Genomic DNA, 55,449 nt, shown 5'->3' on the forward strand with positions numbered 1-55,449 from the left:
GTCACCGAGATCACCAGCTGGGGCGTGCTCTACTACGCCTTCCCCGTCCTCGCGCAGGACATCACCCGCGACACCGGCTGGTCCACCGCCGCCATCACCGCCGCGTTCTCCGCCTCGCTCATCGTCGCCGCATTGGCAGGCGTCCCGGTCGGCCGCGCGCTGGACCGGCACGGCCCCCGCGTCCTGATGACCGGCGGCTCGGCGCTCGCCGTGCTCGCCGTCCTTGCCGTGGCCGCCGCGCCCGCCCTCTGGACGTTCGCCGGAGCCTGGCTGCTGGCCGGCGTCGCGATGTCCGCCGTGCTGTACCAGCCCGCCTTCGCCGCGCTCACCCGCTACTACGCCCCGCACCACCTCGCCGCCCTGACCACCCTCACGCTGGTCGCGGGCCTGGCCAGCACCGTCTTCGCGCCGCTCACCGACACGCTGTCGGCCCACCTGACCTGGCGCGGCGTCTACGTCGTGCTGGCGGCGGTACTGGCGGTCGTGACCGTCCCGCTGCACCTGCTGGCCCTGCGCCGCCCTTGGCCCCCGCCATCCCAGGCCGCGCCAGGCAAGCCCAGCCGCCCGCACGACCGGTCCCGGTCCGGGGTGTCGGCCACCGTGCGCAGCAGGCCGTTCCTCCTGCTGGCCACCGCGCTCACCCTGTCGGCGTTCGCGATGTACGCGGTGATGATCAACCTCATCCCGCTGCTCACCTCGCGCGGCGCCAGCGGCAGCACCGCCGCCTGGGCACTCGGCCTCGGCGGCATCGGCCAGGTCACCGGACGCCTCGGCTACGGCGCGCTGGTCCGCCGCACCAGCGTCCGCGCACGGACCGTCTGGATCCTCGCGCTGTCGGCCGCCACCACCGCGGCCCTCGCCGCCATCCCCGGACCCGTGACGCTGCTCATCGCCGTCGCCTTCCTCGCCGGGACGACCCGCGGCATCGCCACCCTGCTCCAGGCGACCGCCGTCTCCGACCGCTGGGGCACCGCGTCCTACGGCGCCCTGTCGGGCATCCTCGCCGCTCCCATCACCACCGCCACGGCCGTGGCGCCCTTCGCCGGAGCCGCCATCGCCGCCGGACTCGGCGGTTACCCCCGCATGTTCCTGGTGCTGACCGTCGTCGCCGTCCTGGCCGCAGTACTCGCCGCCGGTACCGCACCGGCCCGCAGCACACGCCGCACATCGCCCGCGACGTCGACCGCGCGCACTCCCGCCCCGCGCCTGGAACCGCGCAAGAGCGAGGAGTGACGTGGTGGACGTCGCCGTCATCGGAGAAGGCCAGCGGCCTGACGGCGCCCGTGGTCTCAGTCTTTAGCCGCGATAGGTCTCCAGTAGGCGGAGCCAGACCTCGCTGATCGTGGGGTAGGCGGGAACGGCGTGCCACAGGCGGGAAAGGGGGACCTCGCCGGCGACGGCGATGGTGGCCGAGTGGAGGAGCTCGGCCACGCCCGCGCCGACGAAGGTGACGCCGAGGAGGATCTCGCGGTCCAGGTCGACGACCGCGCGGGCGCGGCCCTGGTAGCCGTCGGCGTACAGGGAGGCGCCGGCCACCCTGCCGAGGTCGTAGTCGACCGCCCGGACCCGGTGCCCCGCGCGGGTCGCCTGCTCCAGGGTGAGCCCGACGGCCGTCGCCTCCGGATCGGTGAAGACGACCTGCGGCACCGCCCGCTCGTCCGCGGTCGCCACGCTGCGTCCCCACTCGGCCGTGTCGAGCGTCCGCCCGGCGGCGCGGTCGGCGATCACCGCACCGAAGATCCGCCCCTGGTACTTGCCCTGGTGGGTGAGCAGCGCCCGGCCGTTGACGTCCCCGGCCGCGTACAGCCACTCGCCGGGGACCCCGGCCGCCAGTCCGGTGTCGTCGACCTCGATGGGACGGCCCGCGTCCAGCCCGACCGTCTCCAGCCCGAGGTCGGCCGTGGCGGGCGTCCGTCCGGTGGCGAACAGGACCTCGTCCGCGGTGACCGTCTCGCCGTCGTCCAGCGTGAGGGTCACCGGCCCGTCGCGGCGGACGCCGGTGACGGACGCGCCGAAGCGCACATCGACGCCGGCCGCGCGCAGGCCCTGGGCCACCAGTTCCCCCGCGAACGGCTCCATCCGCGGCAGCAGCCGGGATCCGCGCACCAGCTGCACCACCTCGCTGCCGAGCGCCCGCCAGGCCGTGGCCATCTCGCACGCCACCACGCCGCCGCCGACGACGTCGAGCCGCGCCGGCACCCGCGCCGCCGAGGTCGCCTCCCGGCTGGTCCAGGGACGGACGTCGGCCAGCCCCGCCAGGTCGGGCAGCGCCGCGCGGGTGCCCGTGCACACCGCGACGGCGTGCCGGGCCGTCAGCACCCGCCGCCCGCCGTCCGGGGTCTCCACGGCGACGCGCTTGACCCCGTCCAGCCGCCCGCGGCCGCGCACCAGCACGAGCCCGGCCCCCTTCAGCCAGTCGACCTGGCCGTCGTCCTTCCAGTGCGAGGTGAACTCGTCCCGGCGTTCGAGGACGGCCGCCGCGTCCAGCGTCCCGCCGGCCGCCTCGCGGGCGCCGGGCAGCCGCCGCGCGTCCGCCAGCGCGGCGGCCGGACGCAGCAGCGCCTTGCTGGGCATGCACGCCCAGTACGAGCACTCCCCGCCGACCAGCTCGCTCTCCACGACCGCCACGCTCAGCCCGCCGGCGTGCGCCCGGTCCGCGAGGTTCTCCCCGGTCGGCCCGGCCCCCACCACCACGACATCGAACTCGTCCATGACCCTGCCTCACGATCTGAGCCGTCTTGATACACGTGCATCGTCCTGGATTCCCCGGCTCCCGGCAGCCCGGCCACGCCGCGACCGGACGACCCGGAATGGCCCTACCACCGCGCTCAGCGGTGGGCTACGGTGGCCGCAAGATCATTTACGTGAGGGGATGATGGTGAAGCTGCGTTCCACAGTGGGTGCCGCGCTCGTCGGCGGCGTCGTCGCCACCGGAGTCCTGTCCGCGGTGTCCGCCGCTCCCGCCGCCGCCGCGAGCGCCTGCGGCTCCGGCTACAACCTGCTGCACTCGTACAACATCACGCCGAACTCCAACGGGAGCGGCACCGCCTACGGCTACCTCGACGTCTACTACAGCCCGACGACGCGGAAGAACTGCGCGATCGCGCGGTCGGGAGGGTTCACCTACGGCAAGCTCCAGGGCGCCTGGGTGCAGATCGGCAAGTGGAGCGGTGGTGCGACGGACGACGACGGCTGGGGCAGCACCTACAAGTACTACGCGGGACCGGTGTACGTGTACGCCCCGAACGAGTGCATCTGGGCGTGGGGCTCGGTGAGGTACAACAACACGTACTACGAACGCAGCACGGGCGCGATCGCCTGCAACTGACCGGCTTCTGAGCGGAGGGCCGGTAGCGGGGCGACGGAAGACGTACGCGCGGGTGCCTGCCGCAGGCGCGCCAGGCACCCGGCATGCCTCCGGAGATTGGTCATTCGGTCAGGGACCGGAGGTAGGCCATGAGGGCCTTGCCGCGCGGGGAGAGCCGGTAGCCGGTCTCCAGGCTTTCGGTGAGACCGAGGGCTTTGAGGCGACGCACATCGGCCTTGAATGGCAGCTTGTCGCGGCCCAGGTGTTCGGCCAGGTCGAGGGCGCGCATGCCGGGGTGTTCCTCGATGAGACGGAGGACCTCGCGGGTCCAGGGGGCGCGGCGGCTGCGGGCGTCGATGGCGTCCAGGGCGGTGGCGAGGTCGGCCAGTTCCCGGTCGGTCAGGTCGGCGTTCGCGGCCAGCTCCGATCGGGGATCGGGGCCGCCCAGGTGGAGCATGACGCGGTGGTAGCCGCCCTCCTTGCGGCTCTTGGACAGGGCGGTGAGCAGCGCCGCGCGGTCTGCGAAACCCGAACGGAGGGCGTCCTCCTCGGTGATCTCCTCGGGCGTCACGGGCGTGACCGAGTCGATGACGACGACCCCCGCCCAGGTGCGCTGGGTGCTCCCCGCGCGGACCCGGGGCTCGGCCCACACCCGGAACACCCGGTCGATCCGCCCGCCCGCGATCCCCTCAAGGACTTCCCGCCTGAACAGCATCGTTCCCTCCCGGGTGGTACGCCTCTCCTCCCGCAATCCTCTTCGGAAGCACCTCGAAAGGCCAACGAACGTGGCCGCCTCCCAGGGTGCCGGTCTGCGCGCGTGATCGGCCGGCTGACTCCATCAGCTGCGCAGGGCGGCCAGACCTGCGATGACGATCGTTTCTGGGTCGACGTCGTGCTGCTGGTGCAGTCTCGCGTACGTCGGGGCGACCGCGGGGTCGACCGGTGCGGTGCGCTCGCTGCTCACCGTGTGCGCCGTGGTGGCGCTGCCGATGACGAAGTTCGACAGGGCGTAAGAGGCGCCCAAGGGGTCCTGCGCACCGGCATCGGCCAGCAGCTGGCACATCCTCTCCGACAGGCGCAGGTAGTGCGGCCCTCGCGGAGCGCGCATCGCGATCACCTGGCACGCCCACCGATGACGCACCAGATGCCGGTAGCAGCCGAGCATGAGGGCGTCCAGATCCGCCCCGGCGATGAGGCCCTGGACCTCCGCATCCGCTCCTAGCGCCGCGTCGAGCGCGAGATCGAACAGGTCGTCGACCGAGGCCACTCGCGAGTACAGGCTCGCCGGCGCCACCCCCAGCCGGTTCGCCGCCGCGCGCAGCGTCAGCGCCCGCAGCCCGCCCTCGTCCAGCAACGCCGCCGCGACCCGCGCCACGGAGCCCACATCGACGGCGCGTTCGCGCCGGACGGGCTTGCGGTGCTCCCAATAGCTCACCGTCCCACCTTAACCGATCTATGTTAGTTTTATGGCATGCTTGACGCCGCTCTCCTTCCGCTGCAGAACGACCGCGTACGGCTGCGTCCCCTGCGCGGCGATGACGCCGCCGCCTTCGCCGAGGGCACCGGCGACCCGGCGGTGCGGCAGTACGGTCACCTCCCCGAAGCCGAGTACACCCCCGAGTCGGTCCAAGCGATGATCAGGCGGGACGCCCGCCCGGGCCTGGAGCGCGGCGACCTCGCGGTCCTCGCGATCGCCGACACGACGACCGACGAGTTCGCGGGCAGCCTCGTGGTCTTCGACGTGCGCGACCGGCAGGCCGAGGTCGGCTTCTGGGTGCACCCGCAGCACCGAGGGTCCGGAGTCACGACCGCTGCACTCGACCTGTCCGTGTCCTTCGCTCACGACAGCGGTCTGCGTGAGCTCACCGCACGCACCTCGCCCGAGAACATCGCCTCGCAGCGCGTCCTCGCCTCAGCCGGCTTCACTCTCCAAGGCCGCGGCAAGGGCACGGCGCCCTCCGGCGAACACGTCGAACTGCTGCACTACGTGCGCGCACTCTCCTGACACTCGCTGTGTGCGGCTCACTCTGAGGTCGTGAGCCGGCCGCCGTCCGGACGCGGCGTCCTGTACTTCTCGGCATCGTTGCGGCGGCTCTTAGTGTCTGGTGCGCTCAGGCGGAGTAGCGCCGGGGTGAGGGCGAACAGGATGCCCGCGAGGGCCGCGACCGCGACCATGGCACCGCGGAGCCCCGCGGCCTCGGCCCACAGCCCGACGTAGACCGGGCCGACCAAGAACCCGAGGTAGGACACGGCCGTGACGACCGATGTCGCGCGGCCCCGGTAGGACTCGTCGACGTTCGCCGAGACGACGCCGAGGAGGGTGGGGAACAGTACTGCGGTCCCGGCGGCGGCCGACGCGAGACCCAGCGCGGCGATGAGCAGCGTGGGCGCGGCGGCGATGAGGAGCGCACCGGACGCGGCGGCGAACGCGCCGCAAAGGAGAACGGTCCGAGCGTGAACGGTCTTGAGACCGCCCATGGAGAACCGTGTGACCGCGACCGTGCCGGCGAACACGGCAGGTGCGACGGCGCTCAGGCCTCCGCCTGAGCGAAGCTCTTCTTGGGCGAAGACCGCGCTCCAACTCTGGTGCGCGTTCTCGCTGGCGAACGCGAGCGCGCCCAGGACTCCGATCAGCAGCAATGGGACGGCCCTGTGCCGCCCAAGCGGTGCAGGAGCCGCGGCGGGGACGCGGTCGTGTCCCTGAGCGGCGGCACCGGCAGGCGGCGTCCTGCGCACGGCGGCACCGGCCAGCAGGCAGAGGGCGGCCACGGCCGCGAACGGCACCGCGAGCGGTAGGGACGCCGCCGACGCCAGCCCGGTGGCGAGACTGGCGACGACCACCAGCCCGGAGAAGACGCCGTGGGCGCGGGTGAGGACGGGTCGGCCGGTGATCCTTTCGGTTCGTCCGGCGACCGCGTTCATGGCCACGTCGGCGGCTCCGCTGGCGGCGCCGACCAGGGCCAGCCCGGCGCACAGGCTCGCGGAGTCCACCGCCGTCAGCGACAGCCCGGCTCCGGCGATGCCGAGCGCGGCGATGGCCGCGGCCGCGACCGGCGGTCCCCACCGGTCCAGTGCCCGGCCGGCCAGCAGCATCGCGGGAAGGGCGCCCGCGCCCACGAACAGCAGCGCGAACCCGAGCCTGCCGTCCCGATGCCGGCCTGCTGCTGGACCCGCGGCACGGAGGCGCCCCACACTCCCCAGAACGCGCCGAACGCGGCGAAGAGCACGTACGCCGAGATGATCAAGTGGCGCGAACCGGGAGCCTTCGGCATGTGTGTAGCGATACACAAGCAGGCTAGGCTGAAGCCCGTGGAATCGTCCGTGGGTTCGAAGCGGGTGACCCTCGCCCAGGTCGCCGAGCTGGCCGGCGTGTCGGTCATGACCGCCTCGTACACCTACAACCGGCCGGAGCGCGTGTCGGACCAGGCCCGGGCGAAGGTGCACGCCGCGGCGGCCCGGCTCGGGTACGCGGGGCCCGACCCGAGCGCCCGGTCGCTGCGCCGGGGGAGGACCCAGACGCTCGGTGTCGTGATGGGCGAGCATCTGAGTTACGCGTTCGACGATCCGGAGGCGGTCTCCTTCCTGGCCGGGATCGCCGATGTCTGCGCCGACCGCGGCTACGGCATGACCATCCTGCCGATCACCGGCGCCGACGACGACGTCCCGCGGGTCACCGCCGCCGCCGTCGACGGGTTCATCGTCTGGACCACATCCGACGACGATCCGGTCTTGGCGGCCGTCCGGGCGATGAAGCGTCCCGCGGTCGTCCACGGCGGGCCGAAGGTGGGCGGGATGGGGCTGGTGGGCATCGACAACCGCGCTGCGGCACGCGCGGTGGGCGCGATCGCGTTCGCGGGCGCCGAGCGTCCGGCGATCGTGAGCTTTCCGCTCTCCCGAGACCGGACCAGCACGGTCACCAGTGGCGCGGACATCACCGACGTCCTGTTCCCGGTGACGCGGGAGCGGCTGGAGGGCTATCGGCGAGCGGCCGAGGACGCCGGCATCGCCTGGCGCGACGTGACCATCGCGGTATGCGCACGCAATGACGCGGCCGAGGCCGAGCGGATCGCGGCGGCCCTCCTCGCCGCCCCCGAGCCGCCCGATGCGATCGCCGCCATGAGCGACCAGCAGGCGGCCGGGGTCGTCCACGCGGCCCGGGCCGCCCGCCGCGTCATTCCCGACGACGTCGCGGTGACCGGATGGGATGACGCGGCGGTGGCGGCCCGACTCGGATTGACGACGGTCGCGCAATCGCTGCGCGACCAGGGCGCGGCATGCGCACGTGCTGCACTCGGAGAGAACCCCGATTCCCGGACCGCATCCTGGTCCATCGTCCGCAGAGACAGCACGCGCCGTTCGAGGACAAGGTGACCGACGGCTGTGCATCGTTGTGCCGTGAGCCGGTGGGGAAGGGAAGGAGCGTCGGCGGGGGAGCTGTGAGGACCGGATGACCGGGGACGGGGGACTGGCGCATGGGTGGCGGGGGCGGACACGGCATGGGGTGGCTTGCGCTGGAGGCCTTCGATCCGGCGCCGGTCGCGGTCGCGTTGACGATCGGGCCTGATCACCGGCTGGTGTACACCAACCTCGCCTACCGGGCGTTCGTCGGCGACCGTCCGCTCGGCGAACCGATCGGGGAGGCGTTCGGCGCCGCGGCCAAGCAGGACTACGGCGAGCTGTTCGATCGCGTGCTGGCCACCGGTGAACCGGTCAGCCTGGTCGCGGCGCCGGTGAAGCCGGCCGGTGCGGGCGCCGAGGACCGGGAGCGGTACTTCTCCTTCAGCCTCTCGCGGTTCACCCACGAGCGGCCCGGGGTGCTGGTGGTCGCGGTCGACGTCACCGAGCAGGTCGCCGCGGTCGAACGGGCGGACCGGGCGACCGAGGAGCAGAAGCGGTCCCGGCGCCGGCTGGAGAGCCTGGTGTGGATCAACGCGCAGGTGGTGTGGGTGACCGACGCTGACGGCCACGTGACCGAATCGAGCGGCGGCTGGGAGCGGATCACCGGGCAGAGCCGGGAGGAGTTCCTCGGCGACGGCTGGATGCGGGTGCTGCACCCCGACGACCGCGAGCCCACGTCGCGGTCATGGGACGAGACGCGCCGGCTGGCCCGCCCGTGGCACTACGTCTACCGCGTCCGCACTCAGGAGGGCGAGTACCGGCACTTCGAGGTGCGGGCCGCGCCGGTGATCGAGGACGGCGCCGTGATCGAATGGATCGGCACCTGCTTCGACGTGGAGCGGGAGTGGCGGAGGCGGCAGCGCCGGGAGCTGCTCGACCGCGCCGCCGCGGCCGCGGCCGAGCGGACCGCGCTGAGCGATGTGTTCGCCGCCCTCGTCGGGGTGATGGTCCCCGCGCTCGCCGACGGGTGCGGCGTCCACCTGCTCCCCGACCTCGGCGCGCGTCCCGCGGGTGCTCCGATCACCGTGCGCCGCGTCGCCACCGCCGCGAGCGGCGGGCTGCCGAGGCAGCCGCCCACCGGTGAGGAGCGGTTCGCCCCCGACAGCGGGTTCGCCCGCGCGCTGGAGCGGCGCCGACCGCTGCAGCGCACCTTCCCGGCGGGCCGGCCGCCGGCGGACCTGCTGCCCAAGAGCACCACCGCCTGGCTCACCGACGCCGGCGCCACCAGCGTCGTGCTGATGCCGGTCGTCGTGGACGGGGGCGTGGCGGCGATGGTCACCGCCGCGAGGCTCGGCGACCGCGACCCGATGAGCCCGGAGGACGTCGACCTGATGCGGCAGATCTTCGAGCACACCCACGACGTGCTGAGCGGCGCCGTCCGGTTCCACCGGACCCAGCAGGTCGCGCTGGCCCTGCAGCACGGCCTGCTCGCCGAGCCGCCGGAACTCGACGACCTGCGCATCGTCGCCCGGTACCTGGCCAGCCCCGCGGCGGCCGAAGTGGGAGGCGACTGGTACGACTCGTTCGTCCTGCCCGACGGCGCGACCGTGGTCGCCATCGGCGACGTGGCGGGCCACGACCTGGCCGCCGCCGTCGACATGAGCCGGCTCCGCAACATGCTGCGCGTGCTGACCGCCGATCGCCTCGCCCCGCCCGGCGAGATCCTGCGCCGCCTGAACAGCGCCATGGAGACGGTGGCGCCCGACGCGACGGCCACCTGCGTCCTGGCCCGCGTCGAAGAACCCGAACCCGGCCGATGGCAGCTCAACTACGCCGTGGCCGGGCATCCGCCGCCGCTGCTGCTCACCTCGGACGGCGAGGGCCGCTTCCTCGAAGAAGCGGCCAACCCGCTGCTGGGCCTGCCCTTCGAGACCTTCCACAGCTCGACGGAACCGCTCCCGCCCGGCTCCACCCTGCTGCTGTACACCGACGGCCTCGTGGAACATCCCAGCGAGCATCTGGACAGGGGCCTGTCGCGGCTTCGCCGCCGCGCCTGCACGCTCGCCCACCGGCCCCTGGAGCACCTGTGCGACGCCCTCCTGGACGTCCTGCCGATCAACGGGGCCGACGACATCGCCATGATCGCCGTCCGGACCCCCGCCACCGGCGCGTAGGCGCCCCGGCCGCCGAGCCGCCGCGACCACCACCCGCGCTGACGAGGAACCCCCGCATCGTTCCGGAGCGGCCGGGTACCTGCCGGGTGTCTGCGCTGGAAGGACGGTCACCGATATGCCCGATTCATCGTCGAAGACCACCTCGGACCTGGTCGTGGAACGACTCCTGGACTGGGGTGTGGACACCTGCTTCGGCATCTGCGGCGACCAGATCAACGGCTTCTTCGAAGCGTTGCGGACGCATCCGGGGATGCGGCTGGTCCACGTGCGGCACGAGGAGAACGCGGCGCTGGCCTGCGTCGGCTACGCCAAGTTCACCGGACGCCCGGCCGCGTGCGCGGCCACCGCCGGTCCCGGCGCGGTCCACCTGCTCAACGGGCTGTACGACGCGCGGATCGACGGTGCGCCGGTCATCGCGATCACCGGTCTGTCCTACCACGACACGATCGGCTCCCACTTCCTGCAGGACCTGCCGTCGGACCGGGTGCTGGAGGGGGCGTGCCCGTACTCCGAACGGATCATGGGCCCGGCCCACGCGGTCACCGCGACCGATCTGGCGGTGCGGTCGGCGCTGATGAACCGCACGCCCTCCCATCTGGCGATCCCGATCGACGTCCAGTCCTGGACGCTGGAGCAGGACACGGTCTCCGACAAGAACGTCCCCGGGCACGCGTCCCTGGCCGCTCAGCCGTTCACGGTGGTGCCGCCGCTGGAGCAGATCCGCCGGGCCGCCGGGGTGCTCAACGCCTGCCGGAAGGTGGCGATCTGCGCCGGCGCCGGAGCGCGCGGCGCCGGAGAGACGCTGGAGCGGGTCGCCGAGGCGCTGGGCGCACCGATCGTCAAGGCCGGTCTCGGCAAGGACTGCGTGCCCGACGACAGCCCCTACACCACCGGCGGCATGGGGCTGATCGGCACCCGCGCCTCCCAGGAGGCGTTCGAGGACTGCGACGGGTTCCTGATCGTCGGCTCGTCCACCCCCTACTACGACTTCTGGCCCGAGCCCGGGCAGGCGCGCGGCGTGCAGATCGACCTGAACGCCGACCGCATCGGCATGCGCTACCCCGTCGGGGTCGGCCTCGTCGGCCACGCCGAAGGGGTGCTGGAGGCGCTGCTGCCGCACCTGGAGCACAAGGCCGACCGGTCCTTCCTGGAGCGGGCGCAGCGCACCTACCGCGACTGGTGGCGGCTGATCGGCGAGCAGGCCGCCGAGTCCGGCACGCCGATGCGCCCGCAGGTGGTCACCTGGGAACTGTCCAAGGCCCTGCCCGAGGACGCGATCGTCACCGGCGACGCCGGCACCGTCACCGCCTGGGGCGGGCGGCTGATGCTGCGCCGGGGGATGAACTACTCCTTCTCCGGCACCCTGTGCACCATGGGGGCCGCGCTGCCCTACGCGATCGGCGCGCAGATCGCCCATCCCGACCGGCCGGTCATCGCCTTCACCGGCGACGGCTCGCTGTCCATGGGCCTCGGCGAACTGGCCACCCTCGCCCAGTACGACCTGCCCATTAAGGTCGTGGTGCTGCGCAATAACTCGCTGGCCCTGGAGGTGTGGGAGCAGACGGCGCTGCTGGGCAACCCCCAGAACGGCTGCGAACTCCACCCCATCGACTTCGCCTCGGTCGCCCGGGCGTGCGGGCTGAACGCCTTCCGCATCGTGGAGCCCGGCGACGCCGCGGACGTGTTCCGGCAGGCCATGGCGGAGCCGGGGCCGTGCCTGGTCGAAGCGGTCACCGACCCCTACGAGGCGCCGTTCGGCGAAAGCCTCAAACCCGCCCACGCCGCACACCTCGCCGAGGCGTTCGGCAAGGGCGAGAAGGCGGCGGGGCCCATGGCCCGCAACCTCATGCAGGAGCCTCGCGTCGCGATGTCACCGGCGCTTCAGCAGCACCGCGGCATCCTCAACCGCTACCGCTGACTCCGCGCGGCGCATCGAACCGGTGACCGTCGTCCCTGGACGCCGGGACTTTCGGCCGCAGAACACCCGGTGTGCTCCGCCCTAGCTTCGGAGGTGAACGGGAAGCGGGCTGAGGAGGAGTGGGCGATGCCGGGTCCGGTCGTGGTGGGTATCGATGGGTCTGTGCATGCGTGGCGGGCACTTGATTGGGCGGCGGACTATGCCGACCGCCGTCAGCGGCCGCTCCTCTTGGTGCACGGCTCGCGTGCTCTGCTGGACGAGGGGACGATCCCGCCGGACGCGCTGCGCCGCCTGATCGCCGAGCGCGAGGACTTGCTCAATGAGGCCCGCCAGTACGCGCTGAAGCTGCGCCCGGAGGCCGACGTCCAGACGCGGTTGGTTCCGGCCGACCCGGCCCGGACGCTGGTCGAGGAGAGCGAGCACGCGGACCTGGTGACGGTGGGATCGCGAGGTCAGGGCGGGTTCGAGGGCCTGCTGTTCGGCTCCGTCGGCCTGTACACCGCCGCGCACGCCCGCTGCCCGGTGCTGGTGGTGTCGCGTTCGGCGGCGTACCCGTCCGACGCGCCGGCGGAGATCGTGATCGGGATCGAGGGGGTGGACGGCGAACGCGACTTCATCGAGTGGGCGTTCAAGGAAGCCGCCTCTCGCGGTTCGAGGATCCTCGCCCTGCACGCGGTGGGCGGCGAGTTCTCGCCGCGCCGCCGGGTGATCGAAGACCTGGAGCTGTCGGAGTCCCTGGCCGGTTATCGGGAGCGGTACCCCGACGTCGCGGTCGACCAGCTCGTCTCCGAGCGGCCCGCCGCGCGGGCGCTGGTGGAGGCGTCCGAACGCGCGGGACTGGTCGTGGTGGGTGCGCGACGCAGGCGCGCCCCACTGGCCGGAATGGCGCTGGGCCGGGTCAACCACACGGTGCTGCATCACGCCCGATGCCCGGTGGTCGTCGTCCCCAACCGCGACTGAACCCCGGTTGGGGGAGGCATGGCGCTCTCGACCACGTAGGCTCCCGCAGAAACGCGATCTACGTGCCGGGGGCGGCGGGACCTCGTCCCGCGGCGGCACGGCGCAGGCGGCCGCGAGGAGTGAGCCATGAGTTCCACCCCGACCAGTCCTGACGGTGACCTGGGCGGTCCCCTGACCCTGCGGTCGGGCCTGACCTTGCCCAACCGGCTCATGAAGTCGGCCCTGAGCGAGGGGCTCGCGGGGGTCGACGGCGCGCCCGGCGGCCGGCTGGAGACCCTCTACCGCCGATGGGGGACCGGCGGATACGGCCTGCTGATCACCGGAAACGCCGTGGTCGACCGCCGGCATCTGAGCGAGCCCGGCAACGTCGTCATCGAGGACGACCGCCACCTGCCCGCGCTGACCCGCTGGGCGGAGAGCTACCACGAGAGCGGCGGGCCGATCTGGGTGCAGCTCAACCACCCCGGCCGGCAGGCCAACCGGCGCACCGGGCGGACCCGCCCGGTCGCGCCCAGCGCCATCGCGGCCCGCGTGCCCGGGGCCGCCCGGCCCAGCGCGCTCACCGACGGGGAGATCCGCGAGATCATCACGCGGTTCGGCACCGCCGCCGCCGTCGTCGAGGCCGCCGGGTTCGACGGGGTGCAGATCCACGGGGCGCACGGCTACCTGGTCACCCAGTTCCTGTCGCCCCGGTCCAACCGGCGCGACGACGCCTGGGGCGGCGACCCCGGACGCCGCCGCGCCTTCCTGCTCGAAGTCCTGCGCGCCGTCCGCGCCGCCGTCGCCCCCGGGTTCTCCGTCGGCGTCAAGCTCAACTCCGCCGACTTCCAGCGCGGCGGATTCACCGAGGAGGAGTCCCGCGAGGTCGTCCGCGCCCTCGTCGCCGAGGGCGTCGACCTCATCGAGATCAGCGGGGGCTCCTACGAGGCCCCGGCCATGATGGGCGTGATGGCCGAGTCCACCCGGGCGCGCGAAGCCTACTTCCTCGACTACGCCCGGACGGTCCGCGCCATCGCCGGCCGGACGCCGATCGCCGTCACCGGAGGGTTCCGCACCCGTGCCGCGATGGAGCGCGCCCTCGCCGACCGCGACTGCGACATCGTCGGCATCGGACGGCCCGCCTGCCTCCTGCCGGACGCGCCCCGGGCCCTCCTCGAACACGGCCGGGAACGGCTGGAGGTCCCCGCCATCGGCGTCGGCGCCCGCCGGCTGGTGGGGCGCCTCACCGACATCCGCCCCCTGGACAGCGCGCTGAACGTCCAATGGCACGCCGACCAGCTCCACCGCATGGGAGCGGGCCTCGACCCCGACCCCACCTTGGCCTGGTGGCGCACGCTCCCGTCGATGGTCCGCAACGGGCCCGCGGCCCTGCGCCCCAGGCGAGGCTGAGGGGCGCACGGGGTCAGTGCGCGGACAGTGCCTGGGCGATCTCCTGGGCCGCCGCGTACGCGCCCCGCACGGCGTGCTTCCCGTTGAGCGGGTGGCGTTCGTCCGCCGACTCGTAGGTCACCCGGACCAGCACGTTGCCGTCCCGGAAGACGACCTCGCCGGGGATGACCTCGGGGATCTGCGCGGCGAACGCCTGGTCGCCCAGGCCGGTCACGGCGCGGAAGTACTTCTCGTCGTGGACGCTGAGCGTCTCCTCCGCGCGGGCGTCGTCGTGCCGCATCACGTACTCGCGGGCGGCGAGCCGGGCGCCGTCGAACAGGTCCGCGCCCGGCACGACCGCCGCGGAGACCTCGAGTTCGCGGTCGTTCGACGTCCACGAGCAGTTACTGACCTCGGCGTCCTTGATGGCGAGGGCGCCGCCGCGCGAGCCGGGTTCGCCGGTGACGGAGTCGCCCTTCACCAGCCGGTGCAGGGTCCGCTCGGACACGGCGGCGCACAGGTCGGGGACCTTGCGGGCCGGCGTCGGCTGCGGCGCCGCGGCGATCGCGGGGTGCGCGGGCGTGCGCGAGCCCAGGGCGGCGACGGCCTCGGACGCGGCGGCGAACGCGCCCTCCTGCGCCGTCTTCTTCGGGATCGGCCAGAAGAGCGAGCGGTACTGGACGGTGACGTTCGCGTTCCCCACCCGCATCACGACCGTGGCACCGCTGGACGGGGAGACCTGCATGAACGCCTCGTCGCCCAGGCCCGTCACCACCGTGCCGGGCACGTTGGACCATTTCGGGCCCAGCGCCATCATGGCCGCCGCGACGGGCGCCCGCCCGGTCTGCGGCAATCCCGCCCGCAGCGCGGAGCCGGGGAACAGGGTGAAGCCGACCGACAGGTGCCGCTCGGACCTCCGGTCGTCCCTTTGCGACGACCACGTGCAGGTGCCCTGGGCGCCGTCCCGCGTCGTCCGCGCGTTGGGCACCAGCCGCGCGAGAGTGGCGGCGGAGATCCCGCAGCGCTCCGGGTACGCGTCGACGACCGGCCCCGCCGGGACCCGGTCGGGCCCGGCCGGCGGGTCGGGCAGCCGGTCGAGGCTGCTGGGCGACGGGAGCGCCTTCACCAGGACGACGCTGAGCACGAAGACGACGACGGCGGCGAACAGGACGGCCCCGCCCGTCCCGTTCCGCGATGCGGCGGACCGCGGCGTTCCCGTCATGACCGCAACGACCTCTCCACCGCGACGGCGACCGTGTAGGCGCTGTCGACCAGCCGGCTCCCGCTCAAGGGCGTCTCCTCATCGGCGCCCTGGTAGGACACCTCGACCAGTAGGTTGCGTTTCTGGAAGACCACGAATCCCTCGTCGCCGCTCGACGAGCTCCGCGCGACCCGGGTGACCGCGAACGCCCGGTCGCCGGGCCCGGCCAGGGGCTCGAAGCCGCTGAACTTGTCCGACCCCGGGGTCTCGCCGGCCCGCAGGTTCTCGTAGAGGCCCAGGTAGCGGCGCGCCGCCGTGAAGGCCCCGAGTCCCGGCACGCCGTCGTCCTCGACGATGATCGCCACCGTGAGGGTGCGCGACTGCCCCTGGTCGGAGTAGCGGGACGTGCGCGCCCTCCACGTACAGCCGTCCATGGACGTCCCCGGCCAGTTGAGGGCGGGGAACAGGGACGCGCCGGCCCGCCTCCGGTACGCGTCGCGCGCCACCTTCTCGACGGTGGCCGCCGGGACCGCGTCGCACGGCTTGGGGACGTGCCGCACCGGCCCCGTGACCGGGTGCTTCACCTGGCTCAGCACGGGCTGCGCGGCCGTGCCCATGCTCTTCGCCGTCTCGGCCGCCGCCGCGAAGGCGCCGTCCAGCGCCGTCTTCTTCGGGATCGTCCTGCGCTCGTCGCCCATGGCGTCCCAGCCCCGGTAGCGGACCGTCGCGACGGCGTTGCCGACACGGAACTTGACGGTCGCGCCCTCGCTCTCGGTCTCCGCCGAGTAGCGGGCGGTGGCCTCCTCGCCCAGCCCCTCCACGATCTCGGGCCGGGCGGAGCTCCGCGCGAGGCCCGGCGTCTCGTCCATCTGCCGCAGTGCTTCGCTGATCGGCGACTGGAGCCGGCTCTCGGCGAGGGCGATGTCGACGTTGAGGACGCGCTCGTTGCGGAAGTCGCCGGTGCAGAAGTCGCACTTGGCCTTGCCGTCGTCCAGCGAGTACCACATGCAGCTGCCCGGTCCGCCCTGCCGGAAGAGGCCGCCCTTCTCGGCGTCGGGGTCGGAGCCGGGCGCGAGCCTGGCGGCCGTGGCCTTCGACACCCCGCAGTTGGCGGGCGGCTTCCTCACGATCCGGCCGACGGGAACGGGGTCGGCGGTCGCGGGCGCGGCGGTCAGGGGCCCGTCGGAGATCCCGCCCGGCCCGGACCGCTGCGCGGCGACCGCGGTGACGGCGGCGGCGACGCACAGCACGAGCGCGAGCGCCGCGGCCACCGCCGCGCGCCGCCACTTGCGGTCCGTCCGCAACCGGTGCGCGAGACCGGTGGATTCGGGATCGGTATCGGGAGCGGGCATACGAACTCCAGGCCGGGGGCGAGTGCTGACCCCCTTGGAGTCCGCAGGGGAGGGAAAGGTTCCGCAGACCGGCGTCCGTTTTCGGCCACACCCAATCCCCGGACCGGCCGGGTGGGCGGTCAGCATGGGCGGGGGCGGTCGGGGGAGAGCGTCCGTATGGACGGGGAGGCGACGGCGGCGGAGCGGCGCGCCTGGTGGCGGAGGCGAGCCGCTTCTCGCCGGCGCACTCGGAGCTGATGGCGGGCATCAACGCGTTCCTCAAGTACGTGACCTGGCTGATCGTCCCGGCCGCACCAAGACCGTGTACGCGATCATCCTGGTGGTGCTGGTCGGGCTGGCGAACGTCCGGTTCGCGGTACCGGCCGGGATCGCCTGCGGCGGCGCCACGTTCGCGGGCTATACCTCGCCACCGAGCAGCCGCCCGGTGACTTCGCCGACCTCAGCACGACGGCGTCCGTCGCGCTGTTCGCCCTGACCCTCTGGGTCCTGGCCCTGATCGCACGGCCTTGGAACTGTGGCGGCTCGGTCTCGTCGCGGCGATGGCCGCTGCGTTCGCCGTCGTCCTGAGCGTCCCGCCGCTGCGGCACTTCTTCGCCCTGGAGGCCTGTCCTACGCGCAACGATGCCGTCGCGCTGGCGATCGCGGTCGCCGCCGCCGTGCTGCTGACCGCCGCCCTCCGCTACCTCCCCGACCTCGCGAACCTATGGCGGCGCCGGCGGGCGGATGCGGGCCCACTGTTCCGGTGCGCCGGGCACCGTGTCCTTGAGCGTCGCCCCGACGTCGTGACCGGCGTCCGCCAGCGGGGACTTGGCCTCCAGGAGCACCACGCCCACGGTCGTGCGGGCGATCCAGACGAACGCGTCCGCTCTCGCGTCGTCGTCCAACGGGCCTCGCTCCAGCGCGGCCAGGAGCCGGTCGAGCGCCGCGGCCCACGCGAGAGACAGCCGAGCATGGGAGCCGAACAGCGGGGCGATCCAGGGGTGGGCGACCATGCAGCGCCGCACGTCCCGCATCCAGGCGACGACGCTCTCGTCCCAGGGCGCGGGCTGCGGCCCGGCCTTGCCCACGTCCTCCAGGACCAGGCCGGACACCCCGGCCAGGAGCGCGTCCCGGTCGGTGACGTGGCGGTAGATGGCCATCGGCGTCACCCCGAGCCGCTCGGCAGTGGCGGCCATGGTCAGGGCTTCCAGGCCGCCCTCGTCGAGCACGCTTCGGGGGGCGAGCAGGACGTCCCGCACGGTACGACCGCGCCGGACCGGCGGAGAGGAATTCGTTGACTGCCCCACAGACCCCCTACCGCCTCGGCGAGCCGGGCGCGCCTGGCATGACCCCGCGCAGGCAGGCCGAGGTCCGCGCCTTCTACAGCGATTTCATCGCCTCGGGCGCCACCCGGCTCGAGCATGACATCGACCGGCTCGCGGTCGACCGCGACTGCGTGGTCACGGACGGGCTGATGCGGATGGCCTGCCCCGGCCGCACGCTGCTCGCCCTGGGGATCGAGGTCGACGACCCCGATGCGTTCTACCTGTACGAGACCCGGATGGCGATCGTCTGGCCGATCGACGAGGACGGCCGCATCATCGGAGAGGAGAGCTGCACCGACCGCGACGGCTTCGCCGGCATCGCCGGCCGCAAGCTCGCCCCCGCCGACATCGAGGCCCTCGCCTGAGAGCGCTTCGCAGTATCGGTTCGTCCTGATCCTGATGCCGCCCGGTACGTCCTCGCCTGCGCGGTCGAAGAGCCCGGCCGCCGACTGCCGGCGCGACCTTTCGCTTGGGTAACCGCAGCGCCGGCTCCGCGTGCCGTACCGTGCCGGACGTAACGCACGCGCCCACTTCATCAAGCGGCCGCGGCCACTGGCCGGAGTGCTCGGAGCAAGCCGTACGACCGAGGGTCGGTGTCATCCGTTCGTACTGTTTCGCCGCGTTGTGTGCGTGCGAGAAGGCGCAACGCCAGGACGGTCTGCCAGGACAACGCCGTCGTAATGGCAATGCGTTGGAACAGTCCGGCCAGGTCGCCCAGTTGCCCCGTCTGACCGAAGGCGGCGCTGGAGATGAGCATGGTGATGGCGAAGGCGATGCCGCTGAGGATGCAGTAGAGCCGCCAGCGCGCTGAACCCTGGCGCGCGAACACGAAGCATGCAGTGGTGAGCAAGGCGAACCCAGCCAGCGAGACGTAGTCGTGAAGGGCGCCGTGTGTGGTGGCGTCCGGGATCCGGTCGGGGGTCCCCACCGGGTAGCCCCCGACCGGATCGGTCACGAAGATGCCTGCTCCGAGCAGTGCGGTCCCCCACAGGCCGATCAAGAGCGGTTTCCAGGTCGAGGGGCGGGACGCACGGTGCACGCCGGTGGCGAACACGATGGTGAGCGCGGCGGCGAGCAGGAAGTTGAGGGTCTGCATCCAGCCGTCCTTGCCGAGAGCAAGTGAGCTGACGGCATGGCGAGTGTCAACATGGGTTGACGTCCGGTTGCGGGTCGCTGACATCACCGAGCACCCCATCCGCGAGCGCTGGGGCGCATCAAGGACTTCACCGAACCTTGTACGGCTCGGCGTTCCGTTTTGCGATCATGGAAGGGCTCGCACATCGCCGATCCACCCCGCCGACGAGGAGAGCGACGACTTTGGTGATCGACCCGATCGACCCGAGTGACCTGCCTGAATCATCACCGGCTTACACCCATGGCGCGCTGGTCGGCGGCGCACATCAGACGCTGTACATCAGCGGCCAGCCGCCGTGGACGACTGAGGGTGACATCCCCGCCGACTTCGACGGGCAATGCCGCTTGGCCTGGGAAAATGTGAAAACCGTGCTGGCCGCTGCTGGCATGACGGTGCAGAATCTCGCCAAGGTCACCATATATCTGTCCGACCGGCGCCACCGTGAGGCCAACAGCCGGATACGCCACGAAGTGCTCGGCGACCACCGCCCCGCAATCACGATCATCATCACCGGCATCTACGACGAGGCTTGGCTGCTGGAGATCGAAGCCATCGCCGTCGCCCCGGCACCTGCCCCCGCCCCTGACGCGGAGGATGGAACACGGCAGCGGAAATAGAATGGCGCCTCGCGGCGCGAGATCGGTGTTCTCGGACAGGAGCCCGTAGCCGGGCTCAGGTTCAGTTCATCGCGGATGGTTGCGATGAGGTCAGGGAGCGGTATCCCACCCCAGCAGAGCACAGACCAGCAGGCGCGATGGCGGGGCATCGTCCCGGTGGGCTGCCGGCATGGCGCGGGTCGTCCTTGTGGCAAACCGGATCAACCCTCCCAGCGCTGCCAGAGCATTTCGAGTCCCAATGCGATGGCGCACAGCACCCCCAGGGATCCCGGAACAGCCACGAATGCCACATGGATCGGGTCGCTCTGGTCGGGGAGGAACAGGTCGACCCATCCCAAAGTCAGCGCCAAAGCGGTCGAGATGCCGCCGATACGGGAAGCCCATTCGAAAAGGTACGTATGCCACTTCTTTGTCACCACTGATTCTCTCGACCGCACATCGATGCTGAAGAAGATCAACAGAACGGCGAGGAACGAGATCAAGCTGACCATGTCGGCCGACGGCATCTGGCGCATACCGCGACTCTAGTTTTAACGATGCGGGCCATCCGGCGAATATTTGCGCAACGCACCCGAGGTCAGCTTTCAGGTCAAAGGTGAAGAACCGTCTGACCGGCCTCGCCCTTTGCGTCGATCGGACACGGTTGTGGAAAGAGCGCCCCCATCGAGGAGGCGGCCGGATCGTAGGTGCAGGGTCTGGTCGACGGACCCGGGTGGCGGGGGAGTGTGCGTGATGAGCAGGATCCCCGGCCCGGACGTGTCGCCCAGGACGTCGGTGAGGAGGTCGCGGGCGGTCGCGGCGTCGAGGTGGGCCGCGGGCTCGTCGAGGATGAGGATCCGCGCGCCGGACAGGAAGGCGCGGGCGAGGGCGATCCGCTGGCGCTGGCCGCCGGAGACGCGGGCGCCGTGCTCGCCGACGGGGGTGTCCAGGCCGCCGGGGAGGCGGGCGATCCAGTCCCAGGCGCGGGCGCGGCGCAGCGCGTCGACGATCTCGGCTTCGGTGGCGGCCGGCCTGGCGAGGGCGACGTTGGCGCGGATCGTGGTGGCGAACAGGTGGGCGTGCTGGTCGACGAGGCAGACCGCGCGCCGGACGTCGTCCTGGGCGTAGTCGCGCAGGTCGTGGCCGTCGAGGGTGATGCGGCCCCCGTCCGGGTCACGGAACCGGACCAGCAGGTGCGCCAGGGTGCTCTTGCCCGCGCCGCTCGGGCCGAGGAGCGCGACGCGGTGCCCCGGGCGGAGGTCGAGGTCGACGCCGTCCAGGACCCAGGGGGAGTCGGCGGTGTAGCGGGCGCGCACGCCGCGGACCCGGAGCAGGTCGCCGCGCGGCGCGGGCAGCGGCCGGGCCGGGTCGGCGGCGGGCGCCGGGCGGGCGGTGAGCGCGTCGAGGCGGGCGGCGGCGCCGTGCGCGGTGAGCAGGTCGCGGGCCGCCTCCGGAAGCGGCCGGACGGCCTCGAACGCGGCCGTGGCCGCCAGGGCGAGCGCCGCGAGCAGGACGCCGGGCAGCGCGTCCCGGCGGACGGCGTCCAGTCCCGCGACCAGCACGGCGAGGGTCGTCGCGGCGGTGAGGAGGGTCGTCGAGGCCGAGGTGAACCCGGCGGTGCGGGCGTCGCGGCGGGTGATCCGGGCCAGGACGGCGTCGGCGGCGGCGATCCGGCGGAGCTGGTCGTCCACGCGGCCGAAGGCGACCAGGTCGGGGGCGCCGTGCAGGAGTTCGACGGTCTCGGCGTTGCGCGCCGCGCGGGCGGCGGCCTCCCGCGCCGCGATCGAGCGGGCGAGCGCGCCGGCCGCGGCGGGCAGCACGAGCGCGGCGGGCAGCAGGCCGAGCGCCAGCCACAGCCCGGCCGGCGGCAGCAGCCACCCGGCGGCGGCGACGGACCCGATCCCCACGGCGAGCGCGACGAGCGGCGGGACGAGGCCGCGCAGGTACAGGTGCTGGACGGCGTCGACGTCGGCGACGAACCCGCTGAGCAGGTCGCCCGAGCGGGCCCCCGGCAGGCCCGCCGGGACGAGCGGTTCCAGCCGCCGGAACCACCGCACCCGCAGCTCCCGCAGCAGCCGCAGGCTCGTGTCGTGGGAGACCAGCCGCTCGGCGTAGCGGAACACGGCCCGGGACAGGCTGAGCGCGCGCACCGCCGTGATCGCCAGGGCGAGGGTGACGGTCTCCGGGCGGAGCGCGGCACGGGAGATCAGGTAGCCGGACATGCCCATCAGCGCGACCGCAGAGCCGAGGGCGAGCGCGCCGCAGCCCGCGGACGCGGCGAACCGGTGCGCGACGGGACGGGCGGCGGCGAGCAACGCCGGCAGCGGGCGGCCGCTCACGCGAGGATCCCCGCCCGCGCCCCGGTCACGTCGATCACCTGGTCGGCGCCCGACGCCAGCCGGGCGTCGTGCGTGGCGACCACCACCGTGCGGCCGCGCAGGGACAGGACGGCGTCGGTCACGTGCCGGGCGGTGGCCGCGTCGAGGTGGGCGGTGGGCTCGTCCAGCAGCAGGAGCGGCGCGGGGCGGGCCAGTGCCCGCGCGAGGGCCAGGCGGCGCAGTTCTCCCGCCGACAGGCCCGCGCCCGCCTCGCCGACGGTGCGGTGCAGCAGCGCGCCCGCACCGGCCAGTTCGGCGGCGGCGACGGGGGTCAGCCCGCCCGGCTCGGCTGGAGTGATGGCATCGAGGACCGGTCCGGGACGCAGCCGCGGGCGCTGCGGCAGCCAGGCGATCTGCCGCCGCCACTCGTCCGGGTCGAACGCGGCGAGGTCCGTCCCGTCCACGGTGATGAGCCCGGACGACGGCTCGACGAAGCGCATCAGCAGGGCCAGCAGGGTGCTCTTGCCGGCGCCGCTGTCCCCGACGAGGACGGTCCGCGTCTCCGGGCGGATCTCCGCCGACAGGCCCGCCAGGACGGGCGGGCCGTCGTATCCGGCGGTGACGTCCGCGAGCCGGACGACTCCGAACCCGGCCGGGCGCGGGCGGGCCGGGACGGGCACGGCGGGCGGCAGCGCGAGCAGCGCCGACAGCCGCCGCGACGCGGTGAGCCCGTCGGCGGCGGCGTGGAACTCGGCCGCGAGTGCGCGCAGCGGCCCGTACAGCTCCGGCGCGAGGACGAGGACCGCCAGGCCCGCCTCCAGTTCCAGGCCGCCGCTCGCCAGCCGCAGGCCGATGCCGACCGCGACCAGCGCGGTGCCGAGGGTGGCGGCGAGTTCCAGCACGAGCGCCGACAGGAACGCGATCCGCAGGACCCGCATCGTGTCCCGGCGGTAGCGGTCGGTGGTCGCGGCGATCGCGGCCGCCTGCGCGGCGCCCCGGCGGTGGGCGCGCAGTGTCGTCAGCCCGTTCACCACGTCCAGGAAGTGCCCGCTCATCAGGGCCAGGGCCCGCCACCGCTCCCGGGTCCGGGCGCCGGTGGAGCGGCCGATCAGCGCCCCGAACAGCGGGATCAGCGGCAGCGTGACCGCCATGACCACCGCCGACAGGACGTCCTGGAAGGCGACCCAGACGAGGATCATGGGCGGCGCGAGCGCGGCGGTCGCCAGCTGCGGCAGGAACCGGGCGACATAGCCCTCCAGCGCCTCCACGCCCTCGGTGGTGACGGTCACCGCCTCTCCGGACTGCACGCTCCCCGGACGCGCCCGCACGACCCGGCCGAGCACCCGTCCGCGCAGCTCGCGGACCATCCGGGACGCGGCCGTGCGGGCGCCGGTCTCCCGCGTCCAGCCGATCGCGGCGCGCGCCGCGCCCGCCGCCGCGAAGCAGACGAGCGCCGGCGCGACGTCCCGCACCCCGCGGTGCCCGAGGAACCCGGCGGCGACGATGTGCGCGAACAGCACGGCCTGCGCGATGGTCAGCGCCGCCGAGCAGGCGGCGAGCACGCCCGCCGCCGCGAGGAACCGGCGGACGCCGGGGACGTCGCGCGGCAGCCGGGGATCGGTCGCGCGCATCCGCGGCCTACTCCCCGCCCCCGGCGGACGCGCCGCCCGACGACGCGTCGCCCCGCTTCCCGCCCCGCTCCCGGGTGATCATGTGCAGCGGGGTCGGCGGGCGGGTGAAGTCCGCCCGGGAGAGCCGCGCCCGGAACACCCACAGCGCCCACACCTGGTAGACGAGCACGACCGGCACGAACAGCGCGGCGATGATCGTCATGGCGACCAGCGAGTAGTGGTTGGACGCGGTGCTGTAGATCGTCAGGCTGGGGGAGCCGGGCGTGGACGAGACCATGACCCGCGGGTACAGCCGGGCGAACAGGGCGGCGACCAGCAGCACGGTCGCGACCGACGTGCCGGCGAACGCGGCCATGGGGCGGTTCAGCCAGGCGAGCGGGCCGGCCGCGGCGGCCGCCGCCAGGCTCAGGCCGAGCAGGACGAGCATCGGCACCGGGTACGGCGCCGACGCGTGCGCCTGCACGGCCGTCCAGACCGTGAACGCGATCAGCAGGACGGCGGCGGCCGGCCACAGCGCCAGAGCGAAGCGGCGCGCCCGCGCGTCCAGACCGTCCTCGGTGCGGACGGCGAGGAACAGCGCGCCGTGCACCGCGAAGGCCACGACGAGCGCGAGCCCGGCGAGCACGGAGTAGCCGCTGAAGAGCGCGCCCTCGCCGGCGGTGACGTCGCCGAGGTCGTCCATCGGCACGCCCCGGGTGATCGAGGCGAACACGACGCCCAGCAGGAAGGGGATCGCGGCGCTGGCGATCGGCATCGCCACGTCCCAGCGGCGGCGCCAGGACAGGTCGTCGTGCTTGTTGCGGTACTCGATGGCGACCCCGCGCACGATGAGCGCGACCAGGATCGCGAAGAAGATCAGGTAGAAGCCGGAGAACATGCCGGCGTACCAGCCGGGGAACGCGGCGAAGGTGGCGCCGCCGGCCACGATGATCCACACCTCGTAGCTGTCCCACACGGGCAGGATCGTGGCGAGCAGCGCGTGCCGCTCCGGGTCGTCGCGGCCGAGGAAGGGGTAGAGCATCCCGACGCCGAAGTCGAAGCCGTCGAGCAGGAAGAACCCCATCCAGAGCACGGCGATCAGCACGAACCACAGCGTCTGGAGGTCGAAGTGCCCTGCGGTCTCCATGGTGGTGCGCCTCCCAGCGGGCCGGGTCAGTAGAGCATCGGCGGCAGTGCGTCCTCGCGGGTCACCCCGGGGGCGGCGGGCTCGGGGCCGGTCCTGATCGCGCGGACCATCAGCCAGCCCATGATCGCGGCGAGCACCCCGTAGACGGCCGCGAAGCCGGCCAGCGTCGCGATCACCTGGCCGCTGCCCACCCGGGGGGAGATCGCGTCGTGCGTCCTCAGCAGCCCCTGGACGATCCACGGCTGGCGCCCCATCTCGGTGAGCAGCCACCCGGCCGTGTTGGCGAGGAACGGCAGCCCGAGGAACGCGTAGGCCGTCAGGGCGAACCAGCGGGACCGCCGCCAGCCGCGCCGGCGGATGATCCACAGCCACAGGACGCTGTACAGCAGCAGGAGGAACCCGATGGTGATCATCACGCGCCAGGACCAGTAGACGCTGCCGATGATCGGGGTGTAGTCGCCGGGGCCGTACCGCGCCCGGTACTCGCGCTGGATGTCGTTGATCCCGCGGATCTCGCCGTTCCACTCGTTGGTCGACAGGACCGACAGGCCGTGCGGCAGGACGATGTCGACGTCCGTCCGGTCCGGGTGCTTCTCCCAGGGCCCGATCGCCAGCAGGGAGAGCGGCGCCGGCGCCTGCGTCTCGTACAGCGCCTCCGCCGCGGCCATCTTCATCGGCTGGTCCTTGACCAGGATCTGCGCCTGGAAGTGCCCCACGAGGATCACGACGACGGATGCCCCGGCCGTCACCCGCAGTGCGCCGCGCGCGGCGGCGCGGAACAGCGTCGCGTCCGGGTCGTGCCCGCCCTCCCGCCGTCCGCGGCGCAGCCGGTACGCGGACGCGGCGATCACCAGTAGTCCGGCGGTGATGAGCGAGGCGGCGATCGTGTGCAGGAAATGGGTGATCTGCAGCGGCTGCAGGAGGACGGCGCCGAGCGAGGTCATCTCGGCCCGGCCGCCCCGCATCGCGAAGCCGACGGGGCGCTGCATCCAGCTGTTGGCCGCCAGGATGAAGTAGGCGGACGACGTCGTGCCCGCCACCACGAGCCAGATCATCGCCAGGTGCAGGCGCGGGGACAGCCGGTCCCAGCCGAAGATCCACAGCCCGATGAAGGTGGACTCCAGGAAGAACGCCACCAGGCCCTCGATCGCCAGCGGCGCGCCGAACACCGCACCCACGAACCGGGAGTAGACCGACCAGTTCATGCCGAACTGGAACTCCTGCACGATCCCGGTGACGACCCCCAGCGCGAAGTTGATCAGGAAGAGCTTCCCGAAGAACCGCGTCATCCGCAGGTAGTGCTCCTTGCCGGTGCGGTGCCACGCGGTCTGCATCCCGGCGACGAACCAGGCCAGGCCGATCGTGATCGGCACGAACAGGAAGTGGTACACGATGGTCACGGCGAACTGCCACCGGTCGAGGACCGCCGTCGTCTCCACCGTGCGCCCTTCCCTGATCGTGGGAGATCCCGGCGGACGAGCACCTGCGGGCGGTGAATCCGCCTTCACCGGGATGCACTGGTCACATTTCCCCGGCCGCCCGTCCCGAAAGGCCCCGCACGGTCAATCGTTGATCAAGTTGTGCCCGTGCCTGGAAGCTCACTGGGCGACATGCCTGTACGCCGGGATATCTCCTCAATGTCCGTTTCTATCTCAGGGGTGCCTCCAGAACCGGGGTGCCCGCACGTACTTGGACGTGGCCACGGCAGGCGCCCGGCGGTGGGCTTGCCAAGAGGTGCTACAGGGGACGCCTGGAGGCTTTTCAGTATTTCTTCAAAGCTGTTTTCTGCGGGCGCCTTGCTGATCATTGAACGAGCGTTTAGCGTGGTCTCCGTGCGAACGCGGGACACGTCCTCGGAGGGCGACGCCGACCTCGGCGCCGCCGCCCGCATCCGGGACGCCGCGATCGACCGGTTCGCCAGGGACGGCTTCACCGCCGGGCTGCGGTCCATCGCCGAGGACGCGGCCGTGTCCCCAGGGCTGGTCCTGCACTACTTCGGCTCCAAGCGGGGCCTGCGGCGCGCGTGCGACGAGCACGTCCGCGCGGTGATCGCCGCCGAGAAGCGCGCGGTCACGACCGACGGCAGCGCCGCCCGGCTCCTCGCGCGGCTGGCCGAGGTCGAGCGGTTCGCCCCCCTCACCCTGTACGTGGTGCGATCGCTGCGCGAGGGCGGTGACCTGGCCGCCGAGCTGTTCGAGGACATGATCGGCGACGCGACGCACTATCTGGAGGCGGGCGTGGCGGCCGGGGTGATCCGGCCGAGCCGCGACCCGGCCGCGCGCGCACGGGTGATGGCCTACCAGGCGATGGGCTCCCTGCTGATGTGGCTCACGCTGCACCCCGAGCACGCCGAACCGGCGTCCTGCGGCAAGGCGCTGCGCGCCTATGTTGAGGAGGTGACGGCCCCCATGCTGGAGATGTTCACCGAGGGGCTCTACACCGACCGGTCGCTCCTGGAGGAGTACCTCCTGTACGTCCCCGACCCGCCCCGCGACGGCTCGCAGGACTGACGCACCACACCATTTCACCGCCTTCTCAAGGCGGGCCGCCGGCATGCCCGGCATTCCCTTCTCCATGCTTTTCAGCGAGGGCTGGACAATGACCCCTGCCATCGAAATCGACGACCTGCGCAAATCCTTCGGAAAAGTGAAGGCGCTGGACGGCCTCGACCTGTCCGTCGAGACCGGTCACGTCCACGGGTTCCTCGGGCCGAACGGCGCCGGGAAGTCCACCACGATCCGGATCCTGCTCGGCGTGCTGCGCGCCGACGCCGGACGGGCCCGGCTGCTCGGCGGCGACCCCTGGGCCGACGCGGTGGAGCTGCACCGCCGCCTCGCCTACGTCCCCGGCGACGTGGAGCTGTGGCCCCACCTGACCGGCGGCGAGGCGATCGACCTGTTCGCCCGGCTGCGCGGCGGCGCCGACCCGGCCCGCCGCGACGAGCTGTGCGAGCGGTTCGACCTGGACCCCACCAAGAAGGGCCGCACCTACTCCAAGGGCAACCGGCAGAAGGTCGCGCTGGTGGCCGCGCTGGCCGGCGACGTCGACCTGCTGCTGCTCGACGAGCCGACCGCCGGACTCGACCCGCTGATGGAGGCCGTCTTCCAGGAGTGCATCCGCGAGGCCCGCGAGGCGGGGCGGACGGTCCTGCTGTCCAGCCACATCCTCGCGCAGGTGGAGGCCCTCGCCGACCGCGTCTCCATCATCCGTAACGGCCGCATCGTCGAGACCGGCACGCTGACCGAGCTGCGGCACCTGACCCGCACCACCGTCACCGCGACCACCGACCGGGACGCCCGCGCCCTCGCCGAGCTGCCGGGCGTCCACGACCTGCGCACCGAGAACGGGCAGCTCCGCTTCGACGTCGACGGCGATCACCTGGCGGCCGCCGTCCGGCGCCTCGGTGAGCTGGACGTCCAGGCCCTCACCGCGCACCCGCCGACCCTGGAGCAGCTGCTGCTGCGCCATTACGGCGACGAGCTCACCCGCACCGGCAACGGCGCGGCCGCGGGGAGGACGTCGTGACCGCGACGACCCTGCCCGCACCCGTCCGCAGCGCGTCCGGGGGAGCGCTGGCGGGCACCGGCGTGCTGCTGCGGTTCATGCTGCGCCGCGACCGCGTCCGGTTCCCCGCCTGGACGCTCGGCCTGGCCATGCTGATGGGCTACTTCACCACCGCGCTGAAATCCGTCTACTCCACGACCGAGCAGCTGGAATCGGTCAGCTCGTTCTCCACCAGCCTCGCCGGGGCGATCTTCGGCGGCCCCGGGTACGGCTACGATGCCATCACCCTCGAACGGTTCCTCTCGGGCCAGTACGGGCTGTACATCATGCTCGGCGCGGCGCTGATGGCGCTGCTGACCGTCACCCGGCACACCCGCGCCGAGGAGCGCTCGGGGCGCGCCGAACTGGTCCGCGCGAACGTCGTCGGACGGTCCGCCCAGCTGACCGCCGCGCTGATCCTCACCGCGCTGATGTGCGCCACCGCCGCCATCCTGGTCACCGCGATCATGCTCGCCGCCGGTTACGCCGCCGCTGGGTCGGCCCTGTTCGGGGCGTCCGTCGGCGCCGTCGGACTCGTGTTCGGCGGCATCGCCGCGACCGCCGTGCAGGTCTTCGCCTACCCCCGCGGTGCCTCCGGACTCACGGGAGCGGTCCTCGGCGCCGCGTTCGTCGTCCGGGGCATCGGCGACATGGCGGCCGTCCAGGACGGCGGCGGCTCCCGGCTGTCGTGGCTGTCCCCGCTCGGCTGGTCGCAGCAGACCGCGCCCTACGTGCTCGACCGGTGGTGGCCGCTGGCCCTCTCCCTGGCCTGCGCCGCCGCGACCGCCGCCGCCGGGTACCGCCTCGCCGGCCGCCGCGACCTGGACGCGGGGCTCGTCCCGCCGCGACCGGGCCCGCCCCGCGCCGCCGCCTGGCTCCGCACCGCGCCGACCTTGGGGTTCCGCCTCCAGCGCGCCGCGATCACCGGCTGGAGCATCGCGCTCCTGGTCGCCGGTGCGGCCTACGGCGCGTTCGCCCAGCCGATGGCCGACGGGCTGGACGACGCCCCGGAAGACCTGATCGCCGTCATGGGCGGCGGCGGGGACCTGGTCGTCGGCTACCTCGGCATCATGGGCCTGACCATGGCGTTCACGGTCGCCGTGTTCGCGATCCTGGCCGTGCAGGCGGTGCGGGGCGAGGAGTCGGCCGGACGCACCGAACCCGTCCTCGCCACCGCCGTCGGCCGCACCGGCTGGCTCGGCGGCAACCTCGCCGTCACCGCGCTCGCCGTCCCGTGGCTGCTGTTCCTCGCGGGCCTCGGCACCGGCGCGGCCGCCGCCATCGGCACCGGCGACGCCGCGCTCCTGTGGAAGACGATCCTGGGGCATATCGCCCACACGCCGGCCGTGTGGCTGCTCCTCGCCGCCGCCGGCCTGCTGTACGGGGCGCTGCCCCGCGCGGTGCCGGTCGTCTGGGCCGTCCTCGGCTACGGCGTCGTCGCCGGGTTCTTCGCCCCCGTCCTCGACATCCCCGGCGGCGCGGTCGACCTCTCGCCGTTCGCGCACGTCGGCGAGTACCCGCGCGAAGACGTAAGCGCCGCGGCGGCCGGGATCCTGACCCTCGCGGCCGCGGCCCTCACGGCACTCGCGCTGTGGGCGTTCCGCCGCCGAGACCTCACGACCACGGCATGACGGCGCACCCGCCCGCCCGGCGGGGCGGGCGGGTGTCACGCGGCCAGCAGCCTGTCGAGCAGCGCACCCCAGCTCACCGCCCCCAGCACACTGCCGTCGCCGGCCACGACGGCCACGATCGGGCACCCCGTGCTGGTCATCGACGCCGCCGCCTCCAGCACCGTGGCGTCCGGGCCCACCACCGCCGACTTACGGCGGCCGGGCGGCAGGCAGTCCCGCACCGGCCGGTCGGCGCACTCGCTCAGGAACCCGTCGGCGTGCTCCTCGTCGATGACGCGCGCCAGTGCCGCCCGCTCGCCCACGTACGGCGGGACCACCAACCGCAGCACCTCGGTCACCGAGAGCACCGCCACCAGACGCTCCCGGCCGTCCACCACGACCAGACCCGGGACCTTTCGACGCCACATCGCCCGTACCGCGTCCAAGACCCGGTCATCCAGCCCGACGACGGGGACCTCGTCAGCAAGCTCACGCACCAGCACCGGAACCTCCGCTGCACGCTTCTCCGAGGTCGGACGACCCCGGAGGCCGACCCGGCTTCCCGGCACTCCAGCCGCCACTGTAAGCGCGCCGCTCCGGACTGCCAACCTGCCCATGACGGATGCTCGCCCATGGTGCACGGAGGGCACATGCGGGCCGGGCTGCCGCGTCGGCGAGGAGGTGCTCGCCGACGCGGGGTACACGATCCTGGCGGTCTGGCGCTCGGCGACGACTACGCGGCCATCGCCGCCGCCATCACCGACTTCATGCGATCCGGGGCCGGGCCGTCCGGGGCACCGCGCCCGACGGACCCATAAAGGATCTTCACAAGACCGAAATGCCGGGTTACGGTCCAGGGAAGTTCCCGAAGCCCCTCGCCCCCCGGTGGTTCCATGAAGTCGCTTGAGACCTTCCTGTCCGATGTCAGCACTTTCGTCTGGGGACCGTGGCTGCTGATCCCGCTGCTGCTGCTGACCGGCCTCTACCTGACGATCCTGCTCCGCGGCCTGCAGTTCCGGCATTTCCGGCTGGCCTTCTGGCTGGCGTTCTTCAAACGCAAGGAAGACGACGACGTCCCCGGCGACATCGCGCACTACCAGGCGTTGACGACGGCGCTGGCCGCCACGGTGGGCGTCGGCAACATCGCGGGTGTGGCGACCGCCATCGCGCTGGGCGGGCCGGGCGCGGTGTTCTGGATGTGGTGCACCGGCCTGGTCGGGATGGCCACCAAGTACAGCGAGGCCTACCTCGGCGTGCGGTTCCGCCGCACCGACGCCGCCGGTGAACAGAGCGGCGGACCCATGCACTACCTCCGGGAGGGCATCAAGGGGCGCCTCGGCTGGTTCCTGGGCGGGTTCTTCGCGATCGCCGGCGCCGTCGCGGCGTTCGGCATCGGGAACATGGTGCAGGCCAACACCGTCGCCGAGAACGTCGAGGACGAGTGGGGCCTGGCGCCCTGGGCGACCGGCGTGATCGTGACCCTGCTGGCCGCCGCCGTCATCCTGGGCGGCATCAAGAGCATCGGCCGGATCACCAGTGCCTTCGTCCCGGTGATGATCGTGTTCTACATCGTGGGCGCCGCCGCGGTGCTGGCGTACGAGATCGAGGAACTGCCCGGCGCGATCGGGCTCATCTTCAGCGACGCGTTCTCCGGGACCTCGGCCACCGGCGGCTTCGTGGGCGCCGGGGTGGCGGCCGCCGTCCGTTACGGCGTCGCGCGGGGCATCTTCTCCAACGAGTCCGGGCTCGGCACCGGCGGCATCGCCGCCGCCGCGGCCAAGACCACGCACCCGGTCCGGCAGGCGCTGGTGTCGATGACCCAGACCTTCATCGACACCCTGGTCGTGGTCAGCTTCACCGCGCTGACGATCCTGGTGACCGACGCCTGGAAGACCGGCGGCAAGGACGAGGCGGCCACCTTCACCGCCCGCGCCTTCGACGACGGCCTGCCCGGCGACTGGGGCAGCGTCATCGTCACCGTGGGCGTGCTCTTCTTCGCCTTCTCCACCCTGCTCGGCTGGTCCTACTACGGCGAGCGCTGCATGGAGTACCTGTTCGGCAGGCGGGCCGTCCTGCCCTACCGGGTCATCTTCATCGTGGCCATCTACGTCGGCTCGGTCTCGACCCTCACCGCCGTGTGGACCTTCTCGGACGTGATGAACGGACTGATGGCGCTGCCCAACCTGATCGGCCTGGTGATCCTGGGGCCGCTGGTCTGGCGGGAGACCCGCGCCTACTTCCAGGACCGGTCGACGGAGGAGAGGTCCACGACCGAGGCCAAGTCCTGATGCCGATGCCGCCGATTGCGGCGCCTGCTCATTCCGGACGTTCGCGGGCGGCGCCGCCGGAGTCCGCCGGCGGGTCGGCCGCGTCCGGTCCCGGCGCGGCGCGGCGGGTCTTCTGCAGGCGTGCCCGCGCTCTGCCGTGCCACGCCGGCACCTCGCGTTCGTCGTCGAAGCTGCGCGCGACGATGATGTCGGTGGAGGAGTGCGCGAGGATCGACAGCGCGATGGTGGCGCCGACGAGGTGGAAGATGTGGTCGCCGGCGGCGATCCCCGACTCCAGTACGAGCAGGCCGTAGACGACCGAGGCGAAGCCCTTGGGGCCGAACCACATCACCGCGGCCTGCTCCCGCATCGTCAGCCGGGAGCGCAGGAACGACACCCAGATCGCGACCGGCCGCGCGACCACCAGCGCGAGGACGGCGAAGGCCCAGCCCGCCCAGCCGACGTCGCCGAGGAACGCGGGGGACAGCAGCGCGCCGAACACCAGCAGCGCGGCGAGCTTGAGCAGTTCGGCGACCAGTTCGCCGAACTGCTCGAACGCCTCCCGGTGCTCGTGCCCGACGGTGGCGACGGTGACGCCGGCGGCGAACGCGGCCAGGAACAGGTTGCCGTGCGTGGCCTGCGCCGTCGCCAGCACCAGCAGGCCGATCGCGACGGCGTTCAGCGGCTCGTACTTCGGCGCGATCGCGAACCACCGGGTCCGCACCAGCATGATCGCGCCCCACGGGATCGCCACCCCGATGGCGAGCCCGCCGGCCAGTTCGCCCGCCAGTTCACCGAAGTGCAGGTCCTCCTCGCCCTGCGCGATCGCCAGGAAGACCACCACGAACGGCAGGATGAGCCCGTCGTTGACGCCCGACTCCACGTTCAGCAGGTGGCGCAGCCGCGGCGGCACCTTCTCGTTGCCGACGAGCGCGGCCGCGAACACGGGGTCGGTCGGGGTGAGGACGGCGGCGATCAGCAGCGCCTCCACCCAGCCCAGCCCGACGAGGTAGTGCGCGAAGAGCGCCGTGATCCCCAGGGTCAGCGGGAGGCCCCAGCCCAGGGCGCGTCCGGGGAGCCGCCAGGCGCTGCGCAGGTCGTGCCAGCCGGCGTGCATGCCGTCGGTGAACAGCACGGCGAACAGGGCCAGCTCCGCCAGCCGCGACACGATCTCGTCCCCGGGCTGCAGGGAGACCAGGCCGGTGACGCCGTCGCCGAGCAGGAACCCGCCGACCAGGAACAGCGCCGCCGTCGACAGCACGGTCCGGTGCGCCAGGTTCGACACCAGCACCGCGAGCAGCAACATGGCGGCGAAGGCGAGCAGCAGGTTCGTCATGGGGGTCTTCCGGGGTCGGCGACAGTAGCGCCGACCAGACTTCCCGGCTCACCAGGCCACGACACTAACGGGATTCGGAGGCGCTTTCCACGCTCGTTTCCCGCCGCATCCCGTGGGCCCGTCGTCGCGTGCCGCGGCGAACCCGGTCGCACCGACGCCGGTCTTCGGCGATCGGCCTCGTCACCGGCGCTCGGCGAAGCGTTCGGCCTCGGCGATGGGCCCGGCGACCAGGATCACATCGCCGTACTGCAGGACGGTGTCGGCGGTCGCGTAGGTGAACTGCTCACCGACCGACTTCACGGACACCACCGTCACCCCGTGCCGGGAGCGCAGGCGGGTGTCTCCCAGCGGGACGCCGACGATGTCGCGCGGCGGATGCGTCTTGACCAGCGCGAAGTTCTCGTCCACCTCGATGTAGTCGAGCATGCGGCCGCTGACGAGATGCGCGACCCGCTCTCCCATGTCGCTCTCGGGCAGGACGATGTGGTGCGCGCCGATCCGCTCCAGGATGCGCTTGTGCTGATGGGTGACGGCCTTGGCCCAGATGTCGTCGACCTCCAGTTCGGTCAGCAGCGACGTGGTCAGGATGCTGGCCTCAAGGTCGCCGCCGATGGCCACCACCGCGCGGTGGAACTCCGCGACGCCGAGTTCACGCAGCGCCTGCAGGTCCGTGGCGTCCGCGGTGACGACATGGGTCAGCTGTCCCGCCAGGGCTTGGACGATCTTGGGACGGTGGTCGATGGCCAGCACCTCGCTGCCGCGCCTGGCCAGTTCCAGGGCCAGCGCGGTGCCGAACCGCCCCAGCCCGATCACCACGACGGGGTCGTTCCTGTGGTCAGCCAACGATGGGTCGCTCCTCCGGTAGCTCGTAGCGTTGCGCGCGCTCGCGCAGTGCGAGCGCGGTGGCGAACGTCAGCGGGCCGATGCGGCCGATGAACATCAGGCCGATCAGCAGCAGTTGCCCGCCGGCCGGGATGTCGGCGGTGATGCCCGTGGACAGGCCGACGGTGCCGAACGCCGAGGTGACCTCGAACAGCACCTGGTCCAGGGAGTACGAGGTCAGCGTGAGGAGAGCGAAGGTCACGCTGGCGACCAGGCCGAGGCTCAGCAGGACGATCGCCATCGCCTGCCGCTGGGTGCCGTCCGGGAGCCGGCGGTGGCCGACGTTCACCCGCGGTTCCCCGCGCATCTCCGCCCACAGCACGAACGCCAGCAGCCCGAAGGTGGTGACCTTGATGCCGCCCGCGGTGCCGGCGCTGCCGCCGCCGATGAACATCAGCACGTCGGTGGCCACCCAGCTCTCCGGCCGCATCTGGGCGATGTCGACGGTGTTGAACCCGGCCGTGCGCGGCATGACCGCCGACGCGAAGCCCGCCAGCCAGCGGGCCGGCGTGGGCAGACCGCCCAGCGTCTCCGGGTTGTCCCACTCGGCGGCCGTCAGGATGAGCATGCCGCCGGCCAGGAGCACCGCCGTCATGCCCAGGGTGACGCGCGTGAGGACCGTCCAGACGCGAGGACGCCGCCAGTTGCGCGCCAGGTCGAACACCACGGGGAAGCCGAGCCCGCCGACGATGACGGCCGCGCAGATCGCCAGCGTGATCCACGGGTCCGCCGCGAAGCGGACGAGGTTGTCGGGCCACAGCGCGAACCCGGCGTTGTTGAACGCCGACACCGCATGGAAGACCCCCAGGTAGAGGGCGCGGCCGACCGGTTCGCCGTAGCCGAGGACCAGCCGGACGGTCAGCACCGCCGCGATCAGCGCCTCCGAGACCAGGCTGAACACCACCACCTGCCGGACGACGCGCCGCACGTCGGTCATCCGCATGGTCTTGGTCTCGAGCTGGGCCGCCATCCTCGCCCGCAGCCCCAGCCGCCGCGACAGCAGGATCGCGAACAAGGTGGCCAGCGTCATCAACCCCAGCCCGCCCACCTGGATCAATCCCAGGATCACGACCTCACCGAACGACGACCAGTACGAACCGGTGTCCACGGTGATCAACCCGGTGACGCACACCGCCGACGTCGCGGTGAACAACGCGTCCCGCCAGTGCGCCGCGTCCCCGCTCTCGGTCGCCTGCGGCAACGACAGCAGGAGCGTCCCGGCGGCGATCACGACGGCGAACCCGCTGACCACCACCTGCGCCGGATGCTGGAACCGCTCCAGCACCAGCGACCCGCGCGGCCTCCGGACCGGCGACAAACGATTCCAACCAGACAGGGCGGCTCCCCAACCAGATCACTTCCGCACCGACCACATACCACCACACCCCACGCCGAACCCGGCAACCGATGGCTCCACCGCCACCCTCGCACCGCCGGGAAAGCTGACTGGGTCTGGGGCCAACGCCCCACAGAGGGCCAGGTGACCTTAGTCCCTCAGGGGCATGGACATTTATCCCTACAGCCTGGCGGCTGTGGGGGTGACGCTCGGAGTAGGTGGTGTCCGACCGTCATCGGGCGGCCGGGGTGCCTGACCGAAGGAGGCCGACGTGCACGGTCAACAGATGCCGGTCAGGGTGGACGGCCGGCTGGACGAGCCGCTGTCGCGGTGGCTGTGGCTGCTGAAATGGCTGCTGCTGATTCCGCACTACATCGTGCTGTTCTTCCTCGGAATCGCGTTCGCGGTGCTCACGGCGGTCGCGTTCTTCGCGATCCTGTTCACGGGCCGCTATCCGCGGTCGATCTTCGAGTTCAACCTCGGAGTGCTGCGCTGGGCGTGGCGGGTGGCCTTCTACGGCTATGGCGCGCTCGCCACGGACCGGTACCCGCCCTTCACGCTGAAGGACGTTCCCGAGTATCCCGCCCGGCTGGACATCGACTACCCGGAGCAGTTGTCACGAGGACTCGTCCTGGTGAAGTGGTGGTTGCTGGCGATCCCGCACTACCTGGTGGTCGCCCTGTTCACCGGTGCCGCCATCGGCGGCGACGACGCGGGATGGAACGCCGTCGGCCTGGTCGGGCTGCTGGTCCTCATCACCGCCATCGCCCTGCTGTTCACCACGCGTTACCTGCGCGGCATCTTCGATCTGGTCATGGGCATGAACCGCTGGACGCTGCGCGTGGCCGGCTACGCCTTCCTGATGACCGACCGGTATCCGCCGTTCCGGCTCGACATGGGCGGTGCGGAGCCGGGCTCCGAGCCGGCGAGCACCGGGGCGGCCGGGCAGGGACGTTAGCGCCCGCGCGAGGACGGCGGGCAGCACCGACGTCGCTCCACCGAACCCGACTTCGAAACTTCAGCCGAACCGATGAAGGAGGCACGTCATGAAGGCCATGGTGTACCACGGCCCCGGGAACAAGGCGTGGGAAGAGGTGCCGGAGCCGCGGATCGTCGAGGACGGCGACGCGATCGTCCGGGTCGACGCGGTGACGATCTGCGGGACGGACCTGCACATCCTCAAGGGAGACGTCCCGGCGGTGACCGACGGGCGGATCCTCGGCCACGAGGCGGTCGGCACGATCGAGGCGGTCGGCCCGGCCGTGCGGACGGTCAAGCCCGGCGACCAGGTGCTGGTGTCCTGCATCACCGCGTGCGGGACCTGCCGGTTCTGCCGCGAGGGCCGGTACGGGCAGTGCCTGGGCGGCGGCGGGTGGATCCTCGGCCACATGATCGACGGGACGCAGGCCGAGTACGTCCGGGTGCCGTTCGCCGACACGTCCGTGCACCCGGTGCCCGACGGGGTGCCGGCGCAGGACGTGCTCATGCTGGCCGACATCCTGCCGACGGGCTACGAGGTCGGGGTGCTCAACGGCGCCGTCCGTCCCGGCGACACCGTCGCGGTCGTGGGCGCGGGCCCGATCGGGCTATCGGCGATCATGGGGGCGCGGCTGTTCAGCCCGAGCCGCGTCATCGCGATCGACCTGGCCGACAGCCGCCTGGAGGCGGCCGAGCGGTTCGGCGCCGACATCACCGTCAACAACTCGCGGCAGGATCCGCTCGCGGCCGTCCGGGACCTCACCGGCGGGCTCGGCGCGGACGTGGCGATCGAGGCGGTCGGCGTCCCCGACGCCTTCGAGTTGACGGTGGCCCTCGCCCGGCCGGGCGGCCACATCGCCAACATCGGCGTGCACGGCGCCCCGGCCGCGCTGCACCTGGAGGAGCAGTGGATCCGGGACATCACCATCACCACGGGCCTGGTCGACACCTCCTCGACCCCGACCCTGCTCCGCCTGCTCGCCGGACGCCAGATCGACGCCGCGCGATTCGTCACCCACCACTTCACCCTCGACGAGTTCCCCAAGGCCTACGACGTCTTCGCCGACGCCGCCGAGACCGGCGCGCTCAAGGTCGTCCTGACCCGGTGAACCGGCAAGGGAACCTGCGGTCCCCGGTGGTGGCCGCAGGTCCCCGCCTTCGCCGTGGCGCCGGAAATGAATGTGAACGATGACTCAGGAGGGATGGCCGATGTCGTCTCCGATCGTCGTGGGAATCGATGGATCCGCGCATGCGTGGCGGGCGCTGGACTGGGCGGCGGACTATGCCGACCGCCATCGACGTCCGCTCCTCTTGGTGCACGGCTCGCGTGCTCTGCTGGACGAGGGGACGATCCCGCCGGACGCGCTGCGCCGCTTGATCGCCGAGCGTGAGGATCTGCTCGGCGAGGCCCGCCAGTACGCGCTGAAGCTCCGCCCGGAGATCAACGTGGAGACGCGTCTGGTCCCGGCCGACCCGGCTCGGGCGCTGGTGGAGGAGAGCGAGCACGCGGACCTGGTGGCGGTGGGTTCGCGTGGTCAGGGCGGGTTCGAGGGCCTGCTGTTCGGCTCTGTCGGCTTGTACGTCGCCGCGCATGCCCGGTGTCCGGTTCTGGTGGTGCCGCGGTCGGCTCCATACCCGTCCGGCGCCCCGGTGGAGATCGTGATCGGGATCGAGGGGCTGGACGACGAGCGGACCTCCGTCGGATGGGCGTTCAAGGAGGCCGCGTCGCGCGGTTCGAGGGTCCTCGCCCTGCACGCGGTGGGCGGCGAGTTCTCGCCGCGCCGCCGGGTGATCGAGGACCTGGAGCTGTCGGAGTCCCTGGCCGGCTACCGCGAGCGGTACCCGGACGTCGCGATCGACCAGCTCGTCTCCGAACGCACTCCCGCCCGGGCGCTGGTGGAGGCGTCCGAGAACGCGGGACTGGTCGTGGTGGGGGCGCGGCGTAGGCGCGCCCCACTGGCCGGAATGGTGCTGGGCCGGGTCAACCACACAGTGCTGCACCACACACGTTGCCCTGTCGTCGTCGTGCCGGACAGCGACTGAGGTCGTCGCAGGCCATGTGAGGAGCTGACCATGTCCGATCCGATCGTCGTCGGCGCTGACGGCTCGGTGCCGTCCGAGCGCGCTGTCGCATGGGCGGCCGATGAGGCGGCCCGCTACGGGCGTGACCTGAGAATCGTGCACGCCATCGAGAAATGGCCTTTCGACATCCCGCTGACCGCCGCGCCCGGAGAGATCGGTTCGCTGTCGCGGGCCGGCGGTGAGGTGCTCGCCGACGCCGAGCGCGTCGCGCACGCCCGCCGCCCGGAGGTGCCGGTGAGCGCCGAGCTGGCGTCCGGACGCACGGTGCAGGTACTGGCCGAATGGTCCAGGGAGTCGTTCGAGCTGGTGGTGGGGCACCGCGGCCTCGGCGGCTTCACCGGGCTCCTGCTGGGGTCGGTCGGGCTCGGAGTCGTCCGGAACACCGCCTCCCCGGTGGTGCTGGTCCGCGGCGAGCCGGAGGCCGAGCGGGCCGAGATCGCCGTAGGCGTCGGTCTGGGGGACGATTCCGCGACCCTGGAGTACGCGTTCCGGGCCGCCGCGACACGGAACGCGAGGCTGCGCGTCGTGCACGCCTGGCCGTTCCCGGAGGCGCTGGACGAGCCGGGGGCCGGAAGCGACCTGCGGCGCATCGAGGAGCGGGCCCGATGGCGCGTCATCGAGGCGCACGCGCCGATGCGCGAACGCTTCCCCGACGTGGACGTGGTGGAGGACATCGTCCAGGACAATCCCGCCGCCGCCCTCGTCACCGCGTCCCGGGACGTCGCTCTCGTGATCGCGGGCACGCGTCCTCGCACGGGACTGACGGCGCCGCGCAGCCACGCCGTGACGCACGCGCTCATCCACCACGCGCACTGCCCGGTCGCGGTCGTCCCTCACATCAACGGAGTCTGAAGCCGCCGCATGGACGGTCGTCCGCGCCTGGCGAGGCGGCCGGGGGCGCCGACCTGCTGCTGGGGTTGGCCGTGGGAACGGTGCGCCGACCGGTTGGAGAAGTGATCGAGGAGACATGATCGGGCCTCCGGTGCCAGGGTTCCAGAGCTGACATCACCGCTTCCGCCCGGAATACTGGACATATGGTCGACCCACTCCGGGCCGGTGACGATCGGGCCAAGCTCGTGCTTCCGCAGTTGCAGCTTGACGACCTGTTGACGGAGTTGCAGACGCGGTTGGAGGCCGCGCGGGCGACTCGTGATCGTGTGCATGCGCTGCTGGAGGCCGTGGTCTCGATCGGTAGTGAGCTGGATTTGGAGTCGGTGCTGCGGCGGATCACCGAGGCGGCGACGACCCTGGTGGACGCGCGGTACGGCGCCCTCGGCGTCATCGCCGAGGAAGGGGAGCGGCTCGTCCAGTTCATCACCGTGGGGGTGGGTGAGGACGAGATCGAGGCGATCGGGCACTGGCCGCAGGGGCACGGCATCCTGGGGCTGCTGATCCGTGAACCGCATGCGATCCGGCTGCCGGACCTGGCCGAGCACCCCGACTCCACCGGTTTTCCGGAGAACCATCCGCCGATGCGGGCGTTCCTGGGCGTGCCCGTCCTGGTGCGCGACGAGGTGTTCGGCAACCTGTACCTGACCGAGAAGGCCGGCGGCGGCGAGTTCGATCCCGAGGACGAGGTCGTGGTGACGGCGCTGGCCACGGCGGCGGGTGTGGCGATCGAGAACGCGCGGTTGTACGAGGAGACGCGGCGGCGGGAGCGGTGGTTGGAGGCGTCGACGGAGATCTCCACGGCGCTGTTGTCGGGTACTGATCCGCATGAGGTGACGGCGCTGGTGGCGCAGCGGGCCCGCGAGATCACCGATGCCGGGCTGGCGGCGGTGGCACTTCTGGAGGAGGGCCGCGCGGAGTTCGTGGTGGAGGCCGCGGACGGCGAGGGCGGCGAGCGGCTGGAGGGCCTGCGGGTTCCGCTGGATCACTCGGTGGTCGGTCCGGTGTTCACGGACGGTGTGTCGTTGCGGTCGGCCGATGGCGGTGAGGCGGCGCGTGAGGCGAAGGTGCCGACACAGGTACCGGTCGGTCCGCTGCTGGCCGTTCCGCTGGGGCTGGGGGACGCGGCGCGCGGGGTGATCTCGGTGGTGAACCCGCCGGGCGGCGCGGTGTTCTCGGAGGGGACGCAGCGGTTGCTGGAGGCTTTTGCGGGGCAGGCGGCGGTGGCGCTGGAGTTGGCCGATCGGCGTCGTGACACCGAGCGGTTGGCGCTGCTGGAGGATCGTGACCGGATCGCCAAGGATCTGCACGACACGGTGATCCAGCGGTTGTTCGCGGCGGCGATGACGTTGATGGCGGCGATCAAGATCACGCAGAAGCGGGAGGTGGCGGTCCGGATCCAGCGGGCGGTGGACGATCTGGACGACACCATGCGCCAGATCCGTTCCACGATCTTCGCGTTGCAGGCGCCGGTGGACGTCGCGTCGCTGCGCAGCCGGGTGCATGCGCTGGTGGACGCCGCCGCCGAGCAGTTGGGGTTCGCGCCGTCGGTGCGGCTGGACGGGCTGCTGGACACCGCTGTCGATGACGAGATCGGCGAGCATCTGCAGGCCGTCGTCCGCGAGGCCCTGTCCAATGTGGCGCGTCACGCCCGCGCGTCGCAGGTCACCGTGGCCATCGACGTCGATGACGTGCTGTGTCTGCGGGTGGAGGACGACGGCGTCGGCATCTCCGAAGGCGGCCGCCGCAGCGGCCTGCGCAACATGAGCGAACGCGCCGAAAAGCTCGGCGGCTCGTTCACCGCCGAACCCCGTCCAGATGGCGGTACGGTCCTGACCTGGACGGCGCCGCTCAAGGACGCCTGACCCGAACCAAGGTCACCGCCCCGCTCATCGAGCCGCGCCGATGGGAACGCCGATCACACCAGCGCCCCCGCGCCATCAGCGGATGCGGTGGTTGTCGAGGCGCGCCCAGGCGGCGTCCCAGAGTTGGTCGCGTCGTCGGTCGTACCTGCGTCGGGCCAGCTGGTAGAGGCCGAACAGCAGCGCTCCCGTGGCGAGTGTGACGCCGGTGACGGCCAGTCCGGTCCGGGTGATGGTCTCGGGGTGCCGCCGTGGCGGGAGCAACGACACGGTGCCGGGGCCGGCCCAGACCGTGACGCGGCTTCCGACGCTGGATCCGGGCCAGGTCGTGTACTGACCCGTCTGGCGGGTTCCGTCCGGCCGCGTCCATGCCACGGTGACCCGGTCCCGGCTGGGCTCTCTCGCGATGTTGACCACGGTCGCGTCGACCTGGTGCCACGCGGCGGCCGCGCGCCGCTCGGCCCGCACGCCCGAGTCGTGGACGACCCGGGCTGTGAGGACGCCCAGAGGCGGGGCGGCGCCGAAGAACAAGATGAGCATGGTCAGGCCGAGCCTCCATTGGGCGCGGTCCACGTCCCGCCGCAGGTCATTGCCGTCGAGACCGCAACGGCGGCGCCAGCGGTTCACACGCGTCCACATCGTCGCCCGTTTCATGACGCCGTCCCCTTCCGACCAGCCTGAGGCGACGCTAGGCGTCCGGCGGCCGGTGCCGGCAGAGGCCGGAGCCCCGGTGGCGAAGGACCTTCAGTCCCTTCAACCCGCTATACGCGGGGACCTTTGTCCCGGTGATCGTGCGCCGAAGGGACCTACAGCACGCCCCGCGATGACGGTTGAGTCATAGGTGATGGAACCGGCGATGTGATGGAAGGTGAGACGGCGATGGCAGTCTCCGAGCACAAGACGCATGCGGGGCGCGGCACGCTGATCCAGGTGGTGGCGCCGAGGCCGCTGACCGAGACGCCCGCCGCCCGCTACGCCTGGGCCGCGGCCCGGTTGGCGCTGGGCTGGATCTTCGTGTGGGCGTTCGTGGACAAGGTGTTCGGTCTGGGCCACGCGACCCCGGCCGGGAAGGGCTGGCTGGACGGCGGGAGCCCGACCGAGGGGTTCCTGGCGCACGCCCCCAAGGGCCCGTTCGCGGGGTTCTACAACGACCTGGCCGGTGCGGCGTGGGCGGACTGGCTGTTCATGATCGGTCTGGCCGGGGTCGGTGCGGCGCTGATGCTGGGCATCGGGATGCGGATCGCCGCCGCCGGCGGCGCGGCGCTGCTGGTCATGATGTGGACGGCGGTCCTGCCCCCGGAGAACAACCTGTTCATGGACGACCACATCGTCTACGCGATCCTGATCATCGGGCTCGCCCTGGTCAGCGCCGGCGACACCCTGGGCCTGGGCCGCTGGTGGAGCGGCACCGCCCTGGCCAAGCGCTTCCCCTTCCTCAAGTAGCCAACAACAGCAACACCCCCCAAGGACGCCCGCCCACCCGGCGGGCGTCCTGCTGTTGCGTCATCCGCCGTAGGCAGGCGGCCTTGGCGCGGACGAAGGCCCGGTAGGCGATGTAGTGGGTTCAGGGTGTGCTGGCCGCTTCGGCGGTGCGGTTGATGCGGCGGCCGGTGATGAGTTCGGGGTGGATGCGGATGAAGGTGTCGCGTTCCCTGGGTGCCCATGTGCGCAGGGGCAGGGCTTCCAGGGTGGCGACCTCGCGGGGGTCGGTGACGCGGCGGGCGTGGCCGACGGCGACGACCGACCAGCCGGTCCGGGTGTCGGTGTCGTGGTGGTCGATCTCGAAGGCCACGACGGTGTCGGCGGCGGCTGTGGCGAGTCTGGACGACCGGGACACCTTGATCACGATGTCGCCGTGGCTGAGCGTGTAGTTGACCGGCTGGACGGCCGGGAGCGCCCGGTGGGTGAAGACGATACGGCCGATCACGGCGTGTGCGAGGAGGGCGCGGCACTCGTCCTGGTCAAGGGGCTGCAGGCCGCTCTTGTCGAGCTGCATGCCTCCAGGCTGCCCTGGTGGCGGCCGCAGGTGGCAGGGACGAAGGTCCCCGGGCGCCGCATCGCCGCCGCAGGACGTGCGTGCCGGTGGTCAGGTGGAGTCGTTTGTCGGGTTGATGTGTTCTGTGGTGACTCCGCCGGGGTGCAGGGGGATGCGGCGTCCGCTGATGTGGCGGGGCGTCAGCCGTACGAAGGAGTCCTTGGGGGAGTGGATCCAGGGGGTGAGCGGTAGTTTCCGCAGGCGTTCGGTCTCGCTCGGGTCGGTGACGATGTCGGCGTGGCCGGTGATGAGGATGCTCCAAGCGGTCCGGAGTGCCGGTTCCAGGTCGTCGGCTTCGAAGGTGAGCGGGCGCCCGCCGCGGACGGCTTCGAGTTTGGCGCCGGGGGCGGTGGCGAAGACGACCGCCTCGCCGTCCATGACGAAGTTGACCGGCAGGACGGTGACGGTCCCGTCGTCATGAGCCCATGCGATCCGGCCGACGGCCACCTGCTGGAGGAGCGTCAGGCACACGGCTGGATCGAGGCGCTGCAGTTCGTCGCTCATGGCCCTCCGTTCATGGTCGCCTCGACTACCTTCCCGGCAGGAGTATGGAAACCCCGATGGGAGTCTTCCCCGGTAGGCCCCGGTTCGGTCAGTGGCAGGGCTTCCCGTTCTCGATGCGGGTGCCCGCAGTGCCGGACAGCAACGCGGGGATGTCGGCGAGCGCTCCGATGACCGCGACGGCGCCGTGGCGGTGCTCGGCGAAGCGGCACGCCGCCTCCGCTTTGGGGCCCATTGACCCGGCCGGCAAATCCAGCGCCCGCAATGCCCGAGGAGTGATCCGACCGATGGGACGGGCGTCCGCCGTCCCGTAGTCGCGCATGACGGCCGGGACGTCGGTGAGGAGCAGCAGCATGTCGGCCTTGAGGTGTTCGGCGAGGAGCGCCGCCGTCAGGTCCTTGTCCACCACGGCCTCGACTCCCCGATGGTGCGGGTCCACCGGGACGCCGCCACCGCCGGCGGCGATGACCAGGCAGCCGTCGTCGACGAGCCGGGCGATCGTGGGGAGTTCCACGATGGCGCGGGGCTCGGGGGAGGGGACGACCCGGCGCCAGGCCGCTCCGTCCTGGCGGACGGCCCAGCCGTGCTCGGCCCGCAGCCTGTGCGCCTCGTGAGCCGCGTAGGAGCGGCCGACGAACTTCGTCGGGTGGGTGAACGCCGCGTCGTCCAGGTCGATGACGGTCTCGGTGAGCACGGCGACGACCTCGCGGCCGGGGAGGGCGCGGCGAAGTTCGCGGGCCAGCCAGTAGCCGATCATGCCTTGGGTCTGGGCGCCGAGGACGTCGAGGGGGTAGGGGGCGGAGAGTGCCGGGTCGGCGGCGCTTTCCACGGCCAGCAGCCCGACCTGCGGTCCATTGCCGTGGGTGATGACCAGTTCGCTCCCGGCCGCTGCGGTGGCCAGTCCGCGTACCGCCTCACGGATGTGCCCGATCTGGACGGACGCGTCGAGTGGTTCGCCCCGGTGGAGCAGCGCGTTGCCGCCGAGGGCTGCGACGACCCTCACGGCCGTCCGTTCAGGCGGTCGGTGAGCAGCGCGTACAAGACGGCCTGGGTGGCGGGCAACCGGTTGGCGGCCTGCCGGAACGCCAGGGAGCGGGCGCCGTCGATGACGCCGGTGGTGACCTCTTGGCCGCGGTGGGCGGGCAGGCAGTGCATGAAGACGGCGTCGTCGCGGGCGAGCGCCATGAGGTTCTCGTCCACCCGGTAGGGCGTGAGCGCCTTCCGGCGGCGTGCCTGATCCTCGTCAGGGTCGCCCATGGACAGCCAGACGTCGGTGTAGACGACGGAGGCGCCCTTGACCGCCTCGACGGGGTCGGTGGTGAGGAGGAAGCCGCCGCCGTTCCGGTCGGCCTCGGCGGCGGTGAAGGCGACGGCCTCGTCCGGAGGCTCGTACCCGGGCGGAGTCGCCACGGCGATGTCCATCCCGGCGAGGGCCGCGGCCTCCATCAGGCTGCGGGCGACGTTGCCGCCGTCGCCCACGTAGGCGATGCGATGGTCGCGGAGCTGTCCGAAGTGTTCCTGGACGGTGAGCAGGTCGGCGATGGCTTGGAGTGGGTGGTGTCCGTCGGTCAGGGCGTTGACGACCGGGATGGGCGCTGCGGCGGCGAGGTCGGTGACGTCGGCGTCGGCGTACGTGCGGATCACGATCGCCGCCGAGTAGGAGCCCATCACCCGGGCGGTGTCGCCGATGGTCTCGCCCCGGCGCAGCTGTAGTTCGTCGGGACCGACGGCGATGGGTGTGCCGCCGAGTCGGGTGACCGCTGCGGCGGTGGACAGCCGGGTGCGGGTGGACGGTTTGGCGAAGTACATCGGCACGATCCGGTGGGCGAGCAGGTGACTCGCTGACTTGGGGTCGTCCTGGAAGCCGTTGGCGAGCTCAAGCAGCCGGGCCAGGTCGCCGGCGGTCAGGTCGGTGACGTGCAGCAGGTCTTTCACAGGGTCACCTCGTCGCGTTGGAGGGGGCAGCTCATGCAGCGGGGGCCGCCGCGTCCGCGGCCGAGTTCGCCGCCGGGGATGGTGATGACTTCGATGCCGTTGCGGCGGAGCATGGTGTTGGTGGTGATGTTGCGTTCGTAGGCGACGACGACGCCGGGTTCGAGGGCCAGGACGTTGTCGCCGTCGTCCCATTGCTCGCGTTCGGCGGCCCGGACGTCTTGTTGGGCGGACAGGACGCGGACGCGGGGCAGGCCGAGGGCGCGGGCGATGGCGGGGAACAGCGCGTCGTTGTCGGTGACGGTGACGGTGACGGTGTCGCCGGTGCCGGTGCCGGGGGTGAGGGTGTAGGAGCGCAGTGGGGGGAGTTCGGGGTAGACGGCGAAGGCGTCGCGGTCGACCATGGTCATGACGGTGTCCAGGTGCATGAACGCGCGCTGCTTGGGCAGTTGCGCGGCGATGATGTGGTGGGCGCGGCCGGCGGTGAACAGCCGCTGGGCGAGGAGTTCGATGGCTTGGGGTGTGGTGCGTTCGCTCATGCCGATGAGGACGACGCCGTCGCCGAGGACGTGGATGTCGCCGCCTTCGATGGAGGGCAGGGTGAAGTCGGTGCCGGGGTACCAGACGGGGATGTCGGTGCCGGTGAACATGGGGTGGTGCCGGTAGAGGGTGTCCAGGTGGATGGTTTCGCGGCGGCGGGCGGGTTTGGCCATCGGGTGCAGGGTGAGGCCGTCGTGGATCCAGGCGGAGGGGTCGCGGGTGAACAGGTGGTTGGGCAGGGGCGGCAGGACGAAGTCGCCGTCGTCCAGGGAGGCCAGGAGCAGGCTGTGGGCGGCCAGGCCGAGTTCTTGTTTGGTGAGTCCGCCGATGAGGTGGCGGGTGAGGGTGTGGGGGTCCATGTCCTGCAGTGCGGCGCGGACGGGTCCGGCGAGGGTGGCGCCGAGTGCGGTCTGGGAGGCGGTGTGGTCGAGGACGTGGGTGCGGGCCTGGTCGTTTTTGAGGGTTTCGGTGAGCAGGTCGGCGAGGTAGTGGACCTGGACGCCGCGTTCGCGGAGGGTGTCGGCGAAGACGTCGTGTTCTTGGCGGGCGCGTTTGGCCCAGAGCACTTCGTCGAAGAGCAGGTCGTCCTTGTTGGCGGGGGTGAGGCGGAGCAGTTCCAGGTCGGGGCGGTGCAGCAGTACCTGCCGCAGCCGCCCGACCTCGGAGGAGACGGTGAACACGAGTTGCCTTTCCCTCATGCGGCTTTCGCGGGCGGTTCGGGTTCGGTGGCTCCGGCGGCTTGGACGCCGGTGCGCTGCTCGCGGTATTTCAGCCAGGCGTAGACGGGCATGCCGGCGAAGATGAGCAGGGTGCCCTTGTAGACGACCTCGTAGCCGGCGCCGGCGATGGCCCAGACGGTGTAGCCGAAGGCCAGCAGCGCGATCACCGCGTCGCGGGCCAGGCGCCTGCCGGAGAACGCGACCCGGTCGGTGGCCAGCAGCACCAGCTCGGCCAGCGAGGCGTAGGCGTAGGGGATGAGGGTGGTCAGGGTGGCCAGCAGGATGATGAAGGTGAACTGGTCGACCAGGCCGGCGTTGTAGTTCATCAGCATCAGCCCGGTCACCAGGACGCTGGAGACCACCAGCCCGACCACGGGTGTGCCGCCGCGGCCGGTGCGGGCGAACACCCGCGGGAACAGCCCGTCGCGGGCGGCGGCGAACGGGATCTGGCCCTGCAGCAGGATCCAGCCGTTGAGCGCGCCGAACGCGCTGATCGCCGCGCCCGCCGCGACCAGGTCGGCGGCCCACCCGCCGAACGCGGCGTCGGCGGCGTCGGCGAACGGCGCGGTCGAGGTCGCCAGCGCCGCGGCCGGGACCAGCCCCAGCACGGCCACCGTCCCCAGGATGTAGACCAGCGCGGTCACCGCCGTCCCGGCGACGGTGGCGCGGGGGATGGTCTTCTCCGGTTCCTGGACGTCCTCGGCGGGGACGGTGGCCGACTCCAGCCCGATGAACGACCACAGCGTGAGCGCCGCCGCCGCGGTCACCGCGCCGAACGCGCTGCCGCCACTGGCGTTGAACTCCCCGAAGTTGCCCGGCTCGATGAACAACAGCCCGCCGACCGCGATCATCAGCAGCGGCACCAGCTTGATGACGGTGGTGACGACCTGGACGGCGCCGCCTTCGCGGACGCCGTAGGCGTTGACCGCGGTCAGCAGCCAGATCGTCGCGACCCCCACCGCCGCGGCCGCCACCTTGTCCTGGCCCAGCGACGGCCAGAAGTGCGCCAGGTAGCCCACGAACGCCACCGCGATCGCGGCGTTGCCGGCCCACACCGCGATCCAGTAGCCCCACGCGGTCTGGAACCCCACGAAATCACCGAACGCGCGCCGCGCGTAGGCGTACGGGCCCCCGGTTCGGGGGTAGGCCCGCGACAGGCGTGCGAACACCAGCGCCAGCAGGATCGCCCCCGCCGCGGTGAACCCCCACGCCACCAGGCTGATCGGCCCGAACTCCGCCAGCGAGCTGGGCAGCAGGAACACACCCGACCCGATCATGTTGCCCACCACCAGAGCCGTGGCCATCCACAACCCCAACTTCCGGCGAGCCGGTCTCCCACTCATCAGCGCCTCCTCTCATCGGCGGCTGATCGCCGCGATCTCAGCCGATCACCGAGGCCGCGGGCCGGGCGCCGGGCGTCTGTCCCCGGGCCGGCAGACCAAAGTCCTGTTCCGCTTGGCCCGCCAGACCCGATCTGGACATGCGGCATCCGGCCACACCGGGATCGGTCGGTCACTCGAAGGGACGGACGACCGCGACGGGGCAGCGGGCGTGGTGGATCAGGCCGTGGCTGACCGAGCCGAGCGGGAACGACCGTCCCCGGGAGCCGACGACGACAAGGCCGGCACCGGCCGAGGTACGGCCGAGCGCCTCGACCGGGTGGCCGATGACGACGTCCTCGATGACCTCGACGTCCGGGTGCCGAGTCCGCCAGGGCGCCAACGTGGCGGCGAGGTGTTCGCGGCGTGTGTCGGCGATGATCTGCAGGTCCACGCCCACTTCGACGGCGAGCGGTGCGGGATGCCAGGCGTACAGCGCACGCAGCCGCGCTTCGCGTGCGGCCGCTGCGGCGAACGCGTGGTCGAGCGCGGCCGAGGGATCCTCGACCAGGTCCAGCCCGATCACGATCTCGCCGGACGCGGGCTCGTCCTGGCCGCGCACCACGATCACCGGGCCGGGGTAGCGCCCGGCAAGACGCAGGGCGGTGGAGCCGAGGAGTAGCCCCGCGAAACCGCCCCGCCCGCGGTGCCCGACGACGACCTCGGTGGCGTCGCCGGCATACTGGCGGAGCCCGGCCGGCACGTTCCGCTCATGGACGAGCATGGTCTCCACGGCGAGTTCCGGCTGCTGCCGCAGCGCCTGGGCCCGCCCGTCCTCCAGGATCCGGGTCGCCGCCCGGACGAGTTCCTCCGAGATCCCGTCTGTCGTGCGTCCCGGCAGGTCCAGCGTCGCCGACTCAACGACATGGACCAGATTCAAGGACTTCCCGAACCGCGCGGCCTCGTCCGCGGCCCAGGTGATGGCGTGGTCTGAAGCGGGCGAGCCGTCGACTCCGACGAGGACTGTCGTTCGTTGCGCGGACATGTGCGTCTCCTTGGGGGGCCCGTCATTTGGACCAGCCCCTTCAGGGTTGTTCTGGGTGGATGTGCGTTCCAGGGACTTTCGTCATCGCGGGTGCGGCCGTTCGGCCCGTGTCGGCGTCCGCGTTCGGTGAGGCCGTGCGTTCAAGCTCTGGAGGGAGGGGATGTAGGGGTCCAAGGGGGCACACGCAAGGCGGGGGAAACGGCATGAGCTCAGAGACGGTCACCGGTGTCGTCGCCGGTTACGACGGTTCGCAGAACGGCGTCCACGCCTTGGACTGGGCCGCCGAGGAGGCCCGGGCGCGCGGCCTGCCCCTGACCGTGATCCACGCGTGGCAGCCCTACGGCGGAGGCTCGATGGCCATGCCGATGGTGGACCTGGGGCCTTTGGCGCAGGAGACCTTGGACGGTGGGGTCGAGCACGTCCGGAAGCAGGCGCCCGATGTGCCGGTCCAGGGGGTGCTCGAATGCGGGCGGGCCGCCGCCAAGCTGATCGAGGCGGGCGAGAGCGCAGCCCTGATCGTGCTGGGGCCGCGGGGCCTCGGCGGGTTCACCGGCCTGCTGCTCGGGTCGGTCAGTGCGCAGGTGGCCGCGCACGCCTCATGCCCCGTGGTCATCGCCCGGGAAGCCCCGGAGCGGGAGCCGGGGGCGGAGCCGGGCCGTGCCGTGGTCGGCGTGGACGGTTCACCGGCATCCCAGGCCGCGCTGGCGATGGCGTTCGCCGAGGCCGAACTGCACGGACTGTCCCTGCACGCGGTGGCGGCCTGGGAGCCGGAGCCGCTGAAGGGTCTTCCGCCGCTGGTCGACGAGACCGGCATGCGGGAGGCGGCCACGGCACGGTTGGAGCAGTTGACGGCCCCGTTGCGGGACCTTCACCCGGGAGTGGACGCACAGGCCGAAGTCCTGGTCGGCCATCCGCGAGAAGTACTGCTGAATGCCGCGCAGGGCGCGCGTCTGCTCGTCGTCGGCTCACGGGGGCTGGGCGGCTTCCGCGGCCTCCTGCTCGGGTCGGTCAGCCATGCCCTGCTGCAGTACGCGCCCTGCTCGGTAGCGGTCGTCCACGCACCCCCGAACCCCAGCGACTAGCCCTCGCCGGAAGCTGCGGCTGCTCAGCGGCTGATCGACCCTCAACCACCCCGCCGGGGCCCGGCGGCCATGGCCACCGGCCTGTGTCCCGCTCCTCCAAGGCCGAAGGTCCGCCCTGCAACGGGGCGGAAGCCTCTGAAAGCTCATCGGGCCGAGAGGAAGCGTGGAAAGGACAGCCGAGAGGGGATGGGAACAATGAGAAGGACCCTTCGCAGCACCGCGTTCACCGCTCTCGCGGTCGGTGCCTACGCGGCCCTGGTCCGTCCTCGTCTGCTGCGCTGGGGCGCGACGCGGGAAGAGGCGACCACCTCCTATCCCGGAGACGATCTCATTCAGGGGGCGACCGCGCAGTCGACCATGGCTGTCTCGCTGCCCGCGCCGCCGGAGGAGGTCTGGCCGTGGCTGGTCCAGATGGGATGCGGGCGGGCCGGCTGGTACAGCTGGGACCTCCTCGACAACAGGGGAGAGCGGAGCGCCGCCGAGATCCATCCCGGATGGCAGGACGTGGCCGTCGGCACCCGCTTGCCCGCGGTGCCCAGCGGGGCGGTCTACTTCGTCGTCGCGGTCCTCGACCCCGCGAGGACACTCGTGCTCAGGTCCGACCTCGAACTTCCGTCCGGACGGCCGTTCGACCCGCGCGGCCCGATGCCCGACGCGTACACCGACGGGATCTGGGCCTTCCACCTGAGGCCGCTCCCCGGCGGCGGGACGAGGCTGATCGTCCGGACGCGCGGCCGCGGGAGGCCGGCCGCGGCCGACCGGCTCATGGGCCGCCTCTTCGGCGAGCCCGCGCATTTCCTCATGCAGCACCGGCAGTTCCGGAACCTCCGCCGGCGCGTCCGGCGGGACGGCCCGTCCGTTCAGCCGACCGTGCGGGACATCTCTGAATCGGTGGGAGCCGAGGCGCCACACCGTAAGACCAAGACCAAAGGTGACGGCACATGAGCGAACAGCCCATCACCGGCGTGGTCGCCGGGTACGACGGTTCGGAGGGCAGTGTCCACGCCCTTGAGTGGGCCGCCGATGCGGCGCGAATGCGGGATGTGCCGCTGACCGTGCTCCACGCATGGGACGTCCGCGTCGGACGCCCGGCCACCATGCCCGCCATCGACCCGAGGGCCGTGGCCGAGGACATCCTGAACGGCGGTATCGAGCGCGCCCGGAGGGCGGCGCCCGACATCAAGGTGAGGGCGGTCCTCGCGCGGGCGCCGGCCGCCGCCAAGCTGATCGAGGTCGGCGGCAGCGCCGACCTGGTGGTGCTGGGGCCCCGGGGCACCGGCGGCTTCCCGGGCCTGCTGCTCGGTTCCGTGGGGGCGCAGGTCGCCGCGCATGCCGCATGCCCGGTCGTGCTCGTCCGCGGCCGCCTTGATCTGGGTCCGGGCCGGATCATCGCCGGAGTGGACGGTTCCCCGGCGTCCCGGTCGGCGTTGGCGCTGGCCTTCGCCGAGGCGGAGGGGCGAGGGTCCGCTCTGAGCGTGGTGGTCGCCTGGGAGCCGATGTCCGGGAGGGAGCTGCCGCCGTTGGTGGACGAGGCCGACCTGCGGTCCGCGGCCGAGGCGCGGCTGGCCCGGTGGATGCGCCCGCTGCGCGAGCGCCATCCCGCGGTGAACGCCGAGATCGATGTCGTGATCGGACCGGCGAGGGAGGTGCTGATGGACGCGGCCGCCGGAGCACGCCTGCTCGTCGTCGGCTCGCGGGGGCTGGGCGGCTTCCGCGGGCTGCTGCTCGGCTCGGTCAGCCACACGCTGGCCCATCACGCGCCCTGCCCGGTGGCGGTCGTCCACGCCTCCACGGGGAACGATGTCTAGACCGGCCGGGGGCGGCCTTCCCGGCTCGGAACCACGGGCCCTGGGAAGCCGCCCGGCCCGGCACTCAGAGCGGAGGCTCGCGCTCATGAGTGTGAAACCCGCCTGATCGTTGGGAGGAGCCCATGCCCGTACCGGTCGTTGTGGGAACGGATGGGTCCGGCGCCGCGAAGCGTGCCGTCGAGTGGGCGGCCGCCGATGCGGCGCGGCGCCACCGGCCGCTGCACATCGTGCACGCGGCGCGGATCTGGCCGTATCAGGTTCGCCGGTTCACCCCGCCCGATGGCTCGGAGCGGGCGTCACGTGCGGGAAGCGACGTCCTGCTGGAGGCCGAGAAACACGTGCGGGCCCGCTGGCCCGAACTGCGAGTGACCACCGCGCTGGCGGTCAACACGCCGCCCGACGCGCTGCGGGACGAGTCGGAGAAGGCTCTGGAACTGGTCGTCGGCCAGCGCGGGCGCGGCGGCTTCGTCGGTCTGCTGCTCGGTTCCGTGAGCCTTCGCGTGGCCGGGCACTCGCCCGTCCCGGTCGTGGTCGTGCGCGGGGAAGCGGGCGCCGACCGCGGGGAGGTCGCGGTGGGATGGGACATCGAGGACGAGGCGATCGACGTGCTGGAGTACGCCTTCGACGCCGCCGCCGTCCGCGGGGCGCGGCTGCGCGTCGTGCACGCCTGGCAGATCCCCGCGAGCCTCGCCGAGTCCGGGTACGCCGTTGACGAGGACCAGATGAACGACGAGCGGCGTGCGGGCGTCATCGCCGCCTACGCCCCGCTGCGCGAGCGGTATCCGCTGGTCGAGGTGGTGAACGAGGTGATCGTCGGGCACCCGGTGTCCGCCCTGTCCAAGGTGTCGCGGACGGCTGATCTGCTCGTCGTCGGTGTGAGCCGTCACCGATCGGGGCTGCCCGGGCTCGGCTCCGTCGTCCACGGCGTGGTCCATCACGCGGAATGCCCGGTCGCGGTCGTCGGCCGGTCCCGGTAAGAAGCGCCGGGCCGTTCGCCTCGACGAGCAGGGACCTCCGAACGGGCCGTCCTACAAGCCCGAACCTGGCTGGGAGACGGCTAGGGCGACGTCTCCGAAGCCGGATGTGCACCAGGTGGAGCCGTCCGAGGCCACGGCCAGTGCTTCGATGCCGGGATGCGCCTCCACCCAGGTGCGAGCGGCGCCGCCCATGGCGAAGGCGGCGGTGGCGAGGGCGTCGACGTCGGTCAGGTGGCGTCCGACCAGGGTGATCGAGGCGAGGTCGGTGGCGGGGCGTCCGGTGCGGGGGTCGATGATGTGGGCGCCGCGTTCGGTGGTGCCGGAGGTGGCGACCGCGAGGTCATGTCCGGTCACGGCGGCGATGAGCCGGTCGCGGTGGTGGGGATCGGTGAGGCCGATCTGCCATGGCCGTCCTGGACCGGCCTCCCCGCGCGCCTGGATGTCGCCGCCGCCGTTCACGCAGTGGTCGAGGACGCCGGCCTCGTACAGGATCGTGGACGCCCGCTCGACCGCCCATCCCTTGACCAGGCCGCTGGGGTCGAGCCGTCCACCGGGACGGCAGGTGAACGCCCCTCTGGTGAGGCGCTCCAGCACGCGGCAGCGGTGCAGGACGTCGGCGACCTCCGCATCGCATTCGCCGACCGTGAGACGGCCCTCGGCGAGGCGGGACACCTGACTGCCGGGACGGTACGGGGAGAACACGTGGTCGACGTGGTGCAGCCACGCGACGGCCTCTGCCAGCGCCTCGGTGACACCGGGGGAGGAGCCCGAGCGGATGTCGAACGTGACCGCCGTCCCCATCACGTGCTCGACGTGGCGGATCGCGTCAGGCATGGGCCTGGTCCAGGGCGCTCTGCAGGGACGTGATGTACCCCTCGCTGGTGTAGGTCGCTCCGGAGACCGCGTCGATGCGGGCGTTCCCGGCCGTGAGGGCCTCCTTGGTGAGCCGGGGCAGGGCCATGGCCGCGATCTCCCGGTCGCGGCCGTTCGAGGACGGGGCGCGCAGGACCCGGACGGCGGTGAGACGGCCCTTCGACATCGTGATCTCGACCTGGACCGGCCCGTACTCGGTGTCGACGCTCTGGCCCCGGTAGGTCCCGTTCGCGGCGGCCGCCGCGACTCCGCTGGGCGCGGGCGGTTCCGGGGAGGGCGGACGCGTCACCGGGACCGCCTGGTGGTGCGGTTTCAGCGACAGCAGCAGGACGACGCCCGCGAGGGTCGTCCCGGTGGCGATGGTGGCTCGGCGCATGCTGGGCCTCTCAGAACTCGAACGACTCGGTGCGGATGTGGCGGCGGCGCACGCCGGCCTGGCGGAGGGCCCGCAGGGCGGCGGCGGTCATACCGGGCGGCCCGCACAGGTAGACGTCGCGGTGCCGCACGTCGGGCACGATCGATCGCAGCGCGCGTCCGGTCAGCGGGAGCGAGTGCTCGGACGGCTCGTCCACGAAGTAGTGCACGCGGGCGCCGCGGGCGGCGGCGACGGCGTCCAGTTCTCCCCGCAATGCCAGGTCCTCCGGGCGGCGGGCGAGGTAGACGAGGGTGACGTCGCCCGGGAGGGTTTCGAACAGGGTTCGCAGCGGGGTGACGCCGACGCCGCCGGCGAGCAGCAGGGCCCGGTCGTGGTGGGGCCGCGTGCCGGTGAAGCCGCCGTAGGGGCCCTCCGCCCACACCCGCGTGCCGGGGCGGAGGCGGGCCAGCGCGCGGCTGTGGTCTCCGGCCTCCTTGACGGTGATCCGCAGCCGGTGGCCGCGCGGCGGCTCGGACAGCGAGTACGGATTGGCCGCCCACCAGAAACCGGGCGCCAGGAACCGCCAGCGGAAGAACTGCCCCGGCTCGGCGCGCAGCCTGCCCAGGTCGCGTCCGGTCATGTAGACGGAGACGACGCCCGGCGCCTCGGTGCGGACGGCGGCGACCCGCAGCCCGTGCCGGAGCCCCCGGATGACCGGTGTGAGGAAGCGGAACCAGACGAGGAGCACGGC

At 72.4% G+C, this 55,449-nt stretch carries 52 protein-coding genes (1 of these 52 only partly in view); 24 read left to right on the forward strand and 28 right to left on the reverse strand.

What is annotated here, in order from left to right; genetic code table 11:
- Positions 1–1,233: MFS transporter (locus tag ACGFI1_RS36420; RefSeq protein ID WP_392791953.1), on the forward strand; the 1,233-nt coding region annotated here is incomplete at its 5' end.
- A 63-nt stretch (positions 1,234–1,296) separates the two neighbouring features.
- Here the strand turns inward: ACGFI1_RS36420 and ACGFI1_RS36425 are convergent.
- A complete protein-coding gene (locus ACGFI1_RS36425) occupies positions 1,297–2,712 on the reverse strand; it encodes a dihydrolipoyl dehydrogenase family protein (protein ID WP_392791955.1) in 1,416 nt (471 codons plus the stop codon).
- Positions 2,713–2,872: 160 nt separating this feature from the next.
- On the opposite strand from ACGFI1_RS36425, the gene ACGFI1_RS36430 reads away from it, so the two are divergent.
- Complete coding sequence (locus ACGFI1_RS36430; protein ID WP_392791957.1) at positions 2,873–3,328, forward strand: hypothetical protein; 456 nt, start codon at positions 2,873–2,875, stop codon at positions 3,326–3,328.
- Between the two features lie 100 nt (positions 3,329–3,428).
- Here the strand turns inward: ACGFI1_RS36430 and ACGFI1_RS36435 are convergent, their stop codons facing one another.
- Positions 3,429–4,022 carry a hypothetical protein gene (locus ACGFI1_RS36435; protein ID WP_392791960.1) on the reverse strand — a complete coding sequence of 198 codons (594 nt, stop codon included), beginning with the start codon at positions 4,020–4,022 and terminating at the stop codon, positions 3,429–3,431.
- Positions 4,023–4,145: 123 nt separating this feature from the next.
- On the reverse strand, positions 4,146–4,742 hold the full coding sequence (locus tag ACGFI1_RS36440) for a TetR/AcrR family transcriptional regulator (protein ID WP_392791962.1): 597 nt from the start codon (positions 4,740–4,742) through the stop codon (positions 4,146–4,148).
- Positions 4,743–4,778: 36 nt separating this feature from the next.
- Here ACGFI1_RS36440 and ACGFI1_RS36445 point away from each other — a divergent pair, with 36 nt between their 5' ends.
- Positions 4,779–5,312: a GNAT family N-acetyltransferase gene (locus ACGFI1_RS36445; protein WP_392791964.1), complete on the forward strand. Its 534-nt coding sequence runs from the start codon at positions 4,779–4,781 to the stop codon at positions 5,310–5,312.
- 17 nt (positions 5,313–5,329) lie between these two features.
- Here ACGFI1_RS36445 and ACGFI1_RS36450 read toward each other — a convergent pair whose 3' ends face one another.
- Positions 5,330–6,499, reverse strand: a complete 1,170-nt coding sequence (locus tag ACGFI1_RS36450; protein ID WP_392791966.1) for an MFS transporter — start codon at positions 6,497–6,499, stop codon at positions 5,330–5,332.
- A gap of 45 nt (positions 6,500–6,544) precedes the next feature.
- Between ACGFI1_RS36450 and ACGFI1_RS36455 the strand changes: the two genes are divergently transcribed.
- The 5 genes from ACGFI1_RS36455 to ACGFI1_RS36475 all read left to right on the forward strand — a co-directional run bounded on the left by ACGFI1_RS36455 (position 6,545) and on the right by ACGFI1_RS36475 (position 14,086).
- Positions 6,545–7,678 (forward strand): LacI family DNA-binding transcriptional regulator, encoded by a 1,134-nt coding sequence (locus ACGFI1_RS36455; RefSeq protein ID WP_392791969.1) that lies wholly within the window; start codon positions 6,545–6,547, stop codon positions 7,676–7,678.
- A 125-nt stretch (positions 7,679–7,803) separates the two neighbouring features.
- Positions 7,804–9,819: a SpoIIE family protein phosphatase gene (locus tag ACGFI1_RS36460; RefSeq protein WP_392791971.1), complete on the forward strand. Its 2,016-nt coding sequence runs from the start codon at positions 7,804–7,806 to the stop codon at positions 9,817–9,819.
- A 115-nt stretch (positions 9,820–9,934) separates the two neighbouring features.
- Positions 9,935–11,737 carry a thiamine pyrophosphate-dependent enzyme gene (locus tag ACGFI1_RS36465; RefSeq protein WP_392791973.1) on the forward strand — a complete coding sequence of 601 codons (1,803 nt, stop codon included), beginning with the start codon at positions 9,935–9,937 and terminating at the stop codon, positions 11,735–11,737.
- A gap of 126 nt (positions 11,738–11,863) precedes the next feature.
- Positions 11,864–12,697 carry a universal stress protein gene (locus tag ACGFI1_RS36470; RefSeq protein WP_392791975.1) on the forward strand — a complete coding sequence of 278 codons (834 nt, stop codon included), beginning with the start codon at positions 11,864–11,866 and terminating at the stop codon, positions 12,695–12,697.
- Between the two features lie 126 nt (positions 12,698–12,823).
- A complete protein-coding gene (locus ACGFI1_RS36475) occupies positions 12,824–14,086 on the forward strand; it encodes an NADH:flavin oxidoreductase/NADH oxidase family protein (protein WP_392791977.1) in 1,263 nt (420 codons plus the stop codon).
- Between the two features lie 13 nt (positions 14,087–14,099).
- Here the strand turns inward: ACGFI1_RS36475 and ACGFI1_RS36480 are convergent, their stop codons facing one another.
- From ACGFI1_RS36480 to ACGFI1_RS36490, 3 genes are all read right to left on the reverse strand, one after another.
- Positions 14,100–15,287, reverse strand: a complete 1,188-nt coding sequence (locus ACGFI1_RS36480; protein ID WP_392792345.1) for a hypothetical protein — start codon at positions 15,285–15,287, stop codon at positions 14,100–14,102.
- Positions 15,284–16,618, reverse strand: a complete 1,335-nt coding sequence (locus ACGFI1_RS36485) for a hypothetical protein (protein WP_392791980.1) — start codon at positions 16,616–16,618, stop codon at positions 15,284–15,286. Before ACGFI1_RS36485 ends, ACGFI1_RS36480 begins: the two co-directional genes overlap by 4 nt.
- Positions 16,619–17,319: 701 nt before the next feature.
- On the reverse strand, positions 17,320–17,856 hold the full coding sequence (locus ACGFI1_RS36490) for a TetR/AcrR family transcriptional regulator (RefSeq protein ID WP_392791982.1): 537 nt from the start codon (positions 17,854–17,856) through the stop codon (positions 17,320–17,322).
- Positions 17,857–17,891: 35 nt separating this feature from the next.
- On the opposite strand from ACGFI1_RS36490, the gene ACGFI1_RS36495 reads away from it, so the two are divergent.
- Positions 17,892–18,287, forward strand: coding sequence for a hypothetical protein (locus tag ACGFI1_RS36495; RefSeq protein WP_392791984.1), 396 nt, complete (start codon positions 17,892–17,894; stop codon positions 18,285–18,287).
- A gap of 170 nt (positions 18,288–18,457) precedes the next feature.
- On the opposite strand, the gene ACGFI1_RS36500 is transcribed toward ACGFI1_RS36495, so the two are convergent.
- Positions 18,458–19,117, reverse strand: coding sequence for a DUF998 domain-containing protein (locus tag ACGFI1_RS36500; RefSeq protein ID WP_392791986.1), 660 nt, complete (start codon positions 19,115–19,117; stop codon positions 18,458–18,460).
- Positions 19,118–19,242: 125 nt separating this feature from the next.
- Between ACGFI1_RS36500 and ACGFI1_RS36505 the strand changes: the two genes are divergently transcribed.
- The gene (locus ACGFI1_RS36505; protein WP_392791988.1) at positions 19,243–19,674 is read left to right on the forward strand and encodes a RidA family protein; all 432 of its coding nucleotides are present in this window, start codon (positions 19,243–19,245) and stop codon (positions 19,672–19,674) included.
- A 200-nt stretch (positions 19,675–19,874) separates the two neighbouring features.
- Here ACGFI1_RS36505 and ACGFI1_RS36510 read toward each other — a convergent pair whose 3' ends face one another.
- The 5 genes from ACGFI1_RS36510 to ACGFI1_RS36530 form a co-directional block, all read right to left on the reverse strand.
- The gene (locus tag ACGFI1_RS36510; protein ID WP_386868230.1) at positions 19,875–20,189 is read right to left on the reverse strand and encodes a hypothetical protein; all 315 of its coding nucleotides are present in this window, start codon (positions 20,187–20,189) and stop codon (positions 19,875–19,877) included.
- Between the two features lie 69 nt (positions 20,190–20,258).
- A complete protein-coding gene (cydC, locus tag ACGFI1_RS36515; RefSeq protein WP_392791992.1) occupies positions 20,259–21,992 on the reverse strand; it encodes a thiol reductant ABC exporter subunit CydC in 1,734 nt (577 codons plus the stop codon).
- The gene (gene cydD / locus ACGFI1_RS36520) at positions 21,989–23,602 is read right to left on the reverse strand and encodes a thiol reductant ABC exporter subunit CydD (RefSeq protein ID WP_392791995.1); all 1,614 of its coding nucleotides are present in this window, start codon (positions 23,600–23,602) and stop codon (positions 21,989–21,991) included. Before cydD ends, cydC begins: the two co-directional genes overlap by 4 nt.
- 7 nt (positions 23,603–23,609) lie before the next feature.
- On the reverse strand, positions 23,610–24,728 hold the full coding sequence (cydB, locus tag ACGFI1_RS36525) for a cytochrome d ubiquinol oxidase subunit II (RefSeq protein WP_387068324.1): 1,119 nt from the start codon (positions 24,726–24,728) through the stop codon (positions 23,610–23,612).
- A 26-nt stretch (positions 24,729–24,754) separates the two neighbouring features.
- Complete coding sequence (locus ACGFI1_RS36530) at positions 24,755–26,167, reverse strand: cytochrome ubiquinol oxidase subunit I (RefSeq protein ID WP_392791999.1); 1,413 nt, start codon at positions 26,165–26,167, stop codon at positions 24,755–24,757.
- 393 nt (positions 26,168–26,560) lie between these two features.
- On the opposite strand from ACGFI1_RS36530, the gene ACGFI1_RS36535 reads away from it, so the two are divergent.
- The 3 genes from ACGFI1_RS36535 to ACGFI1_RS36545 all read left to right on the forward strand — a co-directional run bounded on the left by ACGFI1_RS36535 (position 26,561) and on the right by ACGFI1_RS36545 (position 29,902).
- Positions 26,561–27,238, forward strand: coding sequence for a TetR/AcrR family transcriptional regulator (locus ACGFI1_RS36535; protein WP_392792002.1), 678 nt, complete (start codon positions 26,561–26,563; stop codon positions 27,236–27,238).
- Positions 27,239–27,326: 88 nt separating this feature from the next.
- Positions 27,327–28,253, forward strand: a complete 927-nt coding sequence (locus ACGFI1_RS36540) for an ABC transporter ATP-binding protein (RefSeq protein ID WP_392792005.1) — start codon at positions 27,327–27,329, stop codon at positions 28,251–28,253.
- Positions 28,250–29,902: an ABC transporter permease gene (locus tag ACGFI1_RS36545; RefSeq protein ID WP_392792008.1), complete on the forward strand. Its 1,653-nt coding sequence runs from the start codon at positions 28,250–28,252 to the stop codon at positions 29,900–29,902. Before ACGFI1_RS36540 ends, ACGFI1_RS36545 begins: the two co-directional genes overlap by 4 nt.
- 35 nt (positions 29,903–29,937) lie before the next feature.
- Here ACGFI1_RS36545 and ACGFI1_RS36550 read toward each other — a convergent pair whose 3' ends face one another.
- On the reverse strand, positions 29,938–30,378 hold the full coding sequence (locus ACGFI1_RS36550; RefSeq protein WP_392792011.1) for a CBS domain-containing protein: 441 nt from the start codon (positions 30,376–30,378) through the stop codon (positions 29,938–29,940).
- A gap of 396 nt (positions 30,379–30,774) precedes the next feature.
- Between ACGFI1_RS36550 and ACGFI1_RS36555 the strand changes: the two genes are divergently transcribed.
- Positions 30,775–32,169, forward strand: coding sequence for an alanine/glycine:cation symporter family protein (locus tag ACGFI1_RS36555; protein WP_392792014.1), 1,395 nt, complete (start codon positions 30,775–30,777; stop codon positions 32,167–32,169).
- Positions 32,170–32,197: 28 nt separating this feature from the next.
- On the opposite strand, the gene ACGFI1_RS36560 is transcribed toward ACGFI1_RS36555, so the two are convergent.
- From ACGFI1_RS36560 to ACGFI1_RS36570, 3 genes are all read right to left on the reverse strand, one after another.
- Positions 32,198–33,484, reverse strand: coding sequence for a cation:proton antiporter (locus ACGFI1_RS36560; RefSeq protein ID WP_392792016.1), 1,287 nt, complete (start codon positions 33,482–33,484; stop codon positions 32,198–32,200).
- A 180-nt stretch (positions 33,485–33,664) separates the two neighbouring features.
- The gene (locus ACGFI1_RS36565; protein WP_386868209.1) at positions 33,665–34,327 is read right to left on the reverse strand and encodes a potassium channel family protein; all 663 of its coding nucleotides are present in this window, start codon (positions 34,325–34,327) and stop codon (positions 33,665–33,667) included.
- Positions 34,320–35,684, reverse strand: a complete 1,365-nt coding sequence (locus ACGFI1_RS36570) for a TrkH family potassium uptake protein (protein WP_392792018.1) — start codon at positions 35,682–35,684, stop codon at positions 34,320–34,322. Before ACGFI1_RS36570 ends, ACGFI1_RS36565 begins: the two co-directional genes overlap by 8 nt.
- A 304-nt stretch (positions 35,685–35,988) precedes the next feature.
- Here ACGFI1_RS36570 and ACGFI1_RS36575 point away from each other — a divergent pair, with 304 nt between their 5' ends.
- From ACGFI1_RS36575 to ACGFI1_RS36595, 5 genes are all read left to right on the forward strand, one after another.
- Positions 35,989–36,660, forward strand: coding sequence for a DUF4389 domain-containing protein (locus ACGFI1_RS36575; protein ID WP_392792337.1), 672 nt, complete (start codon positions 35,989–35,991; stop codon positions 36,658–36,660).
- An 88-nt stretch (positions 36,661–36,748) separates the two neighbouring features.
- Complete coding sequence (locus ACGFI1_RS36580) at positions 36,749–37,789, forward strand: zinc-dependent alcohol dehydrogenase family protein (RefSeq protein WP_387068304.1); 1,041 nt, start codon at positions 36,749–36,751, stop codon at positions 37,787–37,789.
- 100 nt (positions 37,790–37,889) lie between these two features.
- Complete coding sequence (locus ACGFI1_RS36585; protein WP_392792021.1) at positions 37,890–38,723, forward strand: universal stress protein; 834 nt, start codon at positions 37,890–37,892, stop codon at positions 38,721–38,723.
- Between the two features lie 30 nt (positions 38,724–38,753).
- On the forward strand, positions 38,754–39,614 hold the full coding sequence (locus ACGFI1_RS36590; RefSeq protein WP_392792023.1) for a universal stress protein: 861 nt from the start codon (positions 38,754–38,756) through the stop codon (positions 39,612–39,614).
- A 182-nt stretch (positions 39,615–39,796) separates the two neighbouring features.
- Entirely contained in the window at positions 39,797–41,515 is a 1,719-nt protein-coding gene (locus ACGFI1_RS36595) for a sensor histidine kinase (RefSeq protein ID WP_392792026.1), read from the forward strand.
- A 75-nt stretch (positions 41,516–41,590) separates the two neighbouring features.
- Here ACGFI1_RS36595 and ACGFI1_RS36600 read toward each other — a convergent pair whose 3' ends face one another.
- Positions 41,591–42,166: an Rv1733c family protein gene (locus tag ACGFI1_RS36600; protein ID WP_392792028.1), complete on the reverse strand. Its 576-nt coding sequence runs from the start codon at positions 42,164–42,166 to the stop codon at positions 41,591–41,593.
- Positions 42,167–42,391: 225 nt separating this feature from the next.
- On the opposite strand from ACGFI1_RS36600, the gene ACGFI1_RS36605 reads away from it, so the two are divergent.
- Positions 42,392–42,955, forward strand: a complete 564-nt coding sequence (locus ACGFI1_RS36605; RefSeq protein ID WP_392792030.1) for a hypothetical protein — start codon at positions 42,392–42,394, stop codon at positions 42,953–42,955.
- A 121-nt stretch (positions 42,956–43,076) separates the two neighbouring features.
- Here the strand turns inward: ACGFI1_RS36605 and ACGFI1_RS36610 are convergent, their stop codons facing one another.
- From ACGFI1_RS36610 to ACGFI1_RS36640, 7 genes are all read right to left on the reverse strand, one after another.
- On the reverse strand, positions 43,077–43,508 hold the full coding sequence (locus ACGFI1_RS36610; protein WP_392792032.1) for a pyridoxamine 5'-phosphate oxidase family protein: 432 nt from the start codon (positions 43,506–43,508) through the stop codon (positions 43,077–43,079).
- 90 nt (positions 43,509–43,598) lie between these two features.
- Positions 43,599–44,051 carry a pyridoxamine 5'-phosphate oxidase family protein gene (locus ACGFI1_RS36615; RefSeq protein ID WP_392792034.1) on the reverse strand — a complete coding sequence of 151 codons (453 nt, stop codon included), beginning with the start codon at positions 44,049–44,051 and terminating at the stop codon, positions 43,599–43,601.
- Between the two features lie 88 nt (positions 44,052–44,139).
- Positions 44,140–45,051: a carbamate kinase gene (locus ACGFI1_RS36620; protein ID WP_392792037.1), complete on the reverse strand. Its 912-nt coding sequence runs from the start codon at positions 45,049–45,051 to the stop codon at positions 44,140–44,142.
- Positions 45,048–45,983 (reverse strand): ornithine carbamoyltransferase, encoded by a 936-nt coding sequence (argF, locus tag ACGFI1_RS36625; RefSeq protein WP_392792039.1) that lies wholly within the window; start codon positions 45,981–45,983, stop codon positions 45,048–45,050. Before argF ends, ACGFI1_RS36620 begins: the two co-directional genes overlap by 4 nt.
- Complete coding sequence (locus tag ACGFI1_RS36630; RefSeq protein WP_392792041.1) at positions 45,980–47,218, reverse strand: arginine deiminase; 1,239 nt, start codon at positions 47,216–47,218, stop codon at positions 45,980–45,982. Before ACGFI1_RS36630 ends, argF begins: the two co-directional genes overlap by 4 nt.
- Positions 47,215–48,543: an amino acid permease gene (locus ACGFI1_RS36635; protein WP_392792043.1), complete on the reverse strand. Its 1,329-nt coding sequence runs from the start codon at positions 48,541–48,543 to the stop codon at positions 47,215–47,217. Before ACGFI1_RS36635 ends, ACGFI1_RS36630 begins: the two co-directional genes overlap by 4 nt.
- A gap of 208 nt (positions 48,544–48,751) precedes the next feature.
- Positions 48,752–49,603: a universal stress protein gene (locus ACGFI1_RS36640; RefSeq protein ID WP_392792045.1), complete on the reverse strand. Its 852-nt coding sequence runs from the start codon at positions 49,601–49,603 to the stop codon at positions 48,752–48,754.
- A 203-nt stretch (positions 49,604–49,806) separates the two neighbouring features.
- On the opposite strand from ACGFI1_RS36640, the gene ACGFI1_RS36645 reads away from it, so the two are divergent.
- The 4 genes from ACGFI1_RS36645 (at position 49,807) to ACGFI1_RS36660 (ending at position 53,470) form a co-directional block, all read left to right on the forward strand.
- Positions 49,807–50,685, forward strand: coding sequence for a universal stress protein (locus tag ACGFI1_RS36645; RefSeq protein ID WP_392792047.1), 879 nt, complete (start codon positions 49,807–49,809; stop codon positions 50,683–50,685).
- A gap of 195 nt (positions 50,686–50,880) precedes the next feature.
- Complete coding sequence (locus tag ACGFI1_RS36650; RefSeq protein WP_392792049.1) at positions 50,881–51,630, forward strand: hypothetical protein; 750 nt, start codon at positions 50,881–50,883, stop codon at positions 51,628–51,630.
- On the forward strand, positions 51,627–52,493 hold the full coding sequence (locus ACGFI1_RS36655) for a universal stress protein (RefSeq protein ID WP_392792051.1): 867 nt from the start codon (positions 51,627–51,629) through the stop codon (positions 52,491–52,493). Before ACGFI1_RS36650 ends, ACGFI1_RS36655 begins: the two co-directional genes overlap by 4 nt.
- Positions 52,494–52,615: 122 nt before the next feature.
- Positions 52,616–53,470, forward strand: a complete 855-nt coding sequence (locus tag ACGFI1_RS36660) for a universal stress protein (protein ID WP_392792053.1) — start codon at positions 52,616–52,618, stop codon at positions 53,468–53,470.
- Between the two features lie 51 nt (positions 53,471–53,521).
- On the opposite strand, the gene ACGFI1_RS36665 is transcribed toward ACGFI1_RS36660, so the two are convergent.
- The 3 genes in view from ACGFI1_RS36665 to ACGFI1_RS36675 are tightly spaced (at most 10 nt apart) and all read right to left on the reverse strand, a layout consistent with a single transcriptional unit that may run on beyond the window.
- Positions 53,522–54,304, reverse strand: coding sequence for an FAD:protein FMN transferase (locus ACGFI1_RS36665; protein WP_392792056.1), 783 nt, complete (start codon positions 54,302–54,304; stop codon positions 53,522–53,524).
- Complete coding sequence (locus tag ACGFI1_RS36670) at positions 54,297–54,719, reverse strand: FMN-binding protein (RefSeq protein ID WP_392741386.1); 423 nt, start codon at positions 54,717–54,719, stop codon at positions 54,297–54,299. The genes ACGFI1_RS36665 and ACGFI1_RS36670 overlap by 8 nt, the downstream gene beginning before the upstream one ends.
- Positions 54,720–54,729: 10 nt before the next feature.
- Positions 54,730–55,449 carry the 3' portion of a ferredoxin reductase family protein gene (locus tag ACGFI1_RS36675; protein ID WP_392792058.1) on the reverse strand. It continues 639 nt past the right edge of the window, so the window shows 720 of its 1,359 coding nt (coding positions 640–1,359); the start codon falls outside the window, past its right edge — the gene reads right to left on this strand; its stop codon occupies positions 54,730–54,732.

Source organism: Actinomadura geliboluensis (genome assembly GCF_043197915.1).
Taxonomy (GTDB): Bacteria; Actinomycetota; Actinomycetes; order Streptosporangiales; family Streptosporangiaceae; genus Spirillospora; species Spirillospora geliboluensis.

What these genes read in the sequence shown, in the direction of transcription:
- ACGFI1_RS36425 (WP_392791955.1), bottom strand. Translation starts at nt 2,712, where the DNA reads ATGGACGAGTTCGATGTCGTGGTGGTGGGGGCCGGGCCGACCGGGGAG.
- ACGFI1_RS36430 (WP_392791957.1), top strand. Translation starts at nt 2,873, where the DNA reads ATGATGGTGAAGCTGCGTTCCACAGTGGGTGCCGCGCTCGTCGGCGGC.
- ACGFI1_RS36435 (WP_392791960.1), bottom strand. Translation starts at nt 4,022, where the DNA reads ATGCTGTTCAGGCGGGAAGTCCTTGAGGGGATCGCGGGCGGGCGGATC.
- ACGFI1_RS36445 (WP_392791964.1), top strand. Translation starts at nt 4,779, where the DNA reads ATGCTTGACGCCGCTCTCCTTCCGCTGCAGAACGACCGCGTACGGCTG.
- ACGFI1_RS36455 (WP_392791969.1), top strand. Translation starts at nt 6,545, where the DNA reads ATGATCAAGTGGCGCGAACCGGGAGCCTTCGGCATGTGTGTAGCGATA.
- ACGFI1_RS36460 (WP_392791971.1), top strand. Translation starts at nt 7,804, where the DNA reads ATGGGGTGGCTTGCGCTGGAGGCCTTCGATCCGGCGCCGGTCGCGGTC.
- ACGFI1_RS36465 (WP_392791973.1), top strand. Translation starts at nt 9,935, where the DNA reads ATGCCCGATTCATCGTCGAAGACCACCTCGGACCTGGTCGTGGAACGA.
- ACGFI1_RS36470 (WP_392791975.1), top strand. Translation starts at nt 11,864, where the DNA reads ATGCCGGGTCCGGTCGTGGTGGGTATCGATGGGTCTGTGCATGCGTGG.
- ACGFI1_RS36475 (WP_392791977.1), top strand. Translation starts at nt 12,824, where the DNA reads ATGAGTTCCACCCCGACCAGTCCTGACGGTGACCTGGGCGGTCCCCTG.
- ACGFI1_RS36480 (WP_392792345.1), bottom strand. Translation starts at nt 15,287, where the DNA reads ATGACGGGAACGCCGCGGTCCGCCGCATCGCGGAACGGGACGGGCGGG.
- ACGFI1_RS36485 (WP_392791980.1), bottom strand. Translation starts at nt 16,618, where the DNA reads ATGCCCGCTCCCGATACCGATCCCGAATCCACCGGTCTCGCGCACCGG.
- ACGFI1_RS36500 (WP_392791986.1), bottom strand. Translation starts at nt 19,117, where the DNA reads ATGGGGTGCTCGGTGATGTCAGCGACCCGCAACCGGACGTCAACCCAT.
- ACGFI1_RS36510 (WP_386868230.1), bottom strand. Translation starts at nt 20,189, where the DNA reads ATGCGCCAGATGCCGTCGGCCGACATGGTCAGCTTGATCTCGTTCCTC.
- cydD (WP_392791995.1), bottom strand. Translation starts at nt 23,602, where the DNA reads ATGCGCGCGACCGATCCCCGGCTGCCGCGCGACGTCCCCGGCGTCCGC.
- cydB (WP_387068324.1), bottom strand. Translation starts at nt 24,728, where the DNA reads ATGGAGACCGCAGGGCACTTCGACCTCCAGACGCTGTGGTTCGTGCTG.
- ACGFI1_RS36540 (WP_392792005.1), top strand. Translation starts at nt 27,327, where the DNA reads ATGACCCCTGCCATCGAAATCGACGACCTGCGCAAATCCTTCGGAAAA.
- ACGFI1_RS36555 (WP_392792014.1), top strand. Translation starts at nt 30,775, where the DNA reads ATGAAGTCGCTTGAGACCTTCCTGTCCGATGTCAGCACTTTCGTCTGG.
- ACGFI1_RS36560 (WP_392792016.1), bottom strand. Translation starts at nt 33,484, where the DNA reads ATGACGAACCTGCTGCTCGCCTTCGCCGCCATGTTGCTGCTCGCGGTG.
- ACGFI1_RS36575 (WP_392792337.1), top strand. Translation starts at nt 35,989, where the DNA reads ATGCCGGTCAGGGTGGACGGCCGGCTGGACGAGCCGCTGTCGCGGTGG.
- ACGFI1_RS36580 (WP_387068304.1), top strand. Translation starts at nt 36,749, where the DNA reads ATGAAGGCCATGGTGTACCACGGCCCCGGGAACAAGGCGTGGGAAGAG.
- ACGFI1_RS36585 (WP_392792021.1), top strand. Translation starts at nt 37,890, where the DNA reads ATGTCGTCTCCGATCGTCGTGGGAATCGATGGATCCGCGCATGCGTGG.
- ACGFI1_RS36590 (WP_392792023.1), top strand. Translation starts at nt 38,754, where the DNA reads ATGTCCGATCCGATCGTCGTCGGCGCTGACGGCTCGGTGCCGTCCGAG.
- ACGFI1_RS36595 (WP_392792026.1), top strand. Translation starts at nt 39,797, where the DNA reads ATGGTCGACCCACTCCGGGCCGGTGACGATCGGGCCAAGCTCGTGCTT.
- ACGFI1_RS36600 (WP_392792028.1), bottom strand. Translation starts at nt 42,166, where the DNA reads ATGAAACGGGCGACGATGTGGACGCGTGTGAACCGCTGGCGCCGCCGT.
- ACGFI1_RS36605 (WP_392792030.1), top strand. Translation starts at nt 42,392, where the DNA reads ATGGCAGTCTCCGAGCACAAGACGCATGCGGGGCGCGGCACGCTGATC.
- ACGFI1_RS36610 (WP_392792032.1), bottom strand. Translation starts at nt 43,508, where the DNA reads ATGCAGCTCGACAAGAGCGGCCTGCAGCCCCTTGACCAGGACGAGTGC.
- ACGFI1_RS36615 (WP_392792034.1), bottom strand. Translation starts at nt 44,051, where the DNA reads ATGAGCGACGAACTGCAGCGCCTCGATCCAGCCGTGTGCCTGACGCTC.
- ACGFI1_RS36630 (WP_392792041.1), bottom strand. Translation starts at nt 47,218, where the DNA reads ATGAGGGAAAGGCAACTCGTGTTCACCGTCTCCTCCGAGGTCGGGCGG.
- ACGFI1_RS36635 (WP_392792043.1), bottom strand. Translation starts at nt 48,543, where the DNA reads ATGGCCACGGCTCTGGTGGTGGGCAACATGATCGGGTCGGGTGTGTTC.
- ACGFI1_RS36640 (WP_392792045.1), bottom strand. Translation starts at nt 49,603, where the DNA reads ATGTCCGCGCAACGAACGACAGTCCTCGTCGGAGTCGACGGCTCGCCC.
- ACGFI1_RS36645 (WP_392792047.1), top strand. Translation starts at nt 49,807, where the DNA reads ATGAGCTCAGAGACGGTCACCGGTGTCGTCGCCGGTTACGACGGTTCG.
- ACGFI1_RS36650 (WP_392792049.1), top strand. Translation starts at nt 50,881, where the DNA reads ATGAGAAGGACCCTTCGCAGCACCGCGTTCACCGCTCTCGCGGTCGGT.
- ACGFI1_RS36655 (WP_392792051.1), top strand. Translation starts at nt 51,627, where the DNA reads ATGAGCGAACAGCCCATCACCGGCGTGGTCGCCGGGTACGACGGTTCG.
- ACGFI1_RS36660 (WP_392792053.1), top strand. Translation starts at nt 52,616, where the DNA reads ATGCCCGTACCGGTCGTTGTGGGAACGGATGGGTCCGGCGCCGCGAAG.
- ACGFI1_RS36665 (WP_392792056.1), bottom strand. Translation starts at nt 54,304, where the DNA reads ATGCCTGACGCGATCCGCCACGTCGAGCACGTGATGGGGACGGCGGTC.
- ACGFI1_RS36670 (WP_392741386.1), bottom strand. Translation starts at nt 54,719, where the DNA reads ATGCGCCGAGCCACCATCGCCACCGGGACGACCCTCGCGGGCGTCGTC.